Origin of the sequence: Butyricicoccus sp. AM32-19, from assembly GCF_003480365.1 — a bacterium.
Classification (GTDB): Bacteria; Bacillota; Clostridia; order Oscillospirales; family Butyricicoccaceae; genus Agathobaculum; species Agathobaculum butyriciproducens.
In genome coordinates this window covers 401971-459641 of record NZ_QUIX01000001.1, presented here as the reverse complement: position 1 = coordinate 459641, position 57671 = coordinate 401971, and the positions used below count along the sequence as shown (strand labels likewise).

Annotated in this window: 52 protein-coding genes (1 of these 52 running past the window's edge); 10 read left to right on the top strand and 42 right to left on the bottom strand. The window is 56.3% G+C overall.

What is annotated here, in order from left to right; translation table 11 throughout:
- Window positions 1-75: 75 nt before the first annotated feature.
- Both DW806_RS02145 and DW806_RS02140 read right to left on the bottom strand, forming a co-directional pair.
- Window positions 76-1269: a site-specific integrase gene (locus DW806_RS02145; protein WP_118728956.1), complete on the bottom strand. Its 1194-nt coding sequence runs from the start codon at window positions 1267-1269 to the stop codon at window positions 76-78.
- Between the two features lie 82 nt (window positions 1270-1351).
- Window positions 1352-1564, bottom strand: coding sequence for an excisionase (locus DW806_RS02140; RefSeq protein WP_118728955.1), 213 nt, complete (start codon window positions 1562-1564; stop codon window positions 1352-1354).
- A gap of 253 nt (window positions 1565-1817) precedes the next feature.
- On the opposite strand from DW806_RS02140, the gene DW806_RS02135 reads away from it, so the two are divergent.
- Window positions 1818-2381 carry a recombinase family protein gene (locus tag DW806_RS02135; protein WP_118728954.1) on the top strand — a complete coding sequence of 188 codons (564 nt, stop codon included), beginning with the start codon at window positions 1818-1820 and terminating at the stop codon, window positions 2379-2381.
- Between the two features lie 194 nt (window positions 2382-2575).
- On the opposite strand, the gene DW806_RS02130 is transcribed toward DW806_RS02135, so the two are convergent.
- Window positions 2576-3661 carry a replication initiator protein A gene (locus DW806_RS02130; RefSeq protein ID WP_118728953.1) on the bottom strand — a complete coding sequence of 362 codons (1086 nt, stop codon included), beginning with the start codon at window positions 3659-3661 and terminating at the stop codon, window positions 2576-2578.
- Window positions 3662-4474: 813 nt separating this feature from the next.
- Window positions 4475-4816, bottom strand: a complete 342-nt coding sequence (locus DW806_RS02125) for a hypothetical protein (RefSeq protein ID WP_118728952.1) — start codon at window positions 4814-4816, stop codon at window positions 4475-4477.
- Window positions 4817-5082: 266 nt separating this feature from the next.
- On the opposite strand from DW806_RS02125, the gene tsaA reads away from it, so the two are divergent.
- A complete protein-coding gene (tsaA, locus tag DW806_RS02120; RefSeq protein WP_118728951.1) occupies window positions 5083-5763 on the top strand; it encodes a tRNA (N6-threonylcarbamoyladenosine(37)-N6)-methyltransferase TrmO in 681 nt (226 codons plus the stop codon).
- 1085 nt (window positions 5764-6848) lie between these two features.
- On the opposite strand, the gene DW806_RS02110 is transcribed toward tsaA, so the two are convergent.
- The 6 genes from DW806_RS02110 to typA form a co-directional block, all read right to left on the bottom strand.
- The gene (locus DW806_RS02110) at window positions 6849-8723 is read right to left on the bottom strand and encodes a DUF4914 family protein (protein ID WP_117488846.1); all 1875 of its coding nucleotides are present in this window, start codon (window positions 8721-8723) and stop codon (window positions 6849-6851) included.
- Window positions 8724-9053: 330 nt separating this feature from the next.
- On the bottom strand, window positions 9054-9839 hold the full coding sequence (locus tag DW806_RS02105) for a TIGR00282 family metallophosphoesterase (RefSeq protein ID WP_118478386.1): 786 nt from the start codon (window positions 9837-9839) through the stop codon (window positions 9054-9056).
- A 735-nt stretch (window positions 9840-10574) separates the two neighbouring features.
- Window positions 10575-11534: a ribose-phosphate pyrophosphokinase gene (locus DW806_RS02100; protein WP_117488850.1), complete on the bottom strand. Its 960-nt coding sequence runs from the start codon at window positions 11532-11534 to the stop codon at window positions 10575-10577.
- Window positions 11535-11598: 64 nt separating this feature from the next.
- Window positions 11599-12846, bottom strand: a complete 1248-nt coding sequence (locus DW806_RS02095) for a DapH/DapD/GlmU-related protein (protein WP_118728949.1) — start codon at window positions 12844-12846, stop codon at window positions 11599-11601.
- A 645-nt stretch (window positions 12847-13491) separates the two neighbouring features.
- Complete coding sequence (locus tag DW806_RS02090) at window positions 13492-13878, bottom strand: RidA family protein (RefSeq protein ID WP_118478380.1); 387 nt, start codon at window positions 13876-13878, stop codon at window positions 13492-13494.
- A gap of 104 nt (window positions 13879-13982) precedes the next feature.
- A complete protein-coding gene (gene typA, locus DW806_RS02085) occupies window positions 13983-15809 on the bottom strand; it encodes a translational GTPase TypA (protein ID WP_118478378.1) in 1827 nt (608 codons plus the stop codon).
- Between the two features lie 233 nt (window positions 15810-16042).
- Between typA and DW806_RS02080 the strand changes: the two genes are divergently transcribed.
- A complete protein-coding gene (locus DW806_RS02080; protein WP_118728948.1) occupies window positions 16043-17158 on the top strand; it encodes a stalk domain-containing protein in 1116 nt (371 codons plus the stop codon).
- 72 nt (window positions 17159-17230) lie between these two features.
- On the opposite strand, the gene acpP is transcribed toward DW806_RS02080, so the two are convergent.
- The 10 genes from acpP to DW806_RS02030 all read right to left on the bottom strand — a co-directional run bounded on the left by acpP (window position 17231) and on the right by DW806_RS02030 (window position 26350).
- Complete coding sequence (gene acpP, locus DW806_RS02075) at window positions 17231-17455, bottom strand: acyl carrier protein (protein WP_110435152.1); 225 nt, start codon at window positions 17453-17455, stop codon at window positions 17231-17233.
- A 5-nt stretch (window positions 17456-17460) separates the two neighbouring features.
- A complete protein-coding gene (locus tag DW806_RS02070; protein ID WP_117751498.1) occupies window positions 17461-18252 on the bottom strand; it encodes an acetyl-CoA carboxylase carboxyltransferase subunit alpha in 792 nt (263 codons plus the stop codon).
- A 19-nt stretch (window positions 18253-18271) separates the two neighbouring features.
- Window positions 18272-19147, bottom strand: a complete 876-nt coding sequence (gene accD / locus DW806_RS02065; protein ID WP_110435153.1) for an acetyl-CoA carboxylase, carboxyltransferase subunit beta — start codon at window positions 19145-19147, stop codon at window positions 18272-18274.
- Window positions 19148-19436: 289 nt separating this feature from the next.
- Window positions 19437-20780 (bottom strand): acetyl-CoA carboxylase biotin carboxylase subunit, encoded by a 1344-nt coding sequence (gene accC / locus DW806_RS02060; protein WP_118728947.1) that lies wholly within the window; start codon window positions 20778-20780, stop codon window positions 19437-19439.
- Between the two features lie 20 nt (window positions 20781-20800).
- Complete coding sequence (gene fabZ / locus DW806_RS02055; protein ID WP_181967688.1) at window positions 20801-21226, bottom strand: 3-hydroxyacyl-ACP dehydratase FabZ; 426 nt, start codon at window positions 21224-21226, stop codon at window positions 20801-20803.
- Window positions 21227-21544: 318 nt separating this feature from the next.
- Window positions 21545-22018 carry an acetyl-CoA carboxylase biotin carboxyl carrier protein gene (gene accB / locus DW806_RS02050; protein ID WP_118728946.1) on the bottom strand — a complete coding sequence of 158 codons (474 nt, stop codon included), beginning with the start codon at window positions 22016-22018 and terminating at the stop codon, window positions 21545-21547.
- Between the two features lie 2 nt (window positions 22019-22020).
- Window positions 22021-23250 carry a beta-ketoacyl-ACP synthase II gene (gene fabF / locus DW806_RS02045; RefSeq protein ID WP_118360849.1) on the bottom strand — a complete coding sequence of 410 codons (1230 nt, stop codon included), beginning with the start codon at window positions 23248-23250 and terminating at the stop codon, window positions 22021-22023.
- Between the two features lie 226 nt (window positions 23251-23476).
- Entirely contained in the window at window positions 23477-24205 is a 729-nt protein-coding gene (gene fabG / locus DW806_RS02040) for a 3-oxoacyl-[acyl-carrier-protein] reductase (RefSeq protein ID WP_110435157.1), read from the bottom strand.
- Window positions 24206-24268: 63 nt separating this feature from the next.
- A complete protein-coding gene (gene fabK, locus DW806_RS02035) occupies window positions 24269-25216 on the bottom strand; it encodes an enoyl-[acyl-carrier-protein] reductase FabK (RefSeq protein WP_118478368.1) in 948 nt (315 codons plus the stop codon).
- A 144-nt stretch (window positions 25217-25360) separates the two neighbouring features.
- Window positions 25361-26350, bottom strand: coding sequence for a beta-ketoacyl-ACP synthase III (locus DW806_RS02030; RefSeq protein WP_227108866.1), 990 nt, complete (start codon window positions 26348-26350; stop codon window positions 25361-25363).
- Window positions 26351-26553: 203 nt separating this feature from the next.
- On the opposite strand from DW806_RS02030, the gene fabD reads away from it, so the two are divergent.
- Window positions 26554-27471 (top strand): ACP S-malonyltransferase, encoded by a 918-nt coding sequence (fabD, locus tag DW806_RS02025; RefSeq protein WP_118728945.1) that lies wholly within the window; start codon window positions 26554-26556, stop codon window positions 27469-27471.
- A gap of 57 nt (window positions 27472-27528) precedes the next feature.
- Here fabD and DW806_RS02020 read toward each other — a convergent pair whose 3' ends face one another.
- Complete coding sequence (locus DW806_RS02020; RefSeq protein WP_110435160.1) at window positions 27529-28092, bottom strand: manganese efflux pump MntP; 564 nt, start codon at window positions 28090-28092, stop codon at window positions 27529-27531.
- Window positions 28093-29085: 993 nt separating this feature from the next.
- Here DW806_RS02020 and DW806_RS02015 point away from each other — a divergent pair.
- Window positions 29086-30456, top strand: coding sequence for a Mur ligase family protein (locus DW806_RS02015; protein WP_118728944.1), 1371 nt, complete (start codon window positions 29086-29088; stop codon window positions 30454-30456).
- Between the two features lie 15 nt (window positions 30457-30471).
- Entirely contained in the window at window positions 30472-31206 is a 735-nt protein-coding gene (locus tag DW806_RS02010; protein ID WP_118728943.1) for a type 1 glutamine amidotransferase, read from the top strand.
- 311 nt (window positions 31207-31517) lie between these two features.
- On the opposite strand, the gene DW806_RS02005 is transcribed toward DW806_RS02010, so the two are convergent.
- From DW806_RS02005 to DW806_RS01970, 8 genes are all read right to left on the bottom strand, one after another.
- The gene (locus tag DW806_RS02005) at window positions 31518-32141 is read right to left on the bottom strand and encodes a precorrin-8X methylmutase (RefSeq protein WP_118728967.1); all 624 of its coding nucleotides are present in this window, start codon (window positions 32139-32141) and stop codon (window positions 31518-31520) included.
- 8 nt (window positions 32142-32149) lie between these two features.
- Complete coding sequence (locus tag DW806_RS02000) at window positions 32150-32674, bottom strand: cob(I)yrinic acid a,c-diamide adenosyltransferase (RefSeq protein ID WP_118728942.1); 525 nt, start codon at window positions 32672-32674, stop codon at window positions 32150-32152.
- A complete protein-coding gene (locus DW806_RS01995) occupies window positions 32671-34170 on the bottom strand; it encodes a cobyric acid synthase (RefSeq protein ID WP_118728941.1) in 1500 nt (499 codons plus the stop codon). Before DW806_RS01995 ends, DW806_RS02000 begins: the two co-directional genes overlap by 4 nt.
- Window positions 34171-34280: 110 nt before the next feature.
- Window positions 34281-35339, bottom strand: coding sequence for a pyridoxal phosphate-dependent aminotransferase (locus tag DW806_RS01990; RefSeq protein ID WP_158578263.1), 1059 nt, complete (start codon window positions 35337-35339; stop codon window positions 34281-34283).
- Window positions 35340-35384: 45 nt separating this feature from the next.
- A complete protein-coding gene (gene cbiB / locus DW806_RS01985) occupies window positions 35385-36341 on the bottom strand; it encodes an adenosylcobinamide-phosphate synthase CbiB (protein WP_118728939.1) in 957 nt (318 codons plus the stop codon).
- A complete protein-coding gene (locus DW806_RS01980) occupies window positions 36338-36667 on the bottom strand; it encodes a bifunctional adenosylcobinamide kinase/adenosylcobinamide-phosphate guanylyltransferase (protein WP_118728938.1) in 330 nt (109 codons plus the stop codon). Before DW806_RS01980 ends, cbiB begins: the two co-directional genes overlap by 4 nt.
- The gene (locus tag DW806_RS01975; protein WP_158578262.1) at window positions 36664-37452 is read right to left on the bottom strand and encodes an adenosylcobinamide-GDP ribazoletransferase; all 789 of its coding nucleotides are present in this window, start codon (window positions 37450-37452) and stop codon (window positions 36664-36666) included. The genes DW806_RS01980 and DW806_RS01975 overlap by 4 nt, the downstream gene beginning before the upstream one ends.
- Window positions 37449-37979, bottom strand: a complete 531-nt coding sequence (locus tag DW806_RS01970) for a bifunctional adenosylcobinamide kinase/adenosylcobinamide-phosphate guanylyltransferase (RefSeq protein ID WP_118728936.1) — start codon at window positions 37977-37979, stop codon at window positions 37449-37451. Before DW806_RS01970 ends, DW806_RS01975 begins: the two co-directional genes overlap by 4 nt.
- 182 nt (window positions 37980-38161) lie before the next feature.
- Here DW806_RS01970 and DW806_RS01965 point away from each other — a divergent pair, with 182 nt between their 5' ends.
- Window positions 38162-38602, top strand: coding sequence for a YcxB family protein (locus DW806_RS01965; RefSeq protein ID WP_158578261.1), 441 nt, complete (start codon window positions 38162-38164; stop codon window positions 38600-38602).
- A 143-nt stretch (window positions 38603-38745) separates the two neighbouring features.
- Here the strand turns inward: DW806_RS01965 and cobT are convergent, their stop codons facing one another.
- From cobT to cbiD, 8 genes are read right to left on the bottom strand one after another with little or no spacing between them, the layout of a single operon-like run.
- On the bottom strand, window positions 38746-39804 hold the full coding sequence (gene cobT, locus DW806_RS01960) for a nicotinate-nucleotide--dimethylbenzimidazole phosphoribosyltransferase (RefSeq protein ID WP_118728934.1): 1059 nt from the start codon (window positions 39802-39804) through the stop codon (window positions 38746-38748).
- Window positions 39801-41150: a cobyrinate a,c-diamide synthase gene (locus DW806_RS01955; RefSeq protein ID WP_118728933.1), complete on the bottom strand. Its 1350-nt coding sequence runs from the start codon at window positions 41148-41150 to the stop codon at window positions 39801-39803. Before DW806_RS01955 ends, cobT begins: the two co-directional genes overlap by 4 nt.
- Window positions 41137-43089 (bottom strand): precorrin-6A reductase, encoded by a 1953-nt coding sequence (gene cobK, locus DW806_RS01950; RefSeq protein WP_118728932.1) that lies wholly within the window; start codon window positions 43087-43089, stop codon window positions 41137-41139. The genes DW806_RS01955 and cobK overlap by 14 nt, the downstream gene beginning before the upstream one ends.
- Window positions 43086-43814 (bottom strand): precorrin-3B C(17)-methyltransferase, encoded by a 729-nt coding sequence (cobJ, locus tag DW806_RS01945; protein WP_118728931.1) that lies wholly within the window; start codon window positions 43812-43814, stop codon window positions 43086-43088. Before cobJ ends, cobK begins: the two co-directional genes overlap by 4 nt.
- A complete protein-coding gene (locus tag DW806_RS01940) occupies window positions 43811-44851 on the bottom strand; it encodes a cobalt-precorrin 5A hydrolase (protein WP_118728930.1) in 1041 nt (346 codons plus the stop codon). Before DW806_RS01940 ends, cobJ begins: the two co-directional genes overlap by 4 nt.
- The gene (gene cobM, locus DW806_RS01935; RefSeq protein WP_118728929.1) at window positions 44848-45603 is read right to left on the bottom strand and encodes a precorrin-4 C(11)-methyltransferase; all 756 of its coding nucleotides are present in this window, start codon (window positions 45601-45603) and stop codon (window positions 44848-44850) included. Before cobM ends, DW806_RS01940 begins: the two co-directional genes overlap by 4 nt.
- Window positions 45600-46292, bottom strand: coding sequence for a precorrin-2 C(20)-methyltransferase (gene cobI / locus DW806_RS01930; RefSeq protein ID WP_118728928.1), 693 nt, complete (start codon window positions 46290-46292; stop codon window positions 45600-45602). Before cobI ends, cobM begins: the two co-directional genes overlap by 4 nt.
- Window positions 46289-47425, bottom strand: a complete 1137-nt coding sequence (gene cbiD / locus DW806_RS01925; RefSeq protein WP_118728927.1) for a cobalt-precorrin-5B (C(1))-methyltransferase CbiD — start codon at window positions 47423-47425, stop codon at window positions 46289-46291. Before cbiD ends, cobI begins: the two co-directional genes overlap by 4 nt.
- Window positions 47426-48843: 1418 nt before the next feature.
- Here cbiD and DW806_RS01920 point away from each other — a divergent pair.
- From DW806_RS01920 to DW806_RS01910, 3 genes are all read left to right on the top strand, one after another.
- Window positions 48844-49224: a RidA family protein gene (locus tag DW806_RS01920; protein WP_110435180.1), complete on the top strand. Its 381-nt coding sequence runs from the start codon at window positions 48844-48846 to the stop codon at window positions 49222-49224.
- Between the two features lie 125 nt (window positions 49225-49349).
- Window positions 49350-50996, top strand: coding sequence for a tryptophanase (locus DW806_RS01915; protein WP_118728926.1), 1647 nt, complete (start codon window positions 49350-49352; stop codon window positions 50994-50996).
- 278 nt (window positions 50997-51274) lie between these two features.
- Window positions 51275-52687: a sodium-dependent transporter gene (locus DW806_RS01910; protein WP_117488915.1), complete on the top strand. Its 1413-nt coding sequence runs from the start codon at window positions 51275-51277 to the stop codon at window positions 52685-52687.
- Between the two features lie 370 nt (window positions 52688-53057).
- Here DW806_RS01910 and DW806_RS01905 read toward each other — a convergent pair whose 3' ends face one another.
- The 5 genes from DW806_RS01905 to DW806_RS15080 all read right to left on the bottom strand — a co-directional run.
- The gene (locus DW806_RS01905) at window positions 53058-54008 is read right to left on the bottom strand and encodes a TIGR03943 family putative permease subunit (RefSeq protein ID WP_117488917.1); all 951 of its coding nucleotides are present in this window, start codon (window positions 54006-54008) and stop codon (window positions 53058-53060) included.
- A gap of 11 nt (window positions 54009-54019) precedes the next feature.
- Window positions 54020-55174 carry a CobW family GTP-binding protein gene (locus tag DW806_RS01900; RefSeq protein WP_118728925.1) on the bottom strand — a complete coding sequence of 385 codons (1155 nt, stop codon included), beginning with the start codon at window positions 55172-55174 and terminating at the stop codon, window positions 54020-54022.
- 416 nt (window positions 55175-55590) lie between these two features.
- Entirely contained in the window at window positions 55591-56043 is a 453-nt protein-coding gene (locus tag DW806_RS01895) for a YjbQ family protein (protein ID WP_117488921.1), read from the bottom strand.
- 13 nt (window positions 56044-56056) lie between these two features.
- Window positions 56057-56914 (bottom strand): glucose-1-phosphate thymidylyltransferase RfbA, encoded by an 858-nt coding sequence (gene rfbA / locus DW806_RS01890; RefSeq protein WP_118728924.1) that lies wholly within the window; start codon window positions 56912-56914, stop codon window positions 56057-56059.
- A gap of 113 nt (window positions 56915-57027) precedes the next feature.
- Window positions 57028-57671: the final stretch of a MerR family transcriptional regulator gene (locus DW806_RS15080; RefSeq protein ID WP_158578260.1), read on the bottom strand. The gene runs 790 nt beyond the window's last position; 644 of the gene's 1434 nt are visible here — the last part of the coding sequence; its start codon lies off the right edge, out of view; it ends in the stop codon at window positions 57028-57030.

Sequence of the window (57671 nt, the reverse complement as noted above, 5' to 3'; positions counted from 1 at the left end):
AACCAGCATTTTACATAGCTTCACGCAATTTCACGCATCTTGGTGCAAAATCGGTGCAAAATCGGTGCAACGTCCTTACCCGTTTACCGCCAGTGTTGCAGAACTATTAAATTCAAGAATCTGCCGCATCTGGTTGATAGCCTGCTCGTTATTCGCGTGCGCGTAATATTTCATGGTCGTAGTCGGGTTATCATGCCCCATCATCGCGGCTACATTGGCCGCAGACATTCCCCTGTTCAGTAAATTACTGCACAGTGTATGCCTAAAAGTATGCGGTGTGATGCGCGGTAATGGGTTATCAGGGTGTTTCCTGTTGTATTTATTTACCGCTCTCCGCATGATTGATTCTAAATCAGCAGCAATAACAGGTTTATCTCCCTTTGTCAGCATGAGAAAACCACAGTGTCCATCTATCATAGGTTCAACTGTTCCGCAGTTACGGTGTTCAATGATGTTGTGCAGACTGTTGCACACCGCATCACTCATAGCGATAACGCGATTGCCCGCAGCAGATTTAGGGTTTTTCATGTACTTGCTCCCATCTTTACGCCGCAGCAGTTGTTTGTTAATGGTAATCAGCCGATTCTCAAAGTCCAAATCAGCCTTGGTCAAACCACAAAATTCGCTGATACGAACGCCCGTTCCCAGTAATACAATGAACCAATCCAGATGCCGTGAATATGTGCTGTCATTGGTAATGAAGTCCAATAAGGCATTTACTTGTTCATTGGTCAGCGCATCACGTTTCGCCGTGTCATTTGTGAGTATGTCATTGAGCCGAAAATCAAACGGATTTTCACGAATCAGATGGTTTTTCAATGCCATTTTGAACGCTGGTTTTAATATTTTACTCATAGCTGAGATAGTGCTGTACGCTTTGCCGTTTTTACGCATCGCTTTGAACCACCGCCGCGCATCTATCTCTTTTACGTCACAGATACGACGATTTCCGAACTGTTCCCGTTTTACCATCTCCGCCCATGAAGTGTAGTTGATCTGCGTATTTTCGGTTTTATCGTCTTTCATCTCGATATACATTTCCAGCAGTTCATTCACTGTGATTTTCCCGCTAGAATAGCTGATACCGCTCTCAATCGAACGAATCAGTTCCGCCTTTTTCTTTCTCATGCCCTCTAAAGTCGGGTCTGTTACATAGGCGTATTGGTGGGTGTTCGGGTCAAGTTTCTTGAACTGATAGATACCATTCTTTTTCTGGCACTCTCCCTCTTTTAATACACGCCCTTTGTTGTCTTTTCGCTTTCCAGCCAATAATTAGATCTCCTTTCCTGCTGAAAAGCCCCAAATATGACAGCAACAGTATAGCATAGTTGGGGCTGGATTGCACGAACTTTTACATGGAATAATTATCACGAATGAACTTCTGGAGAGATTTGCGTTTGATAAGATGTTTTGTGCCGACACGGAACACCAGTTCAGGGTGTTCTTCAATAAGAGCACGAATCGAGTTTTGACCAATACCAGAGAACGCCGTAGCCTCTGGCACGTTCAGCAGTTCTTTCTCCCAGAGGGGAACATAGGTGTTATTCATGTAATCAGTGGTCATATGTTTTCCTTTCTTTTTCTTTGAGTGAGATATATCTACTCGCCCGCTCGTGTGCAGGCGGCAGACGTGAAAAGTGTAAATTGTGCCCGTACAGGCAATTATAAAATTAGGGTATAATCTAACTTGACTCTCTCAGGAGTCTGTTGTTCGGTAAATTTAGAGTTTAAATTGATATTTATTTTACCAACTGTAAAGATAGTCATTGACTTATACTTTACGTTATGCTATTCTAATCTCACAGGAGGTTGAGAATATGGCAAATATCGCGTATGTGAGAGTATCTACAGTAGAGCAGAACGATGAACGGCAGCGTGAAGCGTTAGCCGCTTACCAGATCGACAAGTGGTTCTGCGAGAAAGTGTCCGGCAAAGACACGAACAGGCCGCAGCTTCAAGCCATGCTGGAGTTTGTGCGCGAGGGTGATACCGTGTATGTTCACGATTTCAGCCGCCTGGCACGCTCTACCGCTGACCTGCTGAACATCGTTGACACTCTGGCCGCCAAGGGTGTGCATCTTGTCAGCCGCAAAGAAGCCGTAGACAGCAGTACACCAACGGGAAAGCTCATGCTGACTATGATAGGAGCTATCGCAGAGTTTGAACGCGCGAACCTGTTAGAGCGCCAGAGAGAGGGTATCGCCATCGCCAAGCGGGAGGGCAAGTACAAGGGGCGCACACCTGTTACACCTGCCGACTTTGCCGCCCAGTATGCGAGATACCAGCGCCGCGAGATACCGTCTAAAGCTGAGTTGGCACGAGTGCTCAAAATCAGCCGTCCGACACTGGATAAGCTGATTAAGGAGCAGGGAGAGGGTTAACGCCCTCTCTTTCGCGCTGGAACGCCCTGTATTCGCGTTAGTTTTCACCCGCAATACCGTAGCGAAACGCGACAGTATTGCGGCTGGTGCGCTGTTGTTCAAAGGTCGCAGTTTCCGTACTCCCCTTAGTCCAGCCAGCGAGAGGATAGCTGATTGTGACACATCCTTAGTTACAGTCAGTGACAGAACACAGCTCAATTCCACAAATCACCAAATTCTGCGTACATTCGTTCTAATTTTTTCTTGTTCTGCTCTTGCGTTTCTTGGCTTATTCCAGCCAGAGCATCAGTGTTGCTTGTTTGGCTGGTGGTCTGATATGAACTATCAGCAATACCCGCTTGCACAGTTTGATTGCTGGTTTCTTGCGTGACATGGTATAATTCTGCCGTCAAGTGTTCACGCCGTTCTTCCTCCGAATACTGATTTCCCTTAATGCGATCCATTGCAGTTTCGACTTGTGCTATGCTGATATTCTCTAATTGCTTACTAACTGCATTACCTTTCATTTCTCGATCATCAACACGAATAGTTTGGGGTGTTGCCCTCACTATCTTAAACATCAACTGACATACTTCATCCACTAAAGATTCTTCATTTCTGGCCAGAAAATAAATTTTCGCATCTGAGGTCATTAAACCGTTATTAAAAGCCCGCTCGTTACCATTGACGGAGTAATTACTATTGTCAGTATTACTAATTTCAGTATTGCTACTATCAGTGTTACTGTTATCAGTCTTACTAATTTCAGTCTTATTACTCTGTCCGTTGGACTGCTCTGGAACTGTCCCCTTGACAGGTCTTGTCTGTCCGTCAGACGGTTCAGTGCTGTTCCCCCGACAGCTCTTTAGCTGTTCTTCCAACGGCTCTTGTCCGTCCTTTGAACGTGTTCTGTCCAGTCGTTTTGACGGTTCAGTTTCAAGCACATCATGCACATAGATTCGGTTGGGTTTGCCTAATCCCCGCCGAACCTTGCGAATCAATCCCATGTTGTCGAGGTCATTCACTAACTGGCCAGCTTTCTTTTCACCGCAGCGAACATCTGCCGCCACGTTTCCAAGGTCATAACAGATGAACGGAATGCCATGCTCATCTTTCATCTGGTTGGAGATAGACAGTTGCAGACGGTCACGCATCAAGGCGTACGCCAGAATATGTTGCGCTGTCAGGTGTTTGTATTGCGGCGCTTTTCCGTTGAAGAAAATTTTCGGCAGTTTGGCGAACGCTTGTGTGCTTTCGCTCTGGCCGAACGTTTCGTTCAGTGTGGTAATGGAATTACTCATTGATTATCCTCCCAATTTGATTATTTGTTGAATATTAAGCCTCTATTACCCCTTCTGGCTCGTTCCGATTTTTCGGGAAACAGCGTTCACGGCTCTCCGAGTTTTCGGTAAAAGTTCTCCCAGACAGAAAATTTATATTTCCTTGAATTTTCTCGAGCGCACGAATCAAACTCGAACGTAGGAATGAGCCAAAATACTTGACTTCTCCCGCACTTGATGGTATCCTTGCTTTGAATAGTTGAATCGCAATTTTCTCACTCCTTTTATAATTGGCTCAGAATGCCCTAGAATCGTTTCTGGCGGTCATTCGTCAATGGATACACCAGATGCACCAAAAGCGATTACAGCGCATTCTCGCAGGATTATGGCATTTCGCACTGTCTATCAAATTGTAATCGCTCTCTTTCTGGTCGTTGGTCGTAGTTGGTCATTGTGAATCGCTGGCTTAACTCGATAACAAAATGTTATTGAGTGGCCATGCGGCTGGCTTGCTAAGTCATGGATTCACCTCTTTCTATAAATCGGCTCAGAATGCCTCAGAATCGTTTCTGGTGGTTGTTCACCAAGAGATAGGCGCAGTTAGGGCAGGAACGATTGTGGCGTATCCTCGCAGGCTTATGCAACTTGCCGCGCGGTGATTTTGCTTGACATATACTACTATACAAAAAATCGGAAATTGGGTCTCGGCACTATGCACAAATTCCTTTCTCTTTTATTGTGCATTATTGCAGTTCATAACTAAAATCATTATATAAACAGCAAAAGCGGCTGATATGCGTAAAAAATCGCACATCAGCCGCAGTTATTTTTTATTTAAAAATCTTCATCATCATCATCAGCCAGAAAAATGGTCAGCTGAAAAGGTTTCTGATCTGCGAATTTTACGGTGATATACTCAATCCGTTCCTCGGGAAAGAAACGCCCGCTTGCCCATGCAAATTCGCCTTTTACCACAATCTTACTCTCCCAGAACGGGTCAATGATAAAAGCAACGCCGTCCTCGATAATTTCAAAAGGCCCTACTACAAGAGATATATCTACTCGACTGGCCGCATCTTTCGAGGGAAAGTTCATCTGCATACTGGTGAAATACCCTCTGTTCAAATGAACCAGCAGGCTTTCCAGTGTCGGGAATGTTAGTCTTTCAAATTCCATGTTTTTTCTCCTTTGTTTTTCCGTTGGGTGATTGGGTTTTCGGTGTCATTTCGGGGCTTTTCAGATATTCGGTGCAAAATCGGTGCAACGATAAATAACACCAAACTTTTTCGCGCTCTATATTACATATTTTTGATAAAATTACTGTTTTCAGCACATGAATCCATCATCAAAGCAAGATATTGCATTAACATTTTGTAAAACACTGCTTTGCACCCGACAGTTCCTGTGCTATACTGAATATATCACCCAAAAGGAGAATTTTTATGTCACAGACGGTAGAAATGCATATTATTGCGCGGATACACAGCGATTTTCCCACCAAATTCGGCATTCCGCGGCAGAGCGGACTGGCGGACGTACCGGCGCGCATTGTATTCGAGCCGGAATACCGCAACGCGGATGCGCTGCGCGGCATCGAGGGTTTCTCTCACCTGTGGCTCATCTGGCAGTTTTCGGCAGCCGTGCGTGACGGCTGGTCCCCGACTGTGCGCCCGCCCAAGCTGGGCGGCAACAAGCGCATCGGCGTGTTTGCGACGCGCTCGCCGTTCCGGCCGAACGAGATCGGGCTGTCCTCGGTGCGCCTTGACCGCGTGGAGCCCAACACGCCGGACGGTCCGGTGCTGCACATTTCGGGCGCGGATCTGATGGACGGCACGCCGATTTTCGACATCAAGCCGTACCTTGCGTACACGGATTCGCATCCGGAGGCACGCGGCGGTTTTGCGCTGACGACCGATGCGGTGCGGGTTAAGTGTCCGGCGCAGCTGCTCGAAAAGCTGCCGCAGGAACGCCGTCAAACCCTGCTGAACGTGCTCGCACAAGACCCCCGACCGGGCTATCAGCACGAGCCGGGTCGCGTGTACGGCTTCCCGTTTGCGGGATTTGAGGTCAAATTCACCGTGGAAGGTGACTTGCTGACCGTTCGGCAAATCGAGAGTCGCTAACTATTCTGCGGTAAATTTTACACGGGGCGCACAAACCGCGCAGGCAGTTCGCCCAATCCGGGCGGCAGCCTGTTTCTCTGCACCGACTGAGCGGGGGACGTGAACTGCGCAGGCGTGTTCGCCCTTTCCGGGCGGCAGCCTGTTTCTCTGCACCGGCTGAGCGGGGGACGCGAACTGCGTTAGCGTGTTCGCCCCTAACGGGCGGAGAGTTTTCCGCTGAACCTCAGCGGGGGGATTCGCCGTCTGCGGACGGCGGGAGCGTGCCGCGCTCCGCGGCGGGGGCAAAAAGGAAGGACAACCTGCGGTTTTCCTTCCTCTTTGAACTCCTACCTTTCCCTTGTTTGTTAGCCTGGCGCAGATTACCTACATGTGACCGCTGCGAAATAGGGGAACGGCAGAGGATTTTTTCTTCCGTGTCTTTCGCAACCTGTTCGCAGTGTCAGATACCGTTCTGCTACACAGACCGGAAAGTCTTCGCAGGCGCGACACAAGGTGAATTGCCCATAGGGCAAGAGAGGGTCCCCTGGGGGATAACAGTGTCGCGCAAACCGTTTGCGAGTGCAAATCAGCTATAACCGCAGGATTTGGATAATCTGCACAGGTAAAAATGTTGCGCGGCACTGTCATGCCGCGCTCTGCGGTGATTAACCCGCATGTGTAGCAGTACGCTGTCTGTGAACTGCGAAAAGGCAGAGAAAGACACGCTGAGGTAACCCGACTGCCGCGTCCTTTTCCTGCTTACGCAGTCTACCGTCTGCACCCAAGCTATCCCAACAAGGGAAACGGGTGTTCAAAGAGGGTAGAAACCGTAGGTGTCTACCCTTTTTGCCCCCGCGGCGGGTGCCGCAACGTCCCCGCCGTCCGCAGACGGCGAATCCCCCCGCTGAGGTTCAGCGAAAAACTCTCCGCCCGGAAAGGGCGAACCCGCCAGCGGCAGTTCGAGTGCCCCGCTCAGCCGGTGCAGAAAAAGGAGCCGCCCCGTCAGGGCGAACACGCTTACGCAGTTCATGTACCCCGTCTATTCCGTGCCGAAAACGAAAAAATCACCGAAACAAATCGTTTCGGTGATTTTCTTTTACGTTTTATTAGAGGCCGGTCGGAGTGATCTTCTCGAAGTCCTCCAGCGTGCCGCCGTTCATGAAGCAGTCGATGATCTGCTTGCCGAGCGGCTCAAGCTCCGGCGTATCGAACTTCGCCAGTTCCTTGCGGAAGAAGTCGGTCAGGATCTTTGCGCCTGCATCGTAGCCGTCGGTGCCTACGCGGTCCTGCGTATCAACGCGCAGGAACTTAGAGCGGATCTTCTGGCCGTCGATGGTCAGATCCTTCATCGCGTAGCCGAGCAGCGGGCAGCGTGCCGGCTCAAGGTGCTCGCGGCGGATCTTTGCGCCGCCGTGGCGTGCCAGATACTCACGGGAGATCCACTCAGCCGCAAAGCCGACCTTGTAAACGCCGATGTGCTGGTTCGGGATCAGGACGTAGCGGGTGTTCGGGCTGTCCACGATCTGGTGCAGCAGCAGGTTTGCCTGCTTTACGCGCTTGCCGGTTGCAAACGGCCAGTAGGAACCAACGCCCTCGCTCTTCAGCTCGTTGCCGGTTACGATAGACGGGTTATTGAAGCCGCGCGGTGCGATCAGACGCCACAGCCAAGCCAGTGCCGGCGGAATGATATGCAGCATACCCATGATGCCGTAGTTCGGGTTATCGCGGGTGGAGGGGGGCATACGAACGCCGAAAGAGCGTACGTCTACTTCTACCGGCTCCTTGACGATGTTCGGAACATCCCAGCGCGGCACGATGGCACGCGGGTTGGAGCACGGCTTGCCGTTGGAATCCAGGGTGTGCTCCCAGATCAGCAGGGTTGCACCCGGATGGCCTTCCATGTTGAAGAAGCACAGCGGCTCCTTCGGCTCGGTGCAGATGCGCTCGTAAACCGGGTCGCAGCCGTAGTGCGTTACGCCGTCCATGCGGAGGAACCAGCCGTCCTCGCCGTCAACGAGTACCAGCTTGCCGGAGTTGTTCTGCACGCCCGGATAGCAGGTAGCCATATCGTCGCACACCGGCTCGATCTTGCAGGTGGAGCTGATATGCAGGTAGGTCTTTTCGCCCGTTACCGTGTTGGTAGAGAGCAGCACCTCGCCGTCCGGCTCGCGGGCGATGTCCTGCAGCATCTCGCTCTTGCCGCCGCCGGAAGCGCCCTCGTGCATGATGACAAGCTCGTTCTCGTACGGGGTGATCAGACGGCCTGCAGAAGTATGGCAGGTGGTCCAGCCCTCCTGCTCGCCAATGTCGAGCAGTACGGAGTAAACACCCTTCTTGGCAGACGGGCCCGGATACAGGTTATAGGAGAATACCTCGTGGCAGTCATCCAGACGGTTGTGAACAACGACCTGCTTGCCCTCAAAGTGGGTGTGACGGAACGGAGGTGCAACATAGATGATCGCACGCGGCTTGTAGCCCTCGGTCTCCTCTGCGCTTACAAAGCCCTGCAGATGTGCCAGCGCGAATGCGAAGAATGCGCACTGCTTCGGGCATACGAGCATGGAGCCGTAGCCGTACTGGTTGCCGCCGGAATTAAACGGCATGAGGATCAGCTCCTGCGTCTTGAACCAGTCCATGGTCTCGCGGCGCAGCTTGTCGAACTTGTAGCCGTACACATCCGCAAAGCGCTTCTTATCGGTCGGCTTGTCGTCTGCGATGCGCATGCAGTCCGGCTCGCGGCGGCGCATGTAATCCTCTGCAAAGTTGACGGATGCGCCGTTCTTGCAGCGTACAACGTCAGCTTCCTTGATCTGGCCCTTGCCCGGTACATCGAATACAACGTCGTACACGTCGGCATGTTCCGGACCGAATACCATGTCGTACAGTTCCGCCTTGCTGGTGGGAACAAATACGCCCTTGCAGTTCTCGATGACATCGGTCAATTCATCGGTAAAGGTGAATTTGGTGAGCAATGAGTTCATCTGTATCATTTCCTCCTTAAGCACCGCGGAGTCCCTCGCCACGGCATGCTAACCGGGCCGGTTAAATTTCTTAACCTTTGCCCCATTGTCTTTCGATTATAGCATACCGCAAAACCCACCCTCTCGTCAACTGTGATTTTGCTTTTTTTGCAAGTTGAATTACAAGTTCTTGCAAAATGTACAAAACCTGAGGGATTTCTCACTGTTTTCCCGACACGGTCACTTGTCCGCCGATAGGACTTTTTTACGAAAACGTTTCCGCATGGCAAAATCCGTTTCACAATGCGCAATCGTGTATCAAAAGTGCGATACTGTGCATCTGCGTACACTTTATCTCACATTCCAGCGCTCCCACACGCGGGTGACAGAATTGCATTTTCCGTTTCTCGTAATATCGAACAGCGCACCGGCAACTGCACAGTCGCCCTCAGCTGTCTTGAAATACTCGGTCAGGTCACCGCGAAACATGGCGATGGACTGCTCCACGCGCACGCCGAGCACGGATACGATCGGGCCGGTCATGCCGATATCCGTGATGTAGCCGGTGCCCTTGGGATTGACGCGCTCATCCGCGGTCTGCACATGCGTGTGCGTGCCCCAGACAGCCGCCGCGCGGCCATCGAGGTAATAGCCCATGGCGAGTTTTTCGCTCGTGGCGTTCGCGTGGATTTCGGCAAGCGCCACGTCGTACATGCCTTCGTTTTCCTTGAGGATGCGGTCTGCACACAGGAACGGATTGTCCGGGCCGAATTTCATGTCGCAGCGGCCGATCAGGTTCATGACGAGCAGGCGCATGCCCTGCGGGCCGTCATAAATGCCCCAGCCCCGACCGGGGCTTTGCGGCGCAAGATTGGCCGGACGGAGAACATCCGAACGGCTGTCCAGATACGGCACGATCTGCTGCTTGCCGAACACATGGTTGCCGAGCGTGATCACGTCCGCGCCGGCGGCAAAAATATCATCCGCCTGACGCGGGAGAACGCCGTTTCCGGCTGCATTTTCGCCGTTTACGATGACGAAATCTGCGCCGGTGTCGCGCTTGATGCGGCGGAGCAGGCCGTGAAGCGCGTCGATACCCGCCTCACCGACCACATCGCCGATGACTAATAGTTTCATGGATTACCTCTTTCTATCATTGCTGCAAGCCGTTGATTGGTTCCGCTGGATTCAGCGAGGAGTGCGCCGCCGCTGCGGCGGGAGCATGCCGCGCCCCGCGGCGGGGGGCAAGAGGGTAGACACCTACGGTTTCTACCCTCTTAACTCCCGTTTCCCTTTGTTTCCGAGTCTGGCGCAGATTGCCGTCATGTGACCGCTTCGAAATAGGAAACGGCAGAGGATTTTTTTCTATCGTAGGGGAGCACAGTGTGCTCCCATGCCGAGACATATTCGCAGCGTCAGATACCGTACTGCTACACATGTGGTTTCATCTCCGCAGGGCGCGGCATGACAGTGCCGCGCTTGCGCAGAGTAGTCCGTATGTGTAGCAGTAATGTATCTGACACTGCGAACAGGTTGAGAAAGATACGGAAGAAAAAATCCTCTGCCGTACTCCTTTTCGAAGCGGTCACCTGTCGGCAATCTGCGCCAGATTAGGAAGCAAGGGAAAGGTAGGAGTTCAAAGAGGAAGGAAAACCGCAGGTTGTCCTTCCTTTTTGCCCCCGCGGCGGGCGCCGCGACGCTCCCGCCGTCCGCAGACGGCGAATCCCCCCGCTGAGGTTCAGCGAAAAACTCCCCGCCCCGTCAGGGGCGAACACGCCTGCGGCAGTTCGTGTCCCCCATCTGGTCGGTGCAGAAAATATATACAAAAAAGAGCCGCTGCACCCATGCAGCAGCTCTTTTCCATGCAAAAACTTAATCGAACAGAGTAGATACGGACGTCTCCTCGTAGATACGCGCGATCGCCTCGGTGAACACCGGTGCAACCGGCAGGACGTTGATCTTATCCAGCTTCTTGTCGTTGGTCAGCGGGATGGTATCGAGGATGGTCAGCTCCTTGATCGGGCTGTTCTGGATGCGCTCGATCGCCGGACCGGACAGTACGCCGTGGCTTGCACAGGCGTAAACCTCGGTTGCGCCGCCGCGCTCTACCAGAGCGTCCGCTGCGTGTACGAGCGTGCCTGCGGTGTCGATCAGGTCGTCAACCAGAATGCACTTCTTGCCCTCTACGTTGCCGATGATGTTCATAACCTCGGATACGTTGGCCTTCGGACGGCGCTTGTCAATGATGGCAAGCGGCATATCCAGCTTCTGGGTGAACTTGCGGGCACGGGTAACCGAGCCCAGATCGGGAGAAACGATAACGGTATCATCGGTGCCGACGCCGAACTTGCCCGCAATGTACGGGATCAGAACGGAAGAACCGAGCATGTTATCCACCGGAATGTCAAAGAAGCCCTGGATCTGTGCAGCGTGCAGGTCCATAGTCAGCACGCGGTCAGCGCCTGCAGCGGTAATAAGGTTTGCGACCAGCTTTGCGGAGATCGGGTCACGCGCCTTGCTCTTGCGGTCCTGACGAGCGTAGCCGAAATACGGGATTACAGCCGTGATACGGCCTGCCGATGCACGCTTGCAGGAGTCGATCATGATGAGCAGCTCCATCAGGTTGTTGTTTACCGGACCGCAGGTGGACTGTACGAGGAACACGTCCGAGCCGCGAACGGATTCCGACATGGAAACCGAGATTTCGCCGTCAGCGAAGGTGGAGATGGCAGCCTTGCCGATCGGCAGTCCGAGCGCAGAAGCGATCTGCATCGCCAGTGCGGGATGGGAGTTGCCGGAGAAAATTTTGATGTTTTTTCCGTGAGAAATCATTGATTTGCCTCCGTCATATAAATATATTTTTTGTTCCGTGTGGATTTATATACGTTTTATGGATTTACTTTTCGTCCTTCTCGTGTGCGGCGCGGCGGCGGTCGTTCCAGCCCTCAAGATTGGTCTGGCGGGAACGCGCAACGCTCAGCGCACCGGCAGGAACGTCCTTGGTGACAGTCGTACCGGCAGCCGTAAACGCACGGTCGCCCAGCTTGACAGGCGAAACGAGGTTGGTGTTACAGCCGATGAAGCAATCGTCACCGATCTCGGTGCGGTACTTGTGATAGCCGTCGTAGTTGACAACGACCGTGCCGCAGCCGAAGTTGACGCGCTCACCGACGGTCGCGTCGCCGATATAGGTCAGGTGCGAAACCTTGGTGCCGTTGCCGATGGTGGACTTCTTCAGCTCTACAAAGTCGCCGATGCGGCAGCCGTCACCGACCACGCTCTGCGGGCGGATATAGGCAAACGGACCGACCGTGGTATTGCTGCCGACGGTGGATTCATAAACCTGCGAATTGTTTACCGTAGTGCCTGCGCCGATCTCGGCTTTTTCGAGGATGGTGTTCGGGCCGATGACCGCGCCCGCGCCGACCTTGCAGCCGGGACGGATGTGACAGCCGGGCAGAATGGTCGCGCCCGGAGCAATATCAGCGTCCGGCGCAATGTAGGTGCTGGTCAGATCGAAGATCTGCACGCCCTTCTTGATGAGGCCGAAGTTGACACGCTGCATCATCTCGACCTGCGCCATAAAGGCCGCCGTACCGTCGCAGATGACGTAAATCTTGTTGGTGATGGCAATGCCCTTCTGCGCACCGGCTGCAACAGCCGCCGCAACCAGGCCGTCGAGCGTATCAGCGCCGCTCGCAAGTGCCTTTTTCAGCATATCCCAGGTGAACATGGCGGCATAGCAGCGGCTGTCTCTCGGCAGCGGCTGACCTTCCGCGTCAAAGCCCTGCTGCTCGGCAGACAGTACGCTGACGCCGTAACCGGTGTTCAGGTGCGTCTCAGCCAGATGGAACAGCGCGTCCTCCTCTGCCAGTGCAAACGGAGCCGCCAGCACCAGAACGTGCTCGCTCTCCGGCAGCGCAGCCAGCGAGGCAAAACGATTTGCGGCATCGAGCGCGATGTCCTGTGCGCCGGCAACGGCAGGCTCCCTGTCGTCGTGCGCAAAGAAGCACGCCTCCACCGCATCAGGCAGCGCATCCCGCATTGCATCGCCCGCAGTGCCGAACAGCACCGGACGCGCAAAGGCAGAAATGCCGCTTTCGTCAAACAGGCCGCCAACCATGACGGCATTTACTTTATTCATCGCAGAAATCCTTTCGTTTCTCAAGGGTCATACGACCAGATTTTCCGATATAGCTTTATTATACAACAGTATGCCGCAAATTGCATTATCATTTTTCGATAAATTTCTTCTCACCGCATAATATTTTTCGCCGTTTGCATACAAAGGCCACAAAGCAAGCATTTTGGTGGGAATTGAAGTGATGGAGAATTGAGATACCCACCGCCGCAGGCGGCTCTCAGCGAGTCGGAATGGAGGATGGCGAATTCGTGCGGAGCGTGCAGATCACGCCAACCTCGAACCACGTTCGCGGCATAAAATACGCGGTTTGCTTGCATAACCGCACCCACAGGGCAGGCGGCGCGTGCCGCCGAGCCTTCCGCGGGCGACCGCGTTTCCGCCACCCCATAAAATCCCGCAGGGATTTCTGCACCCAGAGAACCCATCACGCCGCGGAGCGCATAAAATGGAGCGTGCGCGCGACAAAAATGGCAGGACATGCGCCTGCCATTTTTAACAAACAGTAAAACACCCCGAAAACCGGAAAGTTTTCGGGGTGTTTTGCTGCAGCAGGTGTTCCCGCCCTGTCCGTGAAACGGACACGCGCGGCGACACCGTCCCTCGATTCAAAGGACAAGTCCTTTGAATCGAAAAAGCCGCAGGCTTTTAGCCCTGTACTGCAACTACTTCTACTTCTACCTTAGCGCCGAGCGGCAGAGCAGCTACTTCAACGCAGGAACGAGCCGGAGCGCCTTCCGGGAAGTACTTCGCGTACACACCGTTGAATGCAGCAAAGTCGTTGATGTCGGACAGGAAGCAGGTGGTCTTGACAACACGGTCAAAGCCTACGCCGCCCTGTGCCAGAACGCACTGCAGGTTCTTCATGACCTGCTCGGTCTGCTCCTCGATGGTGGTTGCTACGATCTTGCCCTCCTTCGGGTCGATCGGAACCTGACCGGAGGTAAATACGAAACCGTTTGCAGCGATTGCCTGAGAGTACGGGCCTACGGCTGCCGGTGCGAGATCAGTGTGCAGAACTTCCTTGATAGCCATGGTGGGAATTCTCCTTTATATATCTTTATTTTTTGATAACAGGGTGAAATGAGCGCTTTTCTTCACCTAAACGGTGTAAAAGCGTAATTGCGGCACAGCCATCATTATTTCTTGCCGCCCTTGGTCTTTTTCAGACGCTCGGTGTTGGACAGAACGCGCTTGCGCATACGGATGCTCTCCGGGGTAATCTCAAGCAGCTCATCGTCGGAGATGAACTCGAGTGCCGCCTCGATGGACATCTGGCGCGGCGGAATCAGGCGCAGCGCATCATCCGAGCCGGATGCACGCATGTTGGTCAGCTGCTTTTTCTTGCAGACGTTTACAGCCATGTCCTCGCCGCGCGGGTTCTCGCCGACGATCATGCCTTCGTATACCATCGTGCCGGGGCCGATGAACAGCGGGCCGCGATCCTGTGCGTTGAACAGGCCATAGCCAACAGCCTCGCCGGCCTCAAACGCGATCAGAGAACCGGTGGTGCGCTTCTGGATATCGCCCTTATACGGCTGATAGCTGTTGAATACGGAGGACATAACGCCCTCGCCCTTGGTATCGGTCAGGAACTCGGTGCGGTAGCCGAACAGGCCGCGCGCCGGAATGATGAACTCGAGGCGCATACGGTCGGTGCCCTTCGGGTTCATGGAAACCAGCTCACCCTTGCGGGAGCCCATCTTCTCCATGATCGCGCCGACAGCATCCGCCGGAACGTCTGCGATCATGCGCTCCATCGGCTCGCAGGTCTTGCCGTCGATCTCCTTGAGCAGCGCCTTCGGTGCGCCAACCTGGAACTCGTAGCCCTCACGGCGCAGGTTCTCGATCAGAATGGACAGGTGCATCTCACCACGGCCGCAAACGCGGAATGCATCGGTGGTATCGGTTTCGTTTACGCGCAGGGATACGTCCTTGAGCAGCTCACGGAACAGACGCTCACGCAGGTGACGGGAGGTAACAAACTTGCCTTCCTTGCCGGCGAACGGAGAGTCGTTGACCATAAAGGTCATCTCAACGGTCGGCTCGGAGATCTTAACGAACGGCAGAGCCTCAACGTGCTCGGGGTCGCACAGGGTCTCACCGATGGTTACGCCCTCGATGCCGGAGAAGCAAACGATCTCGCCTGCCTGTGCCTCCTCGATCGGCTGACGGCCCAGCTCCTCGATGGAGTACAGGGTAACCAGCTTTGCGTTATACGGCTTGGTGTTGCCGTGGTAGTCGCAGACGGTAACCTGCTGACCTACCTTCATCGAGCCGCGCTCGATACGGCCGATGCCGATACGGCCAACGTACTCGTTGTAGTCGATAGAAGAAACGAGCATCTGGGTCGGGCCTTCGGTATCAACCTGCGGTGCCGGAATGTGCTCGAGAATCTGCTCGAACAGCGGGGTCAGGTCCTTGCCCTCCACGTTCGGGGACATGGAAGCGGTGCCTGCACGGCCGGAGCAGTAAACGATCGGGCTGTCCAGCTGCTCGTCGGTCGCATCAAGGTTGAGCAGCAGCTCGAGGACCTCGTCGCCGATCTCGTTGAGACGAGCGTCCGGACGGTCGATCTTGTTGATTGCGATGATGATCTTGTGACCGAACTCCAATGCCTTCTGCAGCACGAAACGGGTCTGCGGCATCGGGCCTTCTGCTGCGTCAACCAGCAGAACAACGCCGTCTACCATCTTGAGGATACGCTCTACCTCGCCGGAGAAGTCGGCGTGGCCCGGGGTATCTACGATGTTGATCTTTACGCCCTTGTAATGTACAGAGGTGTTCTTTGCCAGAATGGTAATGCCGCGCTCACGCTCGATATCGCCCGAGTCCATGACACGCTCTTCTACCACCTGATTTTCGCGGAAAGCGCCAGCCTGCTTGAGCATCTGATCGACCAGAGTGGTCTTGCCATGGTCAACGTGCGCAATGATGGCGATGTTGCGTAAATCGTTACGGATCATATATTCTATTCCTCCATCAGCGGGATTATTTTCGTACAGAATTTATTATACCCGTTTTTTCGTTCATTTTCCACCTATTTTATCGTCAAAATTACGGCGATATATCCGCTCTAAATTGTAAAATATTTTGCTAACTGATAAAAATTCCGCTCAGGATACAGTTGACGCAGACAGACCGCTGCCGTACAATAAAAAAAAGACGCAAGCGTCTGATAAAAGGAAGGAGAATCTCTATGAACAAAATCGGAAAGGCAATGCTCTGCACCGTACTGACCGGCGCAATGGCTGTCGGAGCCGCAGGCGCGGCTGACCTCGGTTCCCTGTCTCCGCAGGGTGCTAAGGCGTATCTGAATCAGATCACCACCCTGCAGAATAAGTATGGCAAGGCTGCCGCTCGCACGGACGATGGCTTCAAGGGACTGCTGACCGGCCTCTCCATGGCAAAGCTGGTGGATATGGACGGCGACGGCACGCCCGAGCTGTACTGCGGCGCAGGTCTGAACGGCCAGCATATGTATTCGTATGCGGATGGGAAAATCTACGCGCTGGAGATTCCGGAGGGCGTGAGCAACTTCGGCACGGATGTTTCGCCGTGCACCCAGTTTTACGTTGGCAGGGACAAGGCGTATCTGGTCTCCGGTCAGGAAGTGATGAATAACAATCCGGTCACCTTCTGGACCAAACAGGGCGATAAAGCCGTTGTGGTCCTCACCTACACGGACGGCTTCGACTGGGATGCCGAGACACCGACACCAGTCAAAACTATCAACGGTCAGTCCGTTACCGCAGAGGAATTTTCTTCCGCTATCCTCGACTTCACCGGCGATATGGACGAGCAATATTACTCCTTCTGGGAAAGCCCTTACAACAGCGACCGTGCGCTGTCTCCGCGTGCGGCTCTGCAGGATACCATCGCCTTTCTGCGCAAGCTGACCAACCCGACCGCAAAGGTCTCGACCCACAAGGTAACGCTCAACGGCGAGTCGGCAAAGCTTGGCGCGTACACCATCAACGGCAGCAACTACTTCAAGCTGCGCGATCTTGCGAAAGCACTCGACGGTCTGAACACCAATTTTGAGGTCAAGTGGAACGCGGCGCAGCAGCGCATTGACCTGACCAGCAAGACCGCCTACACCGCGGTCGGCGGTGAGCAGGCCGCCCTGCCCGCCGGCAATAAGGCCGCATCTCTCACGAACGCCTCCGTTTATCTGGACGGCAAGCCGCTTTCCCTTACCGCCTATTCCATCGGCGGCAACAACTACTTCAAGCTGCGCGACCTTGGCGACGCCCTCGGCTTCGGCGTGGATTGGAACGCGGACACCATGACTATGATCCTGACCGTGAAATAAAAAACACGCTGCACACAGCAGAAAGCCACCGTTTCAAAGAAACGGTGGCTTTTTCATGCTCAAAACGAAATCTTACTGATTTGCTTCGATGTAGTTTACGATGTCACCGATGGTGCTCATCTTAGCAGCTTCCTCGTCGGAAATCGTTACGCCGAAGTTCTCCTCGAGGTCCATCATCAGCTCTACAACGTCCAGAGAGTCTGCGTTCAGGTCTTCCTTAACCTTGGTGTCCATGGTCATGGTGGAAGCATCAGCGTCAAACTTGTCTGCCAGGATTTCACATACCTTTTCAAACATGGGATTTACACTCCTTCATTACTTTCTTGATTTATTGTTCTGAAAACTCCGACTCTGCGGAATTTTTCATACCGTTTCTGCAGCATCGTGTCGATGTCCGGCTCAGCATCCAGCTCTGCAAGCTGGTCGCGCAGCGTGCGCGCCACATTGCGGATAAGCTGTGCGGAGGATGTGCCCTCCTGAATGATGCCTTCGATCATACCGAAGCTGTACAGGTCCTGCGCGGTGATATGCAGCGTGTCCGCTGCCTCCGCCTCGCGCTTGGGGTCCTTCCAGAGAATGGACGCGCAGCCGCGCGGCGAAATAACCGAATACAGGGCGTTCTCAAGCATGAGCACACGGTCTGCCACCGCCAGCGCCAGTGCGCCGCCGGAGCCGCCCTCACCCGTCACGATAGAGATGACCGGGGTTTTCAGCTCGATAAACTCATACAAACAGCGGGCAATGGCCTCGCCCTGACCGCGTTCCTCCGCGCCTACGCCGCAGAACGCGCCGCCGGTGTCAACAAAGTTGATGACCGGGCGGTGGAATTTCTCCGCCTGATGCGCGAGACGCAGGGCCTTTCGATAGCCCTCCGGGTGCGCCATGCCGAAGTTGGCGTCCATATTCTGCTCAATGGTGCGGCCCTTGCGGTGGCCGATTACCGTCACCGGTGTGCCGTTGAAGTAGCCAACGCCGCCGAGGATGGCATGGTCGTCCGAAAAATAGCGGTCGCCGTGCAGCTCGGTGAAGTCGGTGAACAGCTCATTGATATAGTCCGTGATCATCGGACGCTTGGTATCGTGAATGATACGCATTTTTTCACTTGCGGGTTTGTTAATCACGACGCCACACCTGCCATTTCTTGGACTTGGAGCCGCAGTGCAGCTTCAAGAGTTTTTCCAGCGTTTCTCTGAGTTGATTACGCGGAACTATTTTATCACAGAAACCGTGCGATAGCAAGAACTCCGAGGACTGAAAATCGTCCGGGAGGGTCTGACCGATGGTTCCCTCGATAACACGGCGGCCGGCAAAGCCGATGGTCGTACGCGGCTCCGCGAGGATAATATCGCCCAGCATGGCGAACGACGCGGTAACGCCGCCCGTGGTCGGGTCGGTCAGCACGGTGATATACAGCAGTCCGGCGTCCGAGTGACGGCGCGCCGCCGCGGACACCTTGGCCATCTGCAGCAGCGAAAACATGCCCTCCTGCATGCGCGCACCGCCGGAGCAGGTAAACAGCACAACAGGCAGACCCTTTTCGGTCGCGTACTCAAACAGGCGGGTCAGCTTTTCGCCAACGACCGAACCCATGGACGCCATCATGAAATGGCTGTCCATGACGCCGATCGCAGTTTCCACACCGCCGATCTTACACACGCCGGTCTTGACCGCGTCCGGCATGCCGACCTTTTCAGCCAGCTCTGCCGTTTTCTCTGCGTATCCCGGGAAGTGGATCGGGTCCGCCGGTGCCAGATTGGCGTACAGCTCCTCAAAGCTGTCCTTATCCGCGATCTGACGGATGCGCGTGCGCGCGAGCAGTCGTCCGTATCGTCCGCAGTGCGGGCACACATACAGATTCTTGCCGTAGGCATACGCCTTCAGTTCTGCGCCGCAGCCCTTGCAGGTTACGACCTTGGCCGCTTCGTCCTCCTGCGGTTTCATTTCCATAGAGGTCTCGCGTGTTTTTTGAAACAGGTCGATCAGACCCATGCGTAACTCCCCTTTCGTTTGGAGGCAGTACCGCACGATTGGCCTTCGGCGCTTTGCGGCTGTTTTGCCCCCTGGTTTTGTTGCGTACTTTTGCAATACAGCGTACTGCTGCAAGTCCGCGCCGCACCAGTGAACAAAACATCTCGCAAATCGCTCTTGTCCAACCGTGCGGTACTGCCTCTGAAATCCTTCGGATTACAAAAACTTCGCTTTTTAAAATACGCTGATTTTGTAAGACCTTCGGATTCAACTATGCTTGTGCTAAATCTATTATACCATAATAAATGATTTAGTCAAAATCGCCGTTTGCGATGGAATTAACATTAAAGTTTGCTTCCACAAACGCCTTCGAGCACAGGATGTGCATCTGATAGTCGGTTGCGGTCACAACGCCCTCAAACAGCATCTCCGCGAGGGCACGGCGCATGCGAACGATGGCCTGCTCACGGTCGGCGCCGTAGACGATCAGCTTGCCGATCATGGAATCGTAAAACGGCGGAATCTTATATCCCTGATAAGCCGCGGAATCCACGCGCACGCCGGGACCGCCCGGCAGATGCAAGGACACCAGTGTGCCCGGACAGGGCGCAAAGTTTCTCGACGGGTCCTCCGCGTTGATGCGGCACTCGATGGCGTGACCGCGGATGGTCAGATCCTCCTGCTTAAAGGACAGCGGCTCGCCTGCCGCCACGCGAAGCTGCTCGCAGACCAGATCTACGCCGGTGACCTCCTCGGTGACCGGGTGCTCGACCTGAATGCGGGTGTTCATCTCGCAGAAGTAGAAATTGCGGTCGTTATCGACTAAAAATTCGATCGTACCCGCGTTTCGGTAGCCGACGCGCTTTGCCAACGCAACAGCCGCCGAGGTCATCTTCTCGCGCAGCTCGGGCGTAACGAAAGCCGACGGACTTTCCTCGATCAGCTTCTGGTGACGGCGCTGCACCGAGCACTCACGCTCGAACAGGTGCACCACGTTACCGTAGTTATCGCCCAGAATCTGCACCTCGATATGGCGCGGATTGTGAATATATTTTTCCATGTACAGGCGGCCGTCACCGAAGTTGGCGATAGCCTCTGCAGAGGCGCTGTCGTACGCGTCCTTGAGGTCCTTGACGCTCTCCGCCACGCGGATGCCCTTGCCGCCGCCGCCGGATGCCGCCTTGAGCATGACCGGATAGCCGATGCGCTCGGCCTCGGAGATGGCTTCGTCAAAATCGCGCAGCGGGCCGTCCGTGCCGAGCGCGACCGGAACGCCTGCGGCGATCGCGTTGCGCTTTGCCTCGGATTTGTCGCCCATCAGGCGGATAGTTGCTGCAGTCGGGCCGATAAACGCCAGACCGGCCTGCGTGATGCGCTCGGCAAAATCCGGATTCTCGGACAGGAAGCCGAAGCCCGGATGAATGGCCTGACAGCCGGAAGCCAGCGCCGCCGAAATGATATTATCCATATTCAGGTAGCTGTCCGCCGCACGGGCCGGACCGATGCAGACCGCTTCGTCCGCGATCTGCGCGTGCAGCGCTTCGCGGTCAGCCTCGGAGTAAACGGCCACCGAGATAACGCCTAAATCACGGCAGGCCTGAATAATGCGGACCGCAATCTCGCCGCGGTTCGCAATGAGTACCTTCTGAAACATTCGATTAGCTCTCTCCCGCCTCAGTCATTGATGACCATGCATTTGATCTCCGCTTCGGCGGCCTTCTCGTCCCCAACCCAGGCAATGCCTTCGGCTACTGCCATCGGGCCGCGGCGCTTGGTGAAGGTAACTTCCAGACGAAGGGTATCGCCCGGCTTTGCCATTGCGCGGAATTTCGCCTTGTCAATGCCGGTGTAGACCGCAGTCTTGCCCTTGAATTCGGGCAGAGACAGCAGCGCTACGCCGCCTGCCTGCGCGAGCGCCTCCAGACGGAACACCGCGGGCATGATCGGGTTGCCCGGAAAGTGGCCCTGGAAGAAGAACTCGTCGCCGGTCAGGTGCAACGCACCGACTACATGGTTCTCGTCCATTTCGAGGATCTCGTCCACCAGAAGCATCGGCGGACGGTGCGGAAGGATCTCCATGATCTGTTCTTTGTTCAGCATATTATAATCCCTCTCCTTACAAAATGCAAGTGAAACACGCAATACAGCACTAATTATGCGGTAAAACCGCAATGCTTTGCATTGCGCATGAAATAGAAGCGCCTTGCGCTTCGTAAAAACCCGCGACATGTGCGGCGCAGCGCGAACGGCGTCGCGCAAGGTTAGCGCTGGGTTTTTACACCCCGACTCAGCCGTCTTGGGCGCTATCCTTGTGCGACTTCTTGGTCGCACTGCGCGCGGCGACATTCGGGTATCGAAAACAGGTTTCTACGGAACCTGTTTTCGTATATAGGGGGCTTGTGAAGCCCCCTATAAGCGTCATTCGATTACGCAGAGCACCTGATTGTATTCAACCATATCGCCCGGCTGTGCCATAATGCGGATGATCTTGCCGTCGCACGGTGCCTTGATCTCGTTCATGATCTTCATCGCCTCGATGATGCAGAGGGTATCGCCCTCCTTCACCTGCTGACCGACCAGCACGAACGGCGGTTCGTCCGGAGACGGAGAAGAATAAAACGTGCCGACCAGCGGGCTCTTCACCTGCGTGCCTGCCGGAAGCTGCTCCTCAGCCGCTGGTGCCGCGTCTGCGCTCTCCGCTGCGGGTGCTGCCGCCGGCGCCGCTGCGGGTGCCGCCGCTGCTACCGATGCTGCAGCGATCACGGGAGCCGGTTCAGCTGCCTTGATCTTGATTTTTACGTCATCCAGTTCGAGCTCGACCTCGCCCAGCTTTTTTGCAGCCAGCGCGTCCATCAGCTCAAGCGCGATGTCTTTCAATTCTTTGATGTCCATTTTTATACCTTCTTGATCAGGATGCAGGCGTTGTGGCCGCCAAAGCCGAGCGAGTTGGAGATGGCAACATTGATCGGCATCTCAACCGCCTTGTTCGGGGTGATATCCAGATCACACTCCGGATCCGGCTCCTTGTAGCCGATGGTCGGCGGTACAATGCCCTCGCGGATTGCCATAACGCAGGCAATGGCCTCAACCGCAGCCGCGCCGCCCAGCAGATGGCCGGTCATGGACTTGGTGGAGGATACCTTCACGTTGTAAGCCTCCTCGCCAAACGCCTTCTTGATGGCAATGGTCTCATACTTTTCATTCAGCGGCGTGGAGGTGCCGTGCGCGTTGATATAGTCAACGTCAGCCGGGGTCAGACCGGCATCCTCAATGGCACCGCGGATGGCGTGTGCAGCCGCATCGCCGTCCGGAGACGGGCTGGTGATGTGGTAAGCGTCGCCGGAGGCACCGTAGCCTGCCACCTCTGCCAGAATGGTCGCGCCGCGCTGCTGTGCGTGCGTCAGGCTCTCGAGTACGAGACAGCCTGCGCCTTCGCCCATGACAAAGCCGGAACGGCGTGCGTCAAACGGGATGGAAGCCGCCGTCGGATCCTCACCCATGTGAACCGCCTTCATATTCTGGAAGCCTGCCATCGAGATCGGGATAATGCCGTTCTCGGTGCCACCGCAGACAACGACATCCTGATAGCCGTGGCGGATGGCGCGCATTGCCTCACCGATCGAGTGGTTGCCGGTCGCGCACGCGGAAACCGGGCAGAAATTCTCACCCTTGAAGCCGAAGTGCATGGAGATATACGCCGCCGCGATGTTGGCGATCATCTCCGGAATAGCGAACGGCGAAACGCGGCCGGGACCCTTTTCGAGCAGCTTCGGGACCTCCTGCTCGGCAACATGCAGACCGCCTACGCCCGAGCCGAAGATAACGCCCGTGCGATAGGGATCGAAATTGCCTTCCTTGAGGCCTGCCTGCTCGACAGCCTGGATCGCTGCCGCCATTGCGTAATGCACATTTGCATCTGCGCGGCGCGCCTCACGCTTCTCCATATACTGGGTCGGGTCGAAGTCCTTGACCTCTGCACCCAGCTTTACCTTAAAATCGGATACATCAAACTTGGTGATGGGACCGATGCCGCACTTGCCGGTCTTGAGCGACTCCCAAAACGACGGCACATCGTTGCCGACCGGAGTGATGGCACCCATGCCGGTGATTACTACACGTTCCATATATTTGCTCCTTCATTCCAATATCACGCATTTATCTAATCGCAATTTTTATTCCACGCAGCAAAAAGGTATCACCGGATAATTCGGCAAGAGCAATTTGCGCAGGAATTTTGCGTTCTGATTAGGCGCGGGTTTGCAGCAATACTTTGTGTATTGCAAAAATCCGGAACGACATCAGAGCGGAAAATTACCGCAAAGTGCCGCAGGCGAATTGTCCGGTGATGCCTTAATAAAGTCCGCCGTCAGCGATGATCGTCTGGCCGGAAATATAGCTTGCAGCGTCGGAGGCCAGAAAGGCAACCACGCCTGCGATTTCCTCCGGCTTGCCGAAACGGCCGAGCGCGATCTGCTTCTTGGCGTTCTCGCGGATGTCCTCGGGCACCTTGTCGCTCATCTCGGTGGCGATCCAGCCCGGAGCGACTGCGTTTACCGTAATGCCGCGCGCACCCAGCTCCTTGGCGGCGGTCTTGGTCATGCCGACCATACCCGCCTTGGCAGCGGTGTAGTTGATCTGGCCGTAGTTTCCGGTGAACGCCGAAACCGAGGTGATGTTGATAATGCGGCCCTGCTTGGCGCGCATCATCATCGCACCGCACAGGCTGAGCATGTTGAATGCGCCCTTGAGGTTGGTGCGGATAACATCATCGAACTGGTCCTCCTTCATGCGGACCATCAGACCGTCGCGGGTGATGCCCGCATTGTTGACGAGAACGAACGGTACGCCGATCTCTTCCTTAATTTCCTTGAGAGCGGTGCTGCAGGCGTCATAGTCCGCAACATCCCACTTCTTCACATAAGCGTTGACGCCGTGCGCGCGGCACTTCTCCGCCACAGCCTCAGCCTTTTCGACCGAGGACGCACAATTGATGAGGACGTCGAAGCCGTCCTGCGCCAGCTTTTCCGCGATTGCCGCGCCAATGCCGCGGGAACCGCCGGTTACGATTGCTAAGCTCATTGTTTACTCCATTCTATAGACAGGCAGGAGTGAGGAGTTTTCCTATCTCTTCACTCTCCGCTCTTATTCAAATCTCTTGTAAGCGTTCTTCAGAAGGTCCTCCGCCTGTGCGGTCATGCCCTTGAGGATCTCCTCGCACGGATGCAGCTCCTTGAGCATACCCGCAATCTGACCGGACATAAAGGTGCCCTCCTCATAGTTGCCGTCCTGCACGGCCTTGCGCAGCGAACCGGCGGTTGCCTTCTCAAGCTCCTCAAGAGAGGCATCGGTGTTCTGCTTCTCGAGCTCGAGGCACTTGCGCGCCATCGGGGTCTTGAGCGAACGCACCGGATGACCGGACGGACGACCGGTAACAACGGTCGAAATGTCGGTAGCCTTGAGGACGAGTTCCTTATACTTTTCCGAGATCTGACACTCCGGTGTTGCAAGGAAGATCGTGCCGCACTGTACGCCTTCGGCGCCGAGCATCATGGCAGCTGCCATGCCGCGGCCGTCCGCAATGCCGCCTGCGGCGATGACCGGAATGCTCAGTGCGTCTACGACCTGCGGAACGAGCGGCATGGTGGTCAGCTCACCGATGTGGCCGCCGCCTTCCATACCCTCTGCGATAACCGCATCTGCACCTGCGCGCTCCATGCGCTTTGCCAGTGCAACCGAAGCAACGACCGGCATAACCTTAATGCCTGCGTTCTTCCAGTCCGCGATATACTTGCCCGGATTGCCTGCGCCGGTGGTCAGCACTTCGATCTTCTCGTCGATAGCCAGCTGCGCCAGATCATCCGCATTCGGGGAGAGCAGCATGATGTTCATACCGAGCGGCTTGTCCGTGATGGCACGCGCCTTATGGATCTCCTCACGGATGTAATCCACCGGAGCCGCGCCGCCCGCGATAATGCCCAGACCGCCTGCCTTGGAAACCGCAGCAGCCAGATGGTGCTCCGCGATCCACGCCATAGCGCCCTGCACGATCGGGTATTCGATACCGAGAAGTTCTGTGATCTTGGTTTTCATAGGTCATTCTCCCCTTTTATACAGGTAATTTCTTGTAATTCTAAATCTATCAAGTTATTATAGCATATTTTTCACGAAATGTAACCAAATGTTATTGCGCTGAATATCTGGTATCGTACATTTCTGTTGAATATTGTACTGTAATTACAATTTCAGCACAAAAGCGCCATAAGTAAGTCCTCCGCCGAAGCCGGTGCAGACAATGGTCTGACCCTCGTGCAGCAGGCCGTTCTTACGCATTTCGTTCAGGCAGATCGGCACGCTTGCCGACGAGGTATTGCCGAAACGGTCCATATTGACGTAGATCTTCTCCTTCGGCAGATGGTATCTGCGTGCAATAACATCCAGAATACGCAGATTCGCTTGATGCGGTACCACCCAGTCGATTTCCTCTGCGGTGACGCCCGCCCGCTTGAGTGCGGTGTCGATCGCAAGCGGTACGGCTCTTGCGGTGAAGCGCACGACCGGTGCACCCTGCATTTTCAGGAAACGCGCCTTCGGATCCACCGTGCGGTCACCGGAAAGCGGATCCTCGACCGGCAGGGCTTCCATGTGCAGGTACTCTGCGCCCGAACCGTCTGCCGCGGTGAAAGTGGACAGAATGCCGACCGTTTCGTCCTCAGTCGCCTGATAAACGGCCGCAGCGGCACCGTCGCCGAACAGAATGCAGGTCGAGCGGTCGGTGTAGTCCACGATGCGCGAAAGCGTTTCCGCCGATACAACCAGCACGGTCTTTGCCTTGCCGGATTTAATGTAGCTGTCCGCAATGTCGGTCGCGGAGACAAAGCCGGTGCAGGCATTGTTGATATCGAACGCGCCGACCTGACGCGCACCCAGCTTGTCCTGCAGGATAGACGCCGTATTCGGCGTGTTGGTATCCGGCGAGCAGGTGCTGACGAGAATGAGGTCCAGCTCCTCTGCGGTGATGCCTGCGTCCGCGAGTGCGTCCTGTGCGGCACCGAGCGCCAGCTCCCATGTATGTGTATTCTTTGCGATGCGGCGCTCGCGCACACCGGTGCGCTGCACGATCCACTCATCGTTGGTATCGACCATTTTTTCCAGCATGGCGTTGGTCAGGACAAAATCCGGTATGCACGCGCCCGTGCCGATCAGTTTACTGTTGATGATTTCCACGCTCCTAAAAAGTCCAAATCGCTCTCCCAAAAAGCGTGGAAAAGCGACAATAGTTAGATTGACAAAGTATTCTCCGACTATTATAATAAAAGCACAGTAAATTGTCAAGACAGACCGTTATTATTTAGCAACACTTTGTGCGAAAAATATCTATTAAAATACGGTGCTGTCAGCGTTTGATTATTATTTTGGAGGAACGAAACGTGAACTACGGTTTTGCATTTTTCCCGGGTCAGGGCGCACAGGCCCCCGGCATGGGCAAGGATCTTTATGAGAACTCGCAGGCTGCCAAGCTGGTTTTTGAGGAAGCAAGCGAAGGCGCCGGTCTGGATGTAGCCAAGCTGTGCTTTGAGAGCGACAAGGCAACGCTCTCCCGCACGGAGAACAGCCAGATCGCAATTTTCACCCATTCCATGGCAGCCTGGGCTGCACTGAAGGAAGCAGGCGTGGAATTCAAGGCAGCGGCAGGCTTCTCGCTCGGTGAATACACCGCACTGGCGGCTGCAGGCGTTGTTTCCCTCGCAGACGGCGTAAAGATCGTTTCCATGCGCGGCAAGCTGATGCAGCAGGCAGCGGACTCGATCGACGGCGGCATGGCGGCTATCCTCGGTCTGGAGGACAGCGTAATTGAAGAAGCCTGCGCGAAGGTGACCTCCGGCGTGGTCCGTCCGGTAAACTATAACTGCCCGGGTCAGCTGGTTATCGCAGGTGAAAAGGCGGCTCTCGCAGAGGCGATCGAAAACTGCAAGGCTGCAGGCGCACGCCGTGCGCTCCCGCTTGCGGTATCCGGTGCATTCCACACCCCGCTGATGGCAAAGGCTGCCGCAGAGCTGCGCGCTTACGTTGCGGACTTTACCTTCTCCGCACCGAAGATGGATATTTACTCCAACCTCGACGGCAAGGTTTACGACTGCTCCGACCTGCCGGCACACCTCGAGCAGCACATGATCTCTCCGGTTCGCTGGACGCAGCTGGTGAAGAACGGCATGGCTGCCGGTCTGACCTCGGCGTGCGAGATCGGTCCGGGCAAGACGCTGACCGGCTTTGCGGGCAAGATCAGCAAGGAGCTGACCTGCAAGACCGTGCAGGATATTGCGGGCGTGCAGGCTGCAGCCGAATGATTTTCGACCGAAAACGCATAGAGACAGTAAAAAGGCACCTCATTGAGGTGCCTTTTGTTATCCCAGAAAACCCAAATGCTCCAGCAGGATTTTGAGACCCATCAGGATCAGTACGATACCGCCGAACAGCTCTGCGCGGGACTTGTACTTTGTGCCGAACACATGGCCGATCTTCACGCCGATGCACGACAGCACAAACGTGGTTGCACCGATGAACGACACCGCCGGAACGATATCGACCTGCAGGAACGCAAACGTCACACCGACCGCAAGCGCATCAATGCTCGTGGCAACCGCAAGCGGCAGCATGGTCATAAAGCGGAACGAATCGCTGACGCTTTCGTCATCGTGCTCGCGCGACTCGCGCACCATGTTTGCGCCAATAAGCCCCAGCAGCACAAAGGCGATCCAGTGATCAATGCTCGTGATGAGCGACTGAAAGCGCACGCCGAGTGCAAAGCCGATGAGCGGCATCAAAAGCTGAAAGCCGCCGAAATACAGTCCGCAGATGACCGCGTGCTTAGCCTTGAGCGTGCGCACGCTCAGTCCCTTGCAGACAGACACCGCGAACGCATCCATCGACAGACCGACTGCGATTAAAAATAACTCCAATAAACCCATTTTCTTGTCCTCCTCAGTCGTTTATCCGGCGGAAAACAGGCACAAAAAAAGACCCATCTGCCGCGTAGAACAGATAAGTCTCGTCATTTCATGCAAAACCAGAGGAGCGTCCTCCCCAGTATGTTGGCTCTGCCGCGCGGCGGAACGCTCCGCGCCGACTACTCCCTTATTGCGATTTATCTTAGCATATGCGCAGCCGAAAGTCAATATGCGGGCAAAATTGTTGCCCTATGCAAACCGAAAAGCCGATACGGAAACGGCGGCACAGGCTGTCCGGTGTGCCCGAACCGCGCAGGCGGTTCGCCCTGTCCGGGCGGGGAGCTTTGCCGTGAACCACAGCGGGGATTGCCGCTACGCGCGGCAGGCGCACAAGAGGGTAGACAACCTGCGGTTTTCCACCCTCTTGTGAATCTCCCCTTTTCCCTACTACCTTGGGTGCAGATGGTAGACTGCGTAAGCAGGAAAAGGACGCGGCAGTCGGGTTACCTCAGCGTGTCTTTCTCCGCCTTTTCGCAGTTCACAGACAGATTACTGCTACACATACCGGCTACTTCCCGCAGGCGCGGCATCCCCGTGCCGCGCAACTCGTAAGTCTGGAGTTTGCGGACAGCACCTACGGATTAGGCGTTCGGTGCAATTTATCCTCGCAGGCCCTGTCCATCATAACGCGCTAACGAATTGCGCGGCACGGATATGCCGCGCCTGCGTGGAGTAAACCGCCTGTGTAGCAGTAACATAGCCGAAATGCGAATATGCGGATACCGCGCGGAAGAAAAAATCCTCTGCCGTTCCCCTATTTCGCAGCGGTCACATGTAGGCAATCTGCGCCAGACCCTCCAAGGGAAAGGGGGGATTCACAAGAGGGTGGAAACCGCAGGTGTCTACCCTCTTGTGCCCCCGCCGGGTAGGCGCATTTTCCGACGTTTTCCCTTGTGCAATGCCGCAAAATGCGCTATACTTATTTTATATGACTTGAAAAAAGAGGTTACAGCAATGAAACTCCAAACCAGACTGGCGGTGCTGGTGTGCAAGGCATCGGGCGCTGTTCTGCGCAAGCTGGGACGCGGCGGCACCAACCTGCCGGGCAAGCTGGCACTGAAAATTGATAAAAATATTCTGGGTGAGCTGTCGCGCGGCGTAAAGGTCACGGTCGTGACCGGCACGAACGGCAAGACCACCACCTCCCGCATGATCGAGCAGGCGTTTGCCGATGCGGGACTCAAATATTTCTCCAACAAGTCGGGCGCGAACCTGCTGACCGGCATCATCGCGGTATTCGCGCAGCACGCCACCCTGTCCGGCAAATGCCCGTACACGCACGCGCTCATCGAATGCGACGAGGCGGCCTTCCGCAAAACGAGTGAATACCTGCCAGTCGAATGTCTGGTCGTCAACAACATTTTCCGCGACCAGCTTGACCGCTACGGCGAAATTACGCACACGCTCAACGCCATCCGCGAGGGTATCACGCACGTTCCGGATGCAACACTCTGCCTGAACGCGGACTGTTCGCTCACCGCTTCCCTTGCGGGCAGCGTGCCGAACAAGATCGTCTGGTTCGGCGTGAATGTCCCGATCTACAAGGAGACCGCGCACGAGCTGTCCGACGCGCCGTACTGCATCCACTGCAAGACCGAATATGAGTACGATTACATCACCTACGGTCATCTCGGCGGCTTCCGCTGCCCGAAGTGCGGCTACCACCGCCAGACACCGCAGGTCGCTGTCACCAAGGTACTCGCCACCGGCGCGGACTCGTCCGACATCGTACTGGACATCTTCGGTCACGAGCACGAGGTACACGTCAACCTGCCGGGCGGCTACAACATCTACAACGCCGCCGCAGAGGCCGCTGTCGCGCATGTTGTCGGCATTGAGGAGCAGACCGCGGTCAGCGCGCTTTCTCAGTTTGAGTGCGGCTTCGGCCGTGCCGAGCAGTTCAAACTCGGTCAGGCACAGGCGCGCATGATGCTGGTCAAGAATCCTGCCGGCTTCAATCAGGTCATCAACCTGATCGCGCACGATGAGGGCAATTACAAGCTGGCATTCCTGCTCAACGACCGCTTCGCGGACGGCACGGACATCAGCTGGATCTGGGATGTTGATTTTGAGGCGCTCGCTGACCAGCAGGTGCGCTTTACGCGCGTACTGGTTTCCGGCGTGCGTGCGGATGATATGGCGCTGCGTCTCAAGTACGCAGGCTTTGCACCCGAGCGTATCGAGGTTATCCGCGAGTACGACAAGCTGCTGACCGAGATCGGCTCGGATGAGACACCGGCATTCCTTATGCCGACATACACCGCCATGTTCGACCTGCGCGGTGAGATCAGCAAACACACAGACGTCAAGGCGTTCTACGAATAAGGGGGGGCAACTGCAATGGAACTGAATATCTGCCATCTTTACCCCGACATTCTCAATCTGTACGGTGACCGGGGCAACATTATCACGATGAAGCGCCGTCTGGAGAGCCGCGGCATCAGCGTCAATGTGGACGAGTGCTCAATCGGTCAGCCGCTCGATGTGAATAAGTACGACATTTTCTTCATCGGCGGCGGACAGGACTTCGAGCAGGAGGTGCTGCTGCGCGACCTCGCCTCCGGCAAGGGCAAGGACATCCGCACCGCTGTTGAGGAGGAGAAGGTGTTCCTCGCCATCTGCGGCGGCTACCAGATGCTCGGCCAGTATTACAAAACGTGGGACGGCGTGCAGCTCGACTTCATCGGCGCGATCAACGTGCACACCATCGGCGCGAAAGAGCGCATGATCGGCAACTACATGTACCGCACAACGCCCGAGAGCAGCGGCTCCATCGTGGTCGGCTTTGAGAATCACTCGGGCAAAACCTATCTCGGTGAGGATGTCGCGCCGCTCGGCATGATGATAAAGGGCTACGGCAACAACGGCGAGGACCAGACCGAGGGCGCACGCTACAACAACGTGTTCGCCACCTACTCGCACGGCTCGCTGCTGCCGAAGAATCCCGTGCTGTGCGACTTTATCCTGCAGACCGCGCTCGACCGCCGCTACGGCAAGACCGAGCCGCTCGTGCCGCTCAACGATACTCTCGAGCTGAACGCGCACAATTATATGGAGCAGCGATTGAGCAAGTAATTAGGAATTTGGAATGAGTAATTCGTAATTGACGCGGTGACGGAGATTTCCTGCACCGGCTTTGCGGGGTGCCCGAACCGCGTGAGCGGTTTGCAATTTCCGGGCGAGGACATTGCGGCGTCCGCCGCGGGGACAAAGAGGAAGATTCACAAAAAGGAGGAAACCGTTGGTTTCCTCCTTTTTGTGCGCCTGCGGCAATACTCTCCGCCCGGAAAGAGCGTACCGCTGCGCGGTTCATGTGCACCGGAAAGCGAGTGCAGAGAAAAACCGCCGCCGGTCAGCCAACCCATTACGCAATTCCTAATTCCTGCTTAAAATCCTTCTCGATGTACCATCTGATAGAGCAGCGCATTGACAATGGACGCGGCTACATTCGAGCCGCCCTTGCGGCCCCGCGCGATGATATACGGCGTGTCCCCGCCGATGAACAGCTCCTTCGCCTCGACCACGTTGACAAATCCGACCGGCACGCCGATGACGAGCGCAGGCGCGACAATGCCTTCCTCAATCAACTCATGCAGACGGATAAGCGCAGTCGGCGCATTGCCGATGGCGAAGATGAGCGGGCCTTCCAATTTGGCGGCGTGCTCCATCGAAACGACCGCCCGCGTGACACCGCGAGCCTTGGCCTCGCTCGCCACCTGCTCGTCCGCCATCAGGCAGACCGCCTTTCCGCCGAGCTTTGCCAGCGTCGCCTTGCTCACCCCGGAGAGCGCCATATTGGTATCGGTAACCACCGTCGCCCCTGCCGCAAGCGCAGCTTTTGCCCTGCCTATCACGTCCGGCGAAAACGCGAGGCTGTCCGCGTAGTCAAAATCCGCCGTGGTGTGAATGACGCGCTTGACCACCTCGGCGATGCCTGCCGGAAACGTGCGCTCACCCAGCTCGGCGGTGATGATTTCAAACGACCGCTTTTCAATGTCCTGCGGCTTCATGTATCCGTTCAAAATTCGATTCCCTCCCGCGCAGCGATGCCCTTCTCAAACGGGTGCCGCTGCATTTTCATTTCTGTAATGTAGTCCGCGTGTGCCTGCAGCACTTCGGACGGACCCCGTCCAGTCAGTACGACCTCGAGCGTTTCCGGCTTGGTCTCAAGGAATTTTACGACCGTTTTCTCATCCAGAAAGCCGCACGAGATTGCCGCGCAGACCTCATCCAGCACGAGCAGCCGCGCGTGCTCCCGCACGGCAAAGCCGGTTGCCGCATCGAAGGTGCGGGTGAGCGCGTCCGCTGTCTCCCGCTTCTCCGCATCCGTCATGCGGAAGGAGAACTTGCCGACCGGATTTGCCGCCATAACGGTCACTTCGGGCAATTTCGCCAGCACACGGCACTCCCCCGAAGTCCCATCCTTGAGAAACTGCGCGAACACGACCTTGTTTCCGCGTCCCGCGCAGCGCACCGCCAGACCAACCGACGCCGTAGTCTTGCCCTTGCCGTCGCCGCAGTAAATATGAATGAGTCCCGTCATGCTTTTCCCTCCATTATACGATAAATTCGTTCCATATCGAGCGATTTTCGCACCGAATCCGCCAGTTTGTCGTACTGCTGCTCCTTGTAGGCGTGTGTGTCGAGCGCTTCACCGGTGAGCGTCACGCCCTTCTTTTGCGCCAGTGCCTGCGCCGTCCGCAGCGCCGCCTCCGGCGCATCGAACACGCCGTGCAGATAAGTGCCGAAGGCGTTTTCTGTCTGACAGCCGTCCTCGATTTCGCCTTCCCTGCGAAGCAATCGAACGAGCGGCTTTGCACTCGCGTCGCGCACGGTTTCGCCCATGTGAATCTCGTAGCCCTCGACCGCCAGACCGCTCAGATCGGACAGCACGCCGTCAATCTCTAGCAGCGTGCCGCGCGTCTGCGTCGTGGTCTTGCTCGGGCGGAACACCGTGTCGATCGGCAGCAGCTTCATGCCGCGCAGACTGCCGCCGCCCTCGGTGTTGTCCGGGTCGGAGACCGTGCGTCCCATCATCTGGTAGCCGCCGCAGATACCGAAAACCGGTGTGCCTGCCGCGTGCGCCTTGAGAATCTGCGCCTCCATGCCGCTCTCGCGCAGCCAGCGCAGGTCTGCCAGCGTGGACTTGGTGCCCGGCAGGATAATCAGGTCGGCTCCGGCAAGCTGTGCCGGTTTGTCCGCGTACGCGACGCTCACGCCGGATACACGCGAAAGTGCGGAAAAATCCGTGAAATTGGACAGTCTCGGCAGCTTTACCACCGCAATGTTCACCAGTGCGGGAGCAGCCTTTGCGTCCAGACGCTCGGACAGGCTGTCCTCATCGTCGATGTCAAAATGACCGTACGGCACCACGCCGATGACCGGCTTGCCGGTCAAATCCTCGAGCTGCGTCAGACCCGGCCGCAGAATCTCCACGTCACCGCGGAATTTGTTAATGATGAGACCGTGAATGCGCGCCTGCTCGTCCTCCTCGAGCAGCTTGACCGTACCGTACAGCGACGCGAACACGCCGCCGCGGTCGATGTCGCCGACCAGCAGAACGGGCGCATTCACCAGCTTCGCCAGACCCATATTGACAATATCATCCTGCTTGAGATTGATCTCCGCCGGACTGCCCGCCCCCTCGATCACGATAATGTCATTCTCGGCGGCAAGGCTGTCAAATGCGTCCTTGATAATGGGCAAAAGCGCCTTTTTGTGCCCCCAATATTCGCGCGCGGTGCGGTTTCCCTGCGCCTCGCCCATGATGATGACCTGCGAGCCAACATCGCTTGTCGGCTTGAGCAAAATCGGGTTCATACGCACATCGGGCGCGATGCCTGCCGCCTCGGCCTGCACGACCTGCGCGCGGCCCATCTCCCTGCCGTCCGCCGTGATGAACGAATTGAGCGCCATGTTCTGTGACTTGAACGGCGCAACGCGGTAGCCATCCTGCCGGAAAATCCGGCACAGAGCCGCGCAGAGAAGGCTTTTGCCTGCATTCGAGCACGTTCCCTGTATCATGATAATTTTTGCCATTTGCAAACCTCCCGCATAATGGAAAATCGAAAATGGAGAATGGAAAATGTCACTGCCCTTGCGCCCGCGGCGCTGTCAAATCCGCGCAAAGTGCGTACCTTCGTTCTCCATTATCCATTTTCAATTATCAATTTGATTGCGTTTAGCAAGCACTTGCTTGCTTCTCTCGTTTTTACGGCAACGCGATAGTATCCCGCCGAAAGTCCGCGATAATTATCGCAGTTTCGTATCATTATGCCGTGTTCAGCGAGTTTCTTGTGCAATCCGGTATCGTTGGAGCGGAACAGCAGGAAGTTGGCCTCGCCCGGAAAGACGGTCAGTCCGCAGGCGGCAAGTCCGTTGGATAAAAACCTGCGTTCCTCGGCAATGCGTTTGGCGGTTTCAGCGGCCCAGTCCGGCTCGTTTGCCGCCGCGACGGCGCACGCCTGCGCGATGACCGACACGTTCCACGGCTGTCCGGCATGGTATAATTTCTCAATCAGCGCCGCATCCGCCGTCATGCACCAGCCGAAGCGCACACCGGGCACGGCGTACATTTTCGTGTACGCGCGCAGGATGATCAGGCCGGGATCGGATTCCAGCAGGTCTTTCAGTGTGTGCTGCGCGGCGTTCTCCAGAAAGTCATTGAAACACTCATCCATAACCGGTTTTACGCCGTTTTCTGTACATTTTCGGACGATTTCCCGCAGGAGCTCCGGTTGGGCGGTTCGCCCGGTCGGATTGTTCGGATTGCAGAGATAAACCGCATCCAAATCCGGTGAAATCTCGTCTAAAATACGTTCTGTGAGCGCAAAACCGTCCGTTTCCCGCAGATTATGCACCCGAATCTCCGCACCTGAGAGCGTGCGCTCGTACTCCGCGAAGGTCGGTGCGGTGAGCAGCACCTTGCGCGGTTTCAGCACCGCCGCAAGACGGTCAAGCACATCCGCCGCACCGTTGCCGCAGTACAGAAAATCCGGATTGACGCCTTCTCTCGCACCAATCGCCTGCCGCGCGGCGCGGCAAAACGGGTCGGGATACTGCGTGCAGTTATCCACAGCCCTGTGCATGGCCGCGCGTACTGCGTCCGGTATGCCGAACGGATTGATGTTCGCGGACAGGTCGAGCGGCGCGAAGCCGTGGCGGTCGATGTAGGTTTGGATATCGCCGCCGTGGACATAGGTTGGCAATGTTGTCACCCTTTCAAATACGAATTTTCTCTCTCGCACAGCGTCCTAACTTTTTACGATCAGGCGGATTGCACAGCACAGCACCAGTGCAAACACGCTTGCCGCCGTCATCAGATCGACCGTTGCGAGAATATCCGTGCGGTCTACGCGGCGGATCGGATCACCGAAGGCGGCCTTTTTAACGACTTTGCCGAAGTAGCTGGCATCGCCGCCGAGCTGGATGTGCAGTGCGCCCGCGCACGCGGACTCGGTCTGACCGGCGTTCGGACTTTTGTGCTTATTGCGGTCTCGGCGGTAAATCCGCAGCGCATTTCGGTTATCGAGATGCAGCATTCCGGCACCGGCGATCATGCACAGTGCGGACAGTCTGGCAGGAATAAAGTTGAATAAATCGTCCATTTTTGCCGAAAACTTGCCGAAATACTCGTATTTATCGTTATGATAGCCGACCATGGAATCCAGCGTGTTGACCGCCTTGTACAGCATGCCGAGCGGCGCTCCACCGATGAGCATGAACACGAGCGGCGAGACCACACCGTCCGTCAGGTTTTCAGCCACGGTCTCGACAGCGGCCTTGATAACGCCCTCCTCGGACAGCTCTGCGGTGTCGCGGCCGACGTACCACGCGATGGCCTTGCGCCCCTCCTCGAGCGACTGCTTGACCGCGCCGTAGACATGATAACCGGCGTCCGCAAGGCTTTTTCGTGCGAAAATCATCCAGCAGAGCAGCGTTTCAGCGGCAAAACCGAGCCAGAAGTTCACATGATACAGCCAGCGCAAAAGGAAAAACGGCACGGCAAAGCTCACGCCGCAGGTGATGATCCAGAGTAAAATTCCGGCGAATGTCAGTGACGCAGGTGTTGCGGGAAAGATGCGGCGCAGAACTTTTTCGGTTCCTGAGATGAGTTTTCCCACCGCACATACCGGATGCGGCAATTTTTTCGGGTCTCCGAGCAGCCAGTCGAGCGCGAAGCCGAGCAGTACGGCAAAGGTTATCGTCATGGTTGTTCTCCTTTGATAAATTGCGGCACGCCTGCGATCACGCGCACGACTGCGTCCGCTTTCTGTGCCAAAGCACAGCACAGACGACCAACCGCTTCACGCCAGTTTTCGTCCGCACGGTCGATGGGAACGATGCCGCAGCCGATCTCATCGCAGGTGATAACGTGTCCGCACAGCGTATCTGCGAGCGACAGCGGGTCTTTGTCTTCCTTCAGCATTTTCCGCACGATTTCGTGCAGATTTTCAATCCTCGGCAGGTCTGCATACAGGTTTTCGGCAACTTTTCGTTTCCCCTGATATGCGCCGCCAATGATGAGCACGGTCATAAAATCAGCCCTCCAATCGCTGCTGCCGCAAGCGTGATCAGTTCCGACAGCGAGATGCAGAATCCCGCCAGGTCTCCGGTGACACCGCCGAACACACGACGGCTTATGTGCTCATGCACAGCATACCACACAACGAGCACAATAACGAGCACTTTCGCCGCAGCAAGCGCGTGCGGCACGCGGTATATCCACAATCCGAGAAGTACCGCAAACAGAACAAATTCAGCAACTAACATGCGCGATACCGCGCGTTTATCGCTGTTTTCCGCAAAGATATGTGCAAGTCCGCTGTCTTTTGCACACGGTGATGCAACTACCTTGCGGCCACCCATCGTCCGTGCAAAAGCGAATCCTGTGCACGCCAGCGGCAAAAGCACAGGCCGGTCGTAGATCTGCGCGAAGCAGCCGACCTCCGCCAACAGGAACGCCATCAGCCACAGCGGCCCGAACGCGCCGACGTGCGGGTCTTTGAGGATGGCGAGACGCTTTTCGCGATCGCCGAACGAGCACAGCGCATCGGAAGTGTCGCACAGACCGTCGAGGTGGATGCCGCCCGATACTGCCAGCGGGATAATCGCCGCGATCACAGCATAAAACAAGCCCGCCGCGCCGAAATGCATACAAAACGCGAACCAAATCCACTCCAAACCGCCGATCAGCACACCGATGAGCGGCAGGAAGCCCAGCGCCCAGCGCATGGTCTGTTTTTCCCAGTTCACCTGTGGAACAGGTATCGCAGAGTACATTGAGAACGCGACTAAAAGTCCGCTGATTACACTTTTCACGGCTGTTTTCCCTCCTTTACCGGCAGCAAAATCCCGCATACCGATTCATATACCGCGTCTGCTTTCCCAGTTAATTTCTGGTGCAGTTCTCCTAAAATCCGGATATACTGCATGGTCTCCGGCGGGTACGGCACGCCGTCCGCGAAGATTTCGTTGGAAACGATAACCAGCGTTTCACAGTATTTTTGCAGATTATCCACGCCTGCAACAATGCTGTCGAACGCCGATCCTGCGCCTGCGCCTTCCGGCGCAAACAGCTCGTTTGCCAGCAGATTGCCCAAATCCTCGAGCAAAATTCCGTCGTATTGCTGAGAGAGCTTGAGATTCGCTAAATCAAGTGTTCTCTCCACCGTAGCGAACCCTTTTCCCGCACGAAGCGCCCGATGCCGCGCAATCCGCGCCTCTGCGGACTTGCCGAACGGCTGCATGGTCGCCAGATATAATCGGCTCTGTGCTTTTTCACACACCAGCCGTTCCGCGTGCGCCGACTTGCCCGAAGCCGCTCCGCCGGTCACTAAAATCAGCATTTTCGCTCCCCTTTCTTAATTAGACTTGCAATCCGCTCTGATTTTCGATACAATAACTTTATCCGAGTAAGTTGAGGTAAGGAAAAATGGAGCTGCATTACGATATCACCAAACAGGATTTTATTGATTTTAATTTGAATTATTACAACAATAATGCGATTGTTCAACGCAGCATTCGCACCATGAGAATCGCCACCGCGGCTATTGTCATTCTCGGCGGCAGTGCGCTCATGTACTGGCTGCATACGCTCACGCCGGTTTCCATCGCGGTTTACGTTGCGCTCGCTGCCGTCTGCTTCTGGGGCACACCGCGCTATATGCGTCATAAAATGATCAAAAATATCGAGAAAATCCTCAAGAACGCAAAGAACAAGCAGCTTTGCGGACCGAAAACGCTCACGCTGCGTGAAAGCGAATTCGAGCTGTCCGGCGAGAACGAAGATACCGTTTACCAGTATTCGGCCGTTCAGCGCACCGCAACCGATGACAAGCATTATTATATTTTTGTTGATGAATTCTCCGCGGTCATCGTGCCGTTCTCAGCGTTTGAAAACGATGCGCAGAAGCAGGAGTTCTACAACAAAATCACCGCAAATATCGCGGATGAAGCTCTGAAATGCTAAGAATTTGAACCGTAAAGCACCGAGTTAACGCTCGGTGCTTTTTGCTGCACGCAGTATTCCTGTAAAGAATGCGGGCAGATCGCATTTATCGGCGTTACACACAATATTTATATAAAAATTTGTGCTATCTGTCAGACAAACAACTACTTTTGCGGCTGATATGCCTCCATTCCAATGTCCGCGAAGCTCACCATTTCCCGATATGGCGCCAGTGCCAGATCCAAAAGTGCCACGCCTGCCGCTGCGCCTGTCCCCTCCCCGAGATGCATGCCCGCCGTCAGGAACGGCCGCTTACCGAGTGCATCGAGCAGCAAAATGCTCGCCGGTTCGTCCGATCTGTGCGCTGCGACCATAAAATGCACAGACTGCGGGCACAATCGCACCGCGAGAAGCGCCGCCGCACACGAAATCACGCCGTCCAGCACGACCGGAATGCGCTGTGCCGCCGCACCCAAATACAGACCGCACAGACCCGCGATATCCAAACCGCCAACCTTATGCAGCACGTCGATCGAGTCATTCGGGTCGGGTTTATGAAGCGCCAACGCCGCCTCGATCACCGCGATTTTCCGCTCCAGACCGGCCGTTGACAGACCCGCGCCGCGTCCTGTGACCGCCGCAGGCTCCGCGCCGGTGAGCGCCGCCGTGACTGCCGCACTCGTAGTCGTGTTTCCGATACCCATTTCGCCGCCAATGAGCAGCGAATATCCCTTTTCGGCACACATTTCTGCCATTTTAATACCGATTTCGACCGCTTCGAGCGCCTCTTTCCGCGTCATGGCAGGCTCATGCGCAAAGTTTGCAGTTCCGCGCCGAACGGAAAATTGCAGCACTTTTTCGCTCTTTATCGGCTGTGCAACACCAATATCGACCGGAAATACGTCCATTCCGAGCGATTTTGCCATTAGACACACGGTGGACTCGCCGCGGCCCATATTTTCCGCGACCGTTGCTGTCACCTCCTGCCCGCACTGCGTCACGCCCTCGGCGACCACGCCGTTGTCCGCGCAGAAAACAACCGCCGCGCGTCTGGAAATATCCGGCACCGGCTGACCGAGAATACCCGCAAGCTGCACAATCGCGTCCTGCAGAAGACCCAGACCGCCGAGCGGCATGGCAATATTTGCAAAACGGTTTCGCGCCGCCGTCATGCTTTTCTCATCCAGCGGCCGGATGGCAGAAATAGTCTGTTCGAGTGTCATTTTTCGCTCCTTTCTGCACATTTTCGGACAAAATTCGCTGCAATTTCAGTTTTCGCGCGGAAATACAAATGCGGAAATCCTGCATAGAGCGTATCCGATGCAAAGCCGCAGTCCCACGCGCGCCCGTTTGGCTTGACCGCATGAAAATCTGTGCCATTATCCACAGCCTGTGCATAATGAAACTCGTGCACAGGAAATTGTCCACCGGCTTCGCACAGCAGGTTATCACTGTTTGCCGTGAGCGTGACATAACCGAACGGCTGCAGCCTGCGCGTCATGTGCGCCGAAGTCGGCAGCACACCTGCCATTTCCGCGCCGTCGAGCGACTGCATCAGATAAAGAAATCCGCCGCATTCTGCAACCGTCGGTAAACCGTTTTGAATCCCTTTTTTGATAGAATTCCGCATGATTTCATTCTCTGAAAGCCGTTTTTCATATAATTCCGGATAGCCGCCGCCGAGATACAGTCCATCGATATTCTCCGGTAGCCGCTCGTCTGTGAGCGGCGAAAACGGCACAAGCTCTGCCCCCAGCTCGCGCAGCACATCGAAGTTATCCTCATAATAGAAGCAGAATGCGCGGTCCTTCGCTACCGCGATCCGCACCGGAAAATCGGTCGCACGAGCGAGCGGCATGTGCGTATCGGTCAGCGGTTTCGCCGTCTGTGATAATGCACACAATGCGTGGAGGTCAATTCCCTCCTCTGCCGCATCCGCGAGCCGATCAATTTTTTCACGCAGGTCGGACAGCTCGTCCGCCGTCACCAGACCGAGGTGGCGGTCAGGTATTTCGGCCTCCGGAACCGGCGGCAAAAAGCCGAGCACAGGCAGCCCCGCTTTCTCTGCGATTTGTTTGTAAAACGAGTACATTCCTGCGGAAACGCCGTTTAAAATCACTCCTGCAAGCGTATTTTCCGCAAATGTGCGGAACCCGTGAATCTGTGCCGCAAGCGACAGCGACTGACCCTTAGGCCGCACGATCAGCACCGCAGGCGTGCCGGTTGCGCGGGCCAGATGCGCCGCCGAAGCCGTATCCGTCGTACCGGAAACGCCGTCGTAAAAACCCATGACGCCCTCGATCACGCCAAGACCGTCCGGCTGGATATGCCGCGCAAGCTGACCGCGAATACCGGCCTCGTCCTCGAAAAACAGGTCTAAATTGCGGCTCGGAACGCCCAAAACCGCCGTGTGGAACATCGGGTCGATGTAGTCCGGACCGCACTTGAACGCGTTGAGTGTTACGCCGCGGCGCTGCAGCGCCCGCAGAATCGCGGTCGTGACCGTCGTCTTGCCGCAGCCGCTGCCGGTGCCCGCAAGCAGCAGTCTTGGTGCATTATTTTGTGTCATTTGCGGCCCTCCCGGACAGAATAAACACCGGATTGTTCGCAGTCAGCATGGTGTATGCGCCGACCGACTTGCCGCGCGTGGCTGCCAGCTGTGTGACCTCGATGTCAGAAAACCCCAATTCTTTCAAGGCCGTCTGCGCCGCAAACAAGGTCTCGAGCGCAATCGCGTTCACGACCACGCGGACTTCCGGATTTTTCTCCCTGGCAAGTGCCAGAATCTCCCGCATTCTGCCGCCGCTCCCGCCGACGAACACGCAGTCCGGTGCCGGAAGGTTCTCCAGTGCCTCCGGCGCAAATCCTTCAACGATTTTTACATTGTATCCGCCGAGTTTTATGCGGTTTTCGTGCAAGAGCGCGACCGCTTCCGGCTTTCGCTCGATGGCGTAAACCGTGCCGTCGCTGGCCTTGCGCGCCAGCTCGAGCGTGACCGCGCCGGTGCCCGCACCCACGTCCCAGACCGTGTCGGTCGGTCGGACAGTCAGGCGGTTCACCGACACCCACCGAACCTCTTCCTTTGTCATCGGCACCTTTCCGCGCGTGAGCATTTCATCTCGAATCGGTTCGTTTTTGTTCGCCGCACGCGGGTTTTCGATCAGCAGAACCGCTAAATCCGGGCACGAAAGCTGCGCGATCTCTGCGGCTGTGCCGTGCACAATCCGCTCATTTTCCGCGCCGAGATTTTCCCCGAGATGAACGGGCAGCGCGCCCAATCCCGCGTCCATAAGGCTGCTGCAAACCGCCTGCGCGTTGTTTCCACCGCCGGTCAGCGCAAATGTTGCCGTATGGTAACTTACGGCGCCGAGAATATTTCCTGTGCGACCGTGCAGACTCTTAAAACACAGATTTTCGTAGGAAATGCCGCATTTCGCGCACATATACTGCATGCTTGACAATCCCGGCACAAGTGTTACCCCGCCGTACGGCAGGAGCCGCTCGCGCAGCTTTCCGGCCGCGCTGAAGAATCCTACGTCGCCGGAAACCAACAGCGCCGTGTGCCGGGCATTACCGGAAATTGCACGCTCAGCCAGCTCTGAGAACGCGCAGACCTCCGCCTTGGGCGACAGTGCCGCCAGCCGTTTTGTCGCGAACACCGCCTCCGCCGTTTCCAACGCGCGAACCGCTTCGCCGGTCAGCGTGTCCGCCGTGCCCATGCCCGCCCCGATGATGGTGAATATGCGCTGCATTTTTTCCGGCTGTAAGCCGAGCAAATCCGCGAGAAATGCCTGCATTTCCACCTGATTTTTGCCGTTTTCCACACGCGGACGCGCAATGACCAGTACCTTTGCGCCGACCTCCTCGGCTGCCGCGACCTTCTCCGCAAAGCCGCCGGACACACCGGTGTCCTTGGTCACGAGGATTTTTGCGCCGGTCTCGCGCAGCAGCGCCGCGTTCATCGCCTGCGAAAACGGGCCCTGCATGGCGATGATATGCGCGCCCGGGAAGCCGAGTGCGGCGCACTTTCCGAGCACCGACGCGGTCGGCAGCACGCGCGGGAACAGGCGCGTTTGGAAGTCCTGCACCGCCGTGTACGCTTCCAGTTCTTTACTGCCTGTGGTGAGCAGGACCTTGCCCTCGTGCGCGTTCAGCCAGTCCACTGCAGCGGCTGTGTTCAGCACGATTTCGCAGTTCTGATAAGGCAGGGCAGGCCGCAGCAGCCGCTCGTAGCGTGCGCCCGATTTCGCACAGGCCGCCCGCAGATTGTCGGTCACAGCCGCTGCATACGGATGCGTTGCGTCGATGAGCAGCGTATCCGAGGTCAATCGTTTTTCCATCTCCCGCTCATCCAAGCGGCCCTCGTGAACCGTGATTCCCGCCATCGGCTCCATCACCGCCGCACCATACTCTGTGGCAACGAAAACATCTGCCTGCACGCTATTTTTCGACAAAAACCGGCACAAATCGTGTCCTTCTGTCGTACCGGAGAAAATCATCAGCTTCATACGCCGCGATACCCCCTCGGCGTGACCATGCGGCCGTCCATCACGCGCGTGCGGCTGTTGCCGACAAACACAGTGGTCAGCATATCGACCTGTGTATCACGCAGCTCACCGAGCGTTGTAAGCGTGCAGCTTTCGCCTTCTCTGCCAATGCTGCGCACCAGACCGCAGACGGTTTCCGGCGGCACGGTCTCCAGCAGAATATCGCAGGCTCGGCGCAGATGGTCGGTGCGCTTTTTACTTGACGGATTGTACAGCACGATGCAGAAATCGCCAGCCGCTGCGCCGCGCAGACGCTGCTCGATCTTGTCCCACGGCGTGAGCAGGTCGGACAGGCTGATGCACGCAAAGTCACACGTCAGCGGCGAGCCGAGCACGGCGCCGCCCGAGCAGGCCGCCGTGATGCCCGGAATAACCTCGACCTCGAGGTTCGGCTCGTGCTCGCAAAGCTCGAGCAGCAGGCCGGCCATGCCGTACACACCGGCGTCTCCCGAGGACACGACCGCGACCGTTTTGCCCTGTTTTGCCGCCTCGACCGCCGCTTTGCAGCGCAAAACCTCGCGTGTCATGCCGGATTCGATGCGCTCCTTGTCCGAAATGAGGTTCTCGATCAAATCGAGGTACAGACCGTAGCCTGCCACACAGTCACATTTTTCCAGAGCACGCACCGCGCGCAGCGTCATCTGCTCCTCGCCGCCCGGCCCAATGCCGATGCAATACAGCTTCATGCTTCAACCTCCCGTTCTTCAAACGTCACGCGCCAGTCCGGCACGGCGACAGCCGCCGTCACGCCGTTCTGCGCGAATTTGTGCAAGATAAGTGTGCCGTTCTGTGCTGCGCACACAGCTGCGCGTTCGCACACATTATCGACGCCGACGGTCTGCTGCACGAACGCCGACCGGCTGAATTCGCCTTGTGCGTCCTGCAGCTGCTCGGCCGTAAAGGTGCGGAACGGCAGTCCGTGCTTTTCGCAAAACAGCAGCAAACCCGGCTCATTCTGCTTGATATCAATGCTCGCCGCGCCGCAAATCGCCTGCCAGGGCAGTTTTTTCGATGCAAGTGCCGCCTGAACCGTCTGCTCGATGGCATCCGCGCTCGTGCCCTTGCGGCAGCCAATGCCGAGATACGCAATCCGCGGCACGAGATGCAGCGTGTGTGCAAACGGCTGTGCGTCTGTGCGGAATCCAATCGTGAACCCGCTTTCCGCGTCTTTTTTTAGGTCAATATGGGCGGGCAGCAGCCCGTCTACCGGAAAATCCGAACGAACGCCCACGGTTTCCCCCCTGAGCAGCGCACCGGATACATATTTAATATGTTCCGGCTCCAGAACTGCACAGCTGTGTGCTTTTGCCCAAGTGTCCACGGCGAACACCTGCCGTCCATCTGTCGCGGTGGTGAGCACCGGCACAGCCTGCAGACCTTGCGCAAGTATTTCTGCAATCTTGTTGGCACCGCCCAGATGTCCGGACAGGAGCGGAATCACGAACTTTCCCTGCTCGTCAATGACGATCACCGCCGGATCATAGGCTTTTCCCATCAAATACGGCGCCACTGCGCGTACCGCGATTCCGGTCGCGCCCACGAACACGATCAGGTCACAATCGACCATTGCCTGCTGTGCAAAGCGTTTCAGGCTCGTGCCCGAGAGCGACGCATCCGCCGTCCTCGCGTACCGCTCACACCGGAAATCCGGCAGGAGTTTTACCGCCTTTTGCACAGTCTGTGCGCCGCACAGGGTAAAGGATACAAATTTTGCGTGCTTCATCGGCTTGCCTCACGAAATTCAGTCGTAAAAGTCGGGTCGTACAGCTTGGAGCGCTCGTACTCGGTGCCGAGGAACCCGCCCACCGTGATGAGCGCGGTCTTGGTGATGCCCTCCCGCGCACCGGCCGCGGCGAGTTCACCGACCGTTGTCCGCACGACCTTTTCGTCCGGCCAGGTGGCCTTGTACACGATAGCCGCAGGCGTATCCGGCGCATATCCGCCCGCGATCAGCCGCTCGGACAGGCGCGCCAGCTGACCCGCCGACAGGAAGATGACCATGGTGGCTCCGTGTGCCGCGAACGCCTCGATCTGCTCCTTTTCGGGCACGGGCGTGCGGCCCTCCATGCGCGTCAGGATGACCGACTGGCTGACATTCGGCAGTGTGTACTCGGCTTTGAGTGCCGCTGCCGCGCCGCAGAACGAGGACACGCCCGGGCAGACCTCATACGCCAGACCGAGCCTGTCCAGCTCGTCCATCTGCTCTCTATGCGCACCGTAAACGCATGGGTCGCCGGTGTGCAGACGCACGACCGTTTTGCCCGCCTTCGCGGCAGGCGCCATCACGGCGATGACCTCCTCGAGCGTCATCTTCGCGCTGTTGTACACCTCGCATCCGTCCTTTTTGTACTCCAGAAGTGCCGGATTGACCAGCGAACCGGCGTAAACAATCACATCTGCCTCGCTCAGCAGACGTGCGCCGCGTACCGTGATCAGATCGGGCGCCCCTGAGCCTGCACCCACAAAGTAGATCATTCGCTTTGCTCCTTTACCAATATAATAGAGAAATAGCCGCTCGGCTGTTCCAGCGCATCTAAATCTTCGATCAGCCGCTGACCGTCCATGCCGACGCGTTCGATCAGCACCGCGCTGCCGAGTTCGCCGCGCTGCCGGAGCAGTTCGCGGACCTCCAATACACTCTTTCCGGTCTTCATCAGCACCCTGCTGCCGGAGAGAGAAAGTCCCTCCTCTGCCCTGCCGTGCGTGACCGGAATGACGTGCAGCATTTCCCCGTCCTCGCACAGGGCGCGGCCCATGGCGGCAGCTGCGGCACAGAAGGACGGCACGCCGGGCACCAGCTCGGCAGCATAGCCGCGAGCGGCCACGCGCCTGTGTACATACCAGTAGGTAGAATACACCGTCGGGTCACCGAGTGTGAGAAACACCACGGTTTTGCCCTCGTCGAGCAGCGCACAGAGCGCGTCTGCCGCCGCGTCGTGGCTGGCGTTCCGCACCTGCTTGTCGTACGTCATCGGCATATCGAACAGCAGGATCGTCTTGTCCTGCCCGATGTGCGGCGAAGCAATATCCAGTGCGGTCTGTCTGCCGTCGGCGGACTTCGGTGCGGCGATGGCATCGCACTCGCGCAGCAGCCGGATCGCCTTGGCGGTCAGCAGCTCCGGATCACCCGGACCGACGCCGACTCCATATAAAATACCCTTCATTGCAGTTTCAACCTCTCACAGAGTGCGCGCGCGCCCGCCGACTCGGCCAGCACGCCGTATTTTCCGGTAAACATGATGAATTCCACGCGTGCCTGCCCCTTCATGCGCAGGGCGATACGGGTTTCCATTTCCCTGCCGATGCGCGACAGGACGGACCGGCGCAGATTTACCTCGTCCAGCAGCTCCACGCACGCGTCCACCGAGATGGCGGCCATCAGTCCTTCGAGTGTCTCGCGCGGTGCGCCGCACAGTGCCGCATGCGCGGTGAAAATCTCCTGCCGCGCGTCTGCGACCGATGAATGCGTGTTCATCACGCCTGCAGCCATCTTGACCAGCTTTCCGGCGTGCCCGACCAGCAGGATCTCGGGATAGCCGCGGTAAGCCGCATGGTCGAACGCCTCACCGATGAAGTTGGAGCACTTGACCGCGTGTTCGAGGTCAAGGCCGAGCGTGTCCCGCGCGAAATCCGCACCGTAGTTGCCCGGGCACAGGAACGCAATGCGCTGTCCCTGCGCGTACAGGCTGTCCAGCTCCAATCGGATGGTGTCCACAAGCGCCTTTTCGCTCATCGGCTCAACGATGCCGCTCGTGCCGAGAATCGAGATGCCGCCGACGATGCCGAGGTGGCCATTGTAGGTCTGGGCGGCAAGTGCCTCGCCGTCCTCCACCGAAATGGTAACGGAAAAGCCGCCGCCGTATCCGTTCTGTTCTGCAGCCCGGTGCACCGCGTCCGCAATCTGCTGCCGCGGACCGGGATTGATCGCCGCTTCTCCGACCGGCATCGCCAGTCCCGGACGGGTAATTCGTCCGACGCCGGCGCCGCCCTCTATGGTAACGCCCTTTTCGATTCGGCGCACGGAAGCCGTGATGCGGACCCCGTTTGTGATGTCCGGGTCGTCGCCCGAATCCTTGCGGACGGTGCAGACAGCCGCGTTTCCGCTCATATGTGCGTCCTCGACCGGCAGGCAGAAGGTGATGCCGCCCGGTGTGTGCAGGTGAATCTCCGGCGGCGCGATTCCGGTCAGCAGCAGCACAGCCGCCGCCTGCGAGGCCGCCGCCGCGCACGAGCCGGTTGTCCAGCCGCGGCGAAGCGCCTTGCCGCCGCGGTAGGCGGTGAGTTTTTCGTCCGGCATGCGGTGCACCTCCCTGTGAAATGTAATTCAATTTATTATAGCATACGCAGGCTTTTATTTGAAGTGCAAACGCGGGATGTCTTTTCTCTGCACCGGTTTTCCGGGCGCACTTGAACCGCGCAGGCGGTTCGCCCCTAACGGGCGGCAGGTTTTTCAGCACCGGCTGACTGGGGCACACGAACTGCGTCAGCGGGTTCGCCCTATCCGGGCGGAGAGTTTTTCGCTGAACCTCAGCGGGGGGATTCGCCGTCTGCGGACGGCGGGAACGTGCGGCACCCGCCGCGGGGGCAAAAAGGGTAGACACCTACGGTTTCTACCCTCTTTGAACACCCGTTTCCCTTGTTGGGATAGCTTGGGTGCAGACGGTAGACTGCGTAAGCAGGAAAAGGACGCGGCAGTCGGGTTACTCTTGCGTGACTTTCTCCGCTTTTTCGCGGTTCACAGACAGCGTACTGCTACACAGGTGGTTTACTCTACGCAGGCGCGGCATAGCAGTGCCGCGCAATTCGTTAGTCTGGAGTTTGCGGACAGCACCTACGAATTAGGCGTTCGGTACAATTTATCCTCGCAGGTGCTGTCTATAATAACGTGCTAAAGAATCGCGCGACACTGTTATGTCGCGCCTGCTGGAAGTAGCCGACCTGTGTAGCAGAACGGTATCTGACACTGCGAACAGGTTGCGAAAGACACGGAAGAAAAAATCCTCTGCCGTTCCCCTTATTTCGCAGCGGTCACATGTCGGCAATCTGCGCCAGACCCTCCAAGGGAAAGGGGAGATTCATAAGAGGGTGGAAACCGTAGGTGTCTACCCTCTTGTGCCCCCGCCGGGTAGGCGCACTCCCCGCTGAGGTTCAGCGAAAACCTCCCCGCCCGTTAGGGGCGAACACGCCTGCGGCAGTTCGTGCGCCCCGGTCAGCCGGTGCAGAGAAACAGGCTGCCGCCCAGAAAGGGCGAACCCGCTAACGCAGTTCGTGTGCCCCGCTCAGCCGGTGCTGAAAAAGGCTGCCGCCCGGAAAGAATGAACCGCGCAGGCGGTTCAAGTCCCCCGGTTGACCGGTGTCGGAATTTTTATCACTTTCCGCGGCAGTGCCGCGCTCCCTGCGATTCTTCATGAATTCTTCATCGCATTGTTTTAGTAGGATAACAAAAATTTTTTATAAATTCGCACTTTAATTGCCATGTTCTGTAAAATAATAAACTTTTCTAAGTGCGAGGTGAAAAAAGTAAATATTTTACGCAGTATTTTTGTACAAAAAGTCTGTTCAAAATTATCATTTTTCACAATAGTTGTTGATAATATTGATAAATACGCGAGATTTTTTTATTCATTCATCCAAATTGCACAAATACATCTTGACAAAGAATTTTAAAAGTGATAAATTTATCTCACGAAAGGACGAAAGGAGGCTGAGCAGGAAATGAAAAAGGTTATCTGTTCGGAACACGCACCCGCAGCCATCGGCCCGTATGCACAGGCAATTGCAGCAAACGGTATCGTATTTACTTCGGGTCAGCTTCCGATCGATCCCGCAACCGGTGCTTTTCCGGAAGGGATCGCAGCACAGACCAAGCAGTCGCTCACCAATGTAAAGGCAATCCTTGCTGAGGCAGGAACCGGTATGGATCAGGTGATCAAGACTACCGTCTTCCTGAGCGACATGAACAATTTCGGCGCGATGAACGAGGTTTACGCCACCTTCTTCGGTGAAGGCAGCTACCCGGCACGCTCCGCTGTGGAGGTTGCAAGACTTCCCAAGGACGCTCTCGTCGAGATTGAGGTAACCGCTCTCCTGCCGTAAGGCAAACCAAAAAGAAAAGAAAACAGCAAAAAAGAAAGGTGCTGTCCGCTAAGCAAAGCCGGAACCGGAAAACCGGCTTTGACAACCGGGGTACCTCCAAAACACACAACTGGAGGTAATTTATTATGAGCAAGCAGTATCCGCTGAACGTACCCGCACCCCATCATTTCACTTACGCAGTCCGTGATCTTCCGGAAGTAACCGTTGAGCAGCGTGAGCGCGCTCTTCAGGCTACTCATTACAACGAGTTCGCATTCCCGTCCGGCATGCTGACCGTTGATATGCTGTCCGACTCCGGTACCACTGCAATGACCAATCATCAGTGGGCAAGCCTGTTCCTCGGCGACGAGGCTTACGGCCGCAACACCGGTTATTACGTTCTGCTCGACACCTTCCGCGACATCTTCGAGCGCGGCGGCGAGAAGAACTGGAAGAAGATCATCGACCTCGTTCGCACCGATTGCCGCGACGTTGAGAAGATGATGGACGAAGTTTATCTGTGCGAGTACGAAGGCGGCCTGTTCAATGGCGGCGCAGCTCAGATGGAGCGCCCGAACGCATTTATCATCCAGCAGGGCCGTGCAGCTGAGTCCGTTCTGATGGAAATCGTTCGCAACATCCTTGCTAAGCGTCACCCGGGCAAGAAGTTCACCATTCCGTCGAATGGTCACTTCGACACCACCGAAGGCAACATCAAGCAGATGGGTTCCATTCCGCGTAACCTGTACAACAAGACCCTGCTGTGGGAAGTACCGGAAGGCGGCCGTTACGAGAAGAACCCGTTCAAGGGCAACATGGATATCGAGAAGCTGGAGCAGCTGATTCAGAGCGTAGGTCCGGAGAACGTTCCGCTGATCTTCACCTGCATCACCAACAACCCGGTTTGCGGCCAGGCCGTTTCCATGGGCAACCTGAAGGAAATCAACCGCGTTGCGCATAAGTACAACATCCCGCTGGTATTCGATACCGCTCGTTGGGCTGAGAACGCTTACTTCATCAAGATGAATGAGGAAGGCTACGCTGACAAGTCCATCGCTGAGATCGCTACCGAGATGTTCTCTTACTGCGACGCATTCACCATGTCCGCTAAGAAGGACGGCCACGCTAACATGGGCGGTATGCTGGCATTCCGCGATAAGGGCCTGTTCTGGAAGAACTTCTCCGACTTCAACGAAGACGGCACCGTTAAGACCGACGTTGGCGTTCTGCTGAAGGTTAAGCAGATCTCCTGCTACGGCAACGATTCCTACGGCGGCATGTCCGGCCGTGATATCATGGCTCTGGCAGTTGGCCTGTACGAGTCCTGCGACTTTAACTACATGAACGAGCGTGTTGCTCAGTGTAACTACCTGGCAGAAGGCTTCTACGACGCTGGCGTTAAGGGCGTTGTACTGCCGGCAGGCGGCCACGCTGTATACATCAACATGGATGAGTTCTTCGACGGCAAGCGCGGCCACGACACCTTCGCTGGTGAGGGCTTCAGCCTTGAGCTGATCCGCCGCTACGGCATCCGTGTATCCGAGCTGGGCGACTACTCCATGGAGTATGACCTGAAGACCCCGGAGCAGCAGGCTGAAGTATGTAACGTAGTTCGCTTCGCAATCGACCGCAGCCGTCTGACCAAGGAGCATCTGGACTATGTAATCGCAGCTGTTAAGGCTCTGTACGAGGATCGTGAGAACATTCCGAACATGCGTATTGTTTGGGGTCACAATCTGCCGATGCGTCACTTCCACGCATTCCTGGAGCCGTACGCTAACGAAGAGAAATAATCCCCTGTTCCATCCTTTCGTCAAAGGCGATACCGCATAATTGTATAAATTGTGCGGTATTTCCGCCAATGCCGCAGCAAAGGCGCCGCGGCATTGCATAACAGGAATTTCTCCTGACCTTTTTATAACTTGATAATCAGGGCGTAACCTGTGCCGCGTGGAAAGTGCACAGGAAAGCAAAGAACAAAGGCGTTCTTTTTGCCAGAAAACTAAACAGTTTCTGCGGCAAAGAGAACGCCTTTTTTCTATCCATTTACACATTAAAGGGGTGTAAGATAATGAGTAAAGAGCCTAAAAACTTAGAACAGAGAGATGGTTTCCAGAGTAAGTGGGGATTCATTCTGGCATGTATCGGTTCTGCGGTTGGTATGGGCAACATCTGGCGTTTCCCGATCATGGTGCAGAAGTACGGCGGCATGACCTTCCTGCTTCCCTATTTCATCTTTGTAATTTTGATCGGCAGTACCGGCGTTATCGAGGAGTTCGCTCTCGGCCGTCGTGCAGCCGCAGGTCCGGTTGGTGCGTTCGGTATGTGTACCAAGGAGCGCACCGGCAGTGATAAATCCGGTAAGGCGATCGGCGCGATCCCGATCATCGGTGCATTGATGCTGGCAATCGGCTACACGGTCGTTCTCGGCTGGATCTTCAAGTACACCTTCATGTCCCTCTCCGGCAGCCTGTTCAATCTCGGCACGGACATGGGCGCAATCGGCGGCACCTTCGGCATGACCGCACCGGAGGCAGAAACGCTTCCCGAAGCCCTCAAGGCAATGGCGTCGGCTGGCTTCTTCGGCATCGGCAACGGCGTATGGCAGATCGTTGCACTGGTAGTTTCCCTTGCCATCATGGTAATGGGCGTTGCAGGCGGCATTGAGAAGGCCAACAAGGTCATGATGCCGGTTCTGTTCGGTCTGTTCCTCGTACTGGCAATCTACATCGGCACGCTGCCCGGCGCATCCGAAGGCTATAAGTACATTCTGACCCTGAATCCGGCTGGTCTGCTCAAGCCCGACCTGTGGGTATTTGCATTCGGTCAGGCGTTCTTCTCCCTGTCTGTTGCAGGCAACGGTTCTGTAATCTACGGTTCCTACCTGTCCAAGAGCGAGGATATCCCGTCCTCCGCACGCAACGTAGCAGTATTTGATACCCTTGCAGCTCTGCTGGCAGCAGTCGTTATCATTCCGGCAATGGCAGTTGTTCTGGGCGAAGGCATCCGCGACGTATCCGGCGGCCCCGGCCTGATGTTCGTTTACCTCGTAAACGTATTCAACGCAATGCCTGCCGGCCGTATCATCGGCGCGATCTTCTACATCTGCGTACTGTTCGCAGGCGTATCCTCCATCGTAAACCTGTACGAAGCACCGATCGCTTTCCTGCAGGAGCAGTTCAAGTTTAAGCGTGCAGCAGCCGTTGGCACCATCGGTGTAATCGGTCTGGTCGTTTCCATCGCAATCCAGCCGTGGACCTCTCAGTGGATGGACGTTGTTTCCATTTACATCTGCCCGCTCGGCGCTGCTCTGGCCGGCGTTATGTTCTTCTGGGTACTGGGCAAGGAAAAGGCAATTGCTGCTGTTAACGAAGGCGCTAAGAAGCCGATCGGCGGCTGGTTCTTCCCGCTCGGCAAGTGGGTATACGTTATCTGTGCAGTTCTTGCACTGATCCTCGGCGTTATGTACGGTGGCATCGGCTAATCCCTCAAGCCGTCACCGATCTTTCAAAAGACGTTCATGGAGTTTATGAATCGTCTGTATCCCCCCTTTTGTCTCTGTCCCCCGTCACTGCTGTGTGACGGGGGACACACTTTTCTAATTAGAAATCAGCAATCAGCAGGCAGTAATCGCTGCATGCAAAGCAAAACCCCGGCTTTGCCGCACTTGACAAAACCGGGGGTGCTCGGGTATACCATCCCCAAGGGATGCTGTTCAGGCAGTCAGACCCTATAACAAGTTAGTGAACTAAGTCACTGACCGTTCGAGGCCTAATCGAGCGGTCAGTGCGCTTTTATACAGAAAAGAGACGAGCCAGGCAGGCTCGTCTCTTTTTACGTTGTATGGAGAAGATTCAGTTAAAGTAAACGATATCTTCCTTCGCCTTTTCGGCGGGTTCTACCGTGATGGCATGCAGCACCGGACCGGGACCGCGGTACTGCGGCAGCTCCTCGACGGTGATGGACGCCGTTACCTTGACCCAGTCGCGGTTATGCAGCTGATCGCGGTCGGGATAGCGGCAGAGGAAGCCGAGGAAGGTAACGTCATCCGCGCAGCAGACCATGCCGAAGCGGCCGGGCACGAAGCTGCCGGCGGGCACATCCTTGCCGACGTATGCCTGGGCAAGAAAGCGGACGGTCTTGCCGTCATACTTCATCGGGTCGCCGGTGGCGTCAATGTACCACAGGCCGTAGTCCTCCGGCCCGATGTCGATGATATCCGCATCCACATCAAACGGCAGCGGCATATTGCGGGCGTAGTCCTCGGAATTGCCGTTCACGTCATCCAGATAGATTGCCGCACGCGGATTCATCGCCTTGATGTTCTTCTTGTACAGCATATCCTTCAGCTCATCCGTGCAGCGGTTGAACACAACCAGATCCGCAGTGGTGATATGCTCAAACATCATCGGGCCGATGTTGTTGGAATACAGCTCAAACGTGGTCGCATCGACCGTGGTGACGATCTGGTACAGCTCCCAACGGGCAGGAAATGCCTGCATCAGCTTTTCCAGCTTCCACATGCCGTTGTACTCAACAAGAATGCGGTCCGGCTGGTATTTCTGCTCCACGCGCTTGAGGATATTCGGCGTCAGACGGTCCTCGGACTCGATCGGCACAAGCGCGGTGCCGTAGTGCAGCAGCCACTTCTCGTCGTATTCCTCGATGCCTTCTTCGCACAGCAGCAGCACCGTGCGCTCGTTCTCGGTAAAGTTCGGGTCCGCGAGAATGTCCTGAATGAACTTGGTCTTGCCGCTCTCCAGAAAGCCGGTAAAGACGTATACCGGAATGGGTTCGTTAGCCATATCTGGTTACCTCACTTTTCGTTTACGCCGAACAGAGCAGCGATGCGCTCCTCATCCAGCTCGGAGCCGATGACGCACAGACGGCCGGTGTAATCGGCAGCGCCGCGGCGGATTTCGGGTGCGCCCGGAACGTAGTCAAAGTGCAGCCACTCGCCGCCGTCTGCACACGGAACGATGCCCTTTGCACGCAGTACGGTGCCGAGCGTAACATCGCCGAGCGCGGTAAGAGCCGCGTTAAGCTCTGCCTCGGTGTACTTGTGGGTCGTTTCCTTACCCCAGGAGGTGAATACCTCGTCAGCATCGTGGTCGTGGTCGTGACCGCAGCAGCAGTGACCGTCGTGGTCGTGATGATGGTGCTCGTGGTCATGATCGTGGTGATGCTCATGGTCGTGATCGTGGCAGCCGCAGGTGCAGTGCTCGTCATGCTCGTGATGATGCTCGTGCTCCTCATGGTCATGCTCGTGGTCATGCTCATGCTCATGTTCGTGCTCATCATGCTCGTGGTCATGGTGGTGATGATGATGCTCGTGGTGCGGCTCGTGCGCGATTTCCTCGAGAACCTCCGCAACGAGGTCGCGGCTGCCTTCCATGGTGGAGAGCAGCTGCTCACCGGTCAGGTCCTTCCACGGGGTGGTGACGATGCGGGCGTGCTCATTCAGGCCGCGCAGCATGGCAACGGTCTCGTCGAGGCGCTTCTCCGGGCACTCAGCCGTGCGGGACAGCAGGATGGCACCGGCATGCGCCACCTGATTCTCGAAAAACTCACCGAAGTTCTTGAGGTACATCTTGGCCTTGAGCGCGTCAACAACGGTTACAAAGCTGTTCAGCTGAACCTCGAGGTGCGCGTTCTGTACCGCAGCGATAACATCCGACAGCTTGCCGACGCCGGACGGCTCAATCAGGATGCGGTCCGGATGGTACTGGTCCACAACATCGTGCAGCGCCTTGCCGAAGTCGCCAACCAGCGAGCAGCAGATGCAGCCTGCGTTCATCTCGTTTACAACAATGCCGGCATCCTTGAGGAAACCGCCGTCAATGCCGATCTCACCGAACTCGTTCTCGATCAGAACAACCTGCTCACCCTTGAGCGCATCGGCCAGCAGACGCTTGATGAGGGTCGTCTTGCCGGCACCCAGAAAACCGGAAATAATATCAATTTTAGTCATGCTTTGTCGCTCCATTTCTATGCACGGCACAGGGATTCCCGAACCGTACTCAAATTTTTCGAACGCTTATATTATACCACATTTATCGAAAAAAGAAAAGCTATTTAGTTAGCGGACGCTAATCTTTCCGGCTGCGCGGCGCGTGAGGAGAAGTTAAACACAAAAACCGCCCAAAAGGACGGTTTATTGACAGTACATATTACGATATGCTATAATCAAGGCGGTATTGCCCTAAAGAAATAACCGCCCTCCGGTAGTTAAAAGAGAGCGGCTTCTTCTCGACTAAAAATCGAACTGAGGAACGACTGCTCTCCCTACAAGAGCCGCCGTTTGTCAGCTATATTATAGCGCGAAGCCCCGGTTTTGTCAAGCGACGAAACCGGGGCTTTGTTTTACCATTCCTAATCAGAAAGGATTTATTCTCCCATCACCTGAAAGACAATATCCCGCACGCGGTTGCGGGTATCGCACTCCACAAGGGTCAGATTCTGCCACGGGCCGATGGTGATCTCGCCATTCACGAACGGGATAACGATAAACGGACTGAGCAGCGCCGCCTTGATGTGCGACGAGCCGTTATCATCGTGCCAGGTATCGTGGTGGTGGTAATGAATGACCGCACCGGTCTCATCGCGGTAGGGCGAAAAGACGTCCATCGCCGCCTTGAGGTCATGGTAGACCATGCCCGGCTCAAACTCGAGCGTGGTCAGACCGGCAACGCCGCCGGTGGTAAAGCCGGTAATCGTGCCGGACTTCATGCCGGTCTTGCGGCAGGCGTTCTGCACCGCTGCGCGGAAGTCATCGGTAACGTCGATCATGCCCATGTGGGCCTTGGTTTTGTAGGTTTTGGTTTCGGTATAAACAGGCATTTGCGATTCTCCTTTAGAGGCACTCTAAGTAGCGGCCGTACAGCGTTTTGCTGAGGTCGGCGGCGTGACGGAGCAGCGTCTGACGGCTGATATAGCCGCGTGCGTACGCAATCTCCTCCAGACATGCGATGTAGCGGCCGCTCTCATCCTGCACGCGGCGGACAACCTGTGCGGATTCGAGCAGATTCTCGGCGGTACCGGCATCCAGCCAGACGAAATCCCGCTCGAGCTTTTCAACGTGCAGCTGACCGCGCTTCATGTACTCGATATTGACATCCGTGATCTCCAGCTCGCCTCTTGCCGAGGGCTTGAGTCCGCGGGCAATCTCCATAACCGAGTTATCGTAGAAATACAGACCCGGAATGATATAGTTAGACTTCGGATAGCGCGGCTTCTCCTCGATGGAGATCGCACGGCCCTGACCATCAAACTCCACAACGCCGAACGCACGCGGGTCATCGACATAGTAGCCGAACACGCAGGCGCCGGATTGCATCTGCACGGCACGGTCCAGATAGTTCTGGAAATTGGGGGAATAGAAGATATTATCGCCCAGAACAAGGCAAACCGAGTCATCCCCGATGAACTGCGAGCCGATGAGCAGCGCGTCCGCGATGCCGCGTGCAACCTCCTGCACCTCGTAGGTGATGTTGACGCCGAAGCGGCCGCCGGAACCGAGCAGACGGTAGAACGGGCCTTCCTCTCCGGGCGGGATGATGATGAGAATATCGCGGATACCGGCCTGCAGGAGCGCTGCCAGCGGATAGTAGATCATCGGTTTATCGTATACCGGCAGCAGCGGTTTGCATACCGGACGTGTCATCGGGTACAGGCGCGAGCCCTTACCGGCGGCAAGAATGATTCCTTTCATTGGCTATTCCTCTATCTATATGGTTTTGTGAGATTAGTATAGCACACTTTGGGCAAATAAGAAAGCAATTTTCTAATAAAGCAGAGAGTGGAGAGCACCTCGCTCTCCACTCCTCACTCTTTCTCAATCGTCAGCACCGAATGATACGGCATCGGCTTTCCGTCCACGGCGTTATCGCGCGATGCGCCGCTGAATTCATACTCGTATCGGAAATCCAGCCCGTCGAGATGCGCCTCCTTGACGTTTTTCGTATCCGGTGCATCGTATTCCCAGCCGTCGTCAATGATGTCATCCCTCATGTGGTCGGCATACAGCCAGCTCCATTTGGCATACGCGGCCGCAAAGGCGTAATACACCGTCATGCGCTCCTGATAGCCGCACGAGCCGTTCTGCGAATCCGAAACCACCGTCACCGACTGCACATAGCCGTCCGCATCGGTTTCGACCGTCACATCGGATACAGCAGAATCGCCCAGCGAGAATCCGGTGTACGAGCCGCCCATTATGTCCAAATCCTTATTCCAGCTTCCGTCCGGCCGGACATACGGCGCCATGCCCTGATTATATTTCAGGCAGTCGTTGCAGTTCTCCACATACTCCGCAAGGGTCAGCTCGCCGCGATTGGGCGGCAGCTCGGCGTACAGGTCAATGCCGTAACCTGCGGCTGCTCGCAGCCCGAGCACCAGCAGGTACAGCGCCACGCGATACCAGCGCACCTCCCGCTCGCGGACAACGATGCTGCACCCGTTCTCCAAAT

Excerpts from the sequence above, each read along its gene's own strand:
- DW806_RS02140 (WP_118728955.1), bottom strand. The coding sequence starts at position 1,564 with ATGACCACTGATTACATGAATAACACCTATGTTCCCCTCTGGGAGAAA.
- DW806_RS02135 (WP_118728954.1), top strand. The coding sequence starts at position 1,818 with ATGGCAAATATCGCGTATGTGAGAGTATCTACAGTAGAGCAGAACGAT.
- DW806_RS02130 (WP_118728953.1), bottom strand. The coding sequence starts at position 3,661 with ATGAGTAATTCCATTACCACACTGAACGAAACGTTCGGCCAGAGCGAA.
- DW806_RS02125 (WP_118728952.1), bottom strand. The coding sequence starts at position 4,816 with ATGGAATTTGAAAGACTAACATTCCCGACACTGGAAAGCCTGCTGGTT.
- tsaA (WP_118728951.1), top strand. The coding sequence starts at position 5,083 with ATGTCACAGACGGTAGAAATGCATATTATTGCGCGGATACACAGCGAT.
- DW806_RS02110 (WP_117488846.1), bottom strand. The coding sequence starts at position 8,723 with ATGAACTCATTGCTCACCAAATTCACCTTTACCGATGAATTGACCGAT.
- DW806_RS02105 (WP_118478386.1), bottom strand. The coding sequence starts at position 9,839 with ATGAAACTATTAGTCATCGGCGATGTGGTCGGTGAGGCGGGTATCGAC.
- DW806_RS02100 (WP_117488850.1), bottom strand. The coding sequence starts at position 11,534 with ATGATTTCTCACGGAAAAAACATCAAAATTTTCTCCGGCAACTCCCAT.
- DW806_RS02095 (WP_118728949.1), bottom strand. The coding sequence starts at position 12,846 with ATGAATAAAGTAAATGCCGTCATGGTTGGCGGCCTGTTTGACGAAAGC.
- DW806_RS02090 (WP_118478380.1), bottom strand. The coding sequence starts at position 13,878 with ATGGCTATCAAGGAAGTTCTGCACACTGATCTCGCACCGGCAGCCGTA.
- typA (WP_118478378.1), bottom strand. The coding sequence starts at position 15,809 with ATGATCCGTAACGATTTACGCAACATCGCCATCATTGCGCACGTTGAC.
- DW806_RS02080 (WP_118728948.1), top strand. The coding sequence starts at position 16,043 with ATGAACAAAATCGGAAAGGCAATGCTCTGCACCGTACTGACCGGCGCA.
- acpP (WP_110435152.1), bottom strand. The coding sequence starts at position 17,455 with ATGTTTGAAAAGGTATGTGAAATCCTGGCAGACAAGTTTGACGCTGAT.
- DW806_RS02070 (WP_117751498.1), bottom strand. The coding sequence starts at position 18,252 with ATGCGTATCATTCACGATACCAAGCGTCCGATGATCACGGACTATATC.
- accD (WP_110435153.1), bottom strand. The coding sequence starts at position 19,147 with ATGGGTCTGATCGACCTGTTTCAAAAAACACGCGAGACCTCTATGGAA.
- accC (WP_118728947.1), bottom strand. The coding sequence starts at position 20,780 with ATGTTTCAGAAGGTACTCATTGCGAACCGCGGCGAGATTGCGGTCCGC.
- fabZ (WP_181967688.1), bottom strand. The coding sequence starts at position 21,226 with ATGCTGAACAAAGAACAGATCATGGAGATCCTTCCGCACCGTCCGCCG.
- accB (WP_118728946.1), bottom strand. The coding sequence starts at position 22,018 with ATGGACATCAAAGAATTGAAAGACATCGCGCTTGAGCTGATGGACGCG.
- fabF (WP_118360849.1), bottom strand. The coding sequence starts at position 23,250 with ATGGAACGTGTAGTAATCACCGGCATGGGTGCCATCACTCCGGTCGGC.
- fabG (WP_110435157.1), bottom strand. The coding sequence starts at position 24,205 with ATGAGCTTAGCAATCGTAACCGGCGGTTCCCGCGGCATTGGCGCGGCA.
- fabK (WP_118478368.1), bottom strand. The coding sequence starts at position 25,216 with ATGAAAACCAAGATCACAGAACTTCTCGGTATCGAATACCCGATCGTG.
- DW806_RS02020 (WP_110435160.1), bottom strand. The coding sequence starts at position 28,092 with ATGGGTTTATTGGAGTTATTTTTAATCGCAGTCGGTCTGTCGATGGAT.
- DW806_RS02015 (WP_118728944.1), top strand. The coding sequence starts at position 29,086 with ATGAAACTCCAAACCAGACTGGCGGTGCTGGTGTGCAAGGCATCGGGC.
- DW806_RS02010 (WP_118728943.1), top strand. The coding sequence starts at position 30,472 with ATGGAACTGAATATCTGCCATCTTTACCCCGACATTCTCAATCTGTAC.
- DW806_RS02005 (WP_118728967.1), bottom strand. The coding sequence starts at position 32,141 with ATGAAGCCGCAGGACATTGAAAAGCGGTCGTTTGAAATCATCACCGCC.
- DW806_RS02000 (WP_118728942.1), bottom strand. The coding sequence starts at position 32,674 with ATGACGGGACTCATTCATATTTACTGCGGCGACGGCAAGGGCAAGACT.
- DW806_RS01995 (WP_118728941.1), bottom strand. The coding sequence starts at position 34,170 with ATGGCAAAAATTATCATGATACAGGGAACGTGCTCGAATGCAGGCAAA.
- cbiB (WP_118728939.1), bottom strand. The coding sequence starts at position 36,341 with ATGACGATAACCTTTGCCGTACTGCTCGGCTTCGCGCTCGACTGGCTG.
- DW806_RS01980 (WP_118728938.1), bottom strand. The coding sequence starts at position 36,667 with ATGACCGTGCTCATCATTGGCGGCGCATATCAGGGGAAACGAAAAGTT.
- DW806_RS01970 (WP_118728936.1), bottom strand. The coding sequence starts at position 37,979 with ATGCTGATTTTAGTGACCGGCGGAGCGGCTTCGGGCAAGTCGGCGCAC.
- DW806_RS01965 (WP_158578261.1), top strand. The coding sequence starts at position 38,162 with ATGAGAATCGCCACCGCGGCTATTGTCATTCTCGGCGGCAGTGCGCTC.
- cobT (WP_118728934.1), bottom strand. The coding sequence starts at position 39,804 with ATGACACTCGAACAGACTATTTCTGCCATCCGGCCGCTGGATGAGAAA.
- DW806_RS01955 (WP_118728933.1), bottom strand. The coding sequence starts at position 41,150 with ATGACACAAAATAATGCACCAAGACTGCTGCTTGCGGGCACCGGCAGC.
- cobK (WP_118728932.1), bottom strand. The coding sequence starts at position 43,089 with ATGAAGCTGATGATTTTCTCCGGTACGACAGAAGGACACGATTTGTGC.
- cobJ (WP_118728931.1), bottom strand. The coding sequence starts at position 43,814 with ATGAAGCTGTATTGCATCGGCATTGGGCCGGGCGGCGAGGAGCAGATG.
- DW806_RS01940 (WP_118728930.1), bottom strand. The coding sequence starts at position 44,851 with ATGAAGCACGCAAAATTTGTATCCTTTACCCTGTGCGGCGCACAGACT.
- cobM (WP_118728929.1), bottom strand. The coding sequence starts at position 45,603 with ATGATCTACTTTGTGGGTGCAGGCTCAGGGGCGCCCGATCTGATCACG.
- cobI (WP_118728928.1), bottom strand. The coding sequence starts at position 46,292 with ATGAAGGGTATTTTATATGGAGTCGGCGTCGGTCCGGGTGATCCGGAG.
- cbiD (WP_118728927.1), bottom strand. The coding sequence starts at position 47,425 with ATGCCGGACGAAAAACTCACCGCCTACCGCGGCGGCAAGGCGCTTCGC.
- DW806_RS01920 (WP_110435180.1), top strand. The coding sequence starts at position 48,844 with ATGAAAAAGGTTATCTGTTCGGAACACGCACCCGCAGCCATCGGCCCG.
- DW806_RS01915 (WP_118728926.1), top strand. The coding sequence starts at position 49,350 with ATGAGCAAGCAGTATCCGCTGAACGTACCCGCACCCCATCATTTCACT.
- DW806_RS01910 (WP_117488915.1), top strand. The coding sequence starts at position 51,275 with ATGAGTAAAGAGCCTAAAAACTTAGAACAGAGAGATGGTTTCCAGAGT.
- DW806_RS01905 (WP_117488917.1), bottom strand. The coding sequence starts at position 54,008 with ATGGCTAACGAACCCATTCCGGTATACGTCTTTACCGGCTTTCTGGAG.
- DW806_RS01900 (WP_118728925.1), bottom strand. The coding sequence starts at position 55,174 with ATGACTAAAATTGATATTATTTCCGGTTTTCTGGGTGCCGGCAAGACG.
- DW806_RS01895 (WP_117488921.1), bottom strand. The coding sequence starts at position 56,043 with ATGCCTGTTTATACCGAAACCAAAACCTACAAAACCAAGGCCCACATG.
- rfbA (WP_118728924.1), bottom strand. The coding sequence starts at position 56,914 with ATGAAAGGAATCATTCTTGCCGCCGGTAAGGGCTCGCGCCTGTACCCG.